This is a genomic window from Streptomyces sp. T39, from assembly GCF_008042045.1.
Lineage (GTDB): Bacteria > Actinomycetota > Actinomycetes > Streptomycetales > Streptomycetaceae > Streptomyces.
Map to the genome: position 1 here is coordinate 1 of NZ_RDBP01000012.1, position 55,485 is coordinate 55,485.

The following is a 55,485-nucleotide window of genomic DNA, read 5'->3' on the forward strand; positions in this document are numbered from 1 at the left end:
GTGGGCGACCGCGGCGTGGACGGACGGCGAGGGCAGCTCGCCGCCGGTGAACGCGGAGTACCCGGCGCCCCTGAGCAGCGTGGTGCACTCCTGGAGGAAGGCGGCGTGGCGCGGCTCGCCCGGGTCCAGGGAGCGGACGAGCGCCGCGTACGAGACGTGGTGCGGCCACTCGATCCGCAGGGCCGCGGCCGAGCGGCGCAGCCGGGACACCGCCCCGTCCGGGGCGGTGGGCAGGGTGCGCAGGATGCCAGTGCCCGAGGCCACCATGATGTCGGCGGCCGCCATCCCGGTGAGCAGCGAGATCTGGGCGTTCCATCCCTCGGCGGGCAGCGGCGCGCGGTAGGCGGGGACGAAGCCCCCGCCGCGTTCGTGGATCTCCTGCTCGGGCACGTTCAGGGAGATGCCGCCGCGCTCCACCTCCAGCGCCTCCCGCAGCCGGCCGATGTCCCGCAGCAGGGCCAGGGACTTCTCGGCGGTGCCCGTGTCGATCTGCCGCTGCGCGCCCGCGTAGTCGAGCCGGGCACGGCTGCGGACCAGGGCACGGCCCACGTCGGTGGCGACCGTGCGCCCGTCGGCGTCCAGATCGATCCGCCACAGCAGGGCCGGCACCGTCCGGCCGGGCAGCAGACTGGCCGCGCCCTCCGAGAGCACCGGCGGGTGCAGGGGTACCCGGCCGTCGGGGAAGTACAGGGTCTGCACCCTGCGGTGCGCCTCGGCGTCCAGTGCCCCGCCGGGCGCGACGAAGGCGGCGACGTCGGCGATCGCGTAGTGGACGCGGAAGCCGTGGCCGCGGCGGGCCAGGTGCATCGCCTGGTCCAGATCGGTGGAGCCCGGCGGGTCGATCGTGAGGAAGGGGACGTCGGTTGCGTCGGACGCGGGCAGCCGGGGCGCGCGGGCCGCGTCCTCGGCCTCCGCGAGCACCTCGGCGGGGAAGGGTCCCGGTACGCCGGGCATGCCGCGCACCTCGCGCAGCGCGGCGCGCAGGGCGGCCTCGACCGCGCCGGTCACATGCAGGGGGCGTCGGGGCATGGACCGAGCGTATGCCGGGGCAGGGGCAGTGGCATTTCGGACCTCCCGGCCCTTTGTAGGCTGGCGTCCGGGGGCCGCACCCCCTCCCCCGTACGTCATGAAGGAGAAGCGCCGTGCTCGTGCTGTTGCCGCCGTCGGAAGGGAAGGCCGCTGCCGGACGCGGGGCTCCCCTGAAGCCGGAGTCGTTGTCCCTGCCGGGGCTCACGGAGGCGCGGGCCGCCGTGCTGGACGAACTGGTGGAGCTGTGCGCCGGGGACACCGGGAAGGCGCAGGAGGTGCTGGGCCTGAGCGACGGGCTGCGCGGCGAGATCGCCAAGAACACCGAACTGCGCACCACGGGCGCGCGGCCCGCCGGGGAGCTGTACACGGGCGTGCTCTACGACGCGCTCGGCCTGGCCACGCTGGACGCGGCAGCGCGGCGCCGGGCCCGCCAGTCGCTGCTGGTCTTCTCCGGCCTGTGGGGCGCGGTCCGGATCGGTGACCGCATCCCGCCGTACCGCTGCTCGATGGGCGTGAAGCTGCCGGGGCTCGGGGCGCTCGGCGCGTACTGGCGGGCGCCGATGGACGCCGTCATGCCGGAGGCGGCCGGCGGCGGGCTGGTCCTGGACCTGCGCTCGTCCGCGTACGCCGCCGCCTGGAAGCCGAAGGGGGAGGTGGCGGGCCGCACGGCGACGGTGCGGGTGCTGCACTCCCAGACCGTGGACGGCGTGGAGAAGCGGTCCGTGGTGAGCCACTTCAACAAGGCGACCAAGGGGCGGATCGTCCGGAGCCTGCTGGAGACGGGTGCGTCGCCGCGGACCCCGGCGGCGCTGGTGGAGGTGCTGCGGGACCTCGGCCACGTGGTCGAGGCGCAGCCTCCGGCATCCGCGGGGCGGCCCTGGGCGCTGGACGTGGTGGTGACGGAGATCCACTGAGCCATCACGTTGCACCTTGTGCAACGCGCGTTGCGATGTGTGCAGAGGGCGGGCAGGATGGCGGCATGAGCACCGTGCCCTCCGCCCCGTCCGTCCTCGGCCTCGCCCCGGTCCTGCCCGTCGTCGTGATCGACGACGCCGCCGACGCCGTCCCCCTCGCACGCGCCCTGGTCGCGGGCGGCCTGCCGGCGATCGAGGTGACGCTGCGGACGCCCGCCGCGCTGGACGCGATCCGGGCGATCGCCTCCGAGGTGCCGGAGGCGGTCGTCGGCGCCGGCACGGTGATCTCGCCCCGGACGGTGGAGGAGGCCGCGGCGGCGGGTGCGCGGTTCCTCGTCAGCCCCGGGTGGACGGACACCCTGCTCGACGCGATGCGCGCGTCCGGGCTGCCGTTCCTGCCGGGGGTCTCGACCGCGTCGGAGGTCGTCGCGCTGCTCGAACGCGGCGTCCACGAGATGAAGTTCTTCCCCGCGGAGGCGGCCGGCGGGACGGCGTACCTGAAGTCCCTGGCCGGGCCGCTGCCCCAGGCCCGCTTCTGCCCCACCGGAGGGATCACCCCGGCGACGGCCCCCGCCTACCTGGCGCTCCCCAACGTCGCCTGCGTCGGCGGCTCGTGGCTGCTGCCGCCCGACGTGGCGGCGGCGAAGGACTGGGGGCGCGTGGAGGCGCTTGCGCGGGCGTCGGCGTAAGGGGGCTTCGCCCTCGGGTGCGTCGCGCGCCGGGGCAGCCGGCCCCCACCGGCCGGTGGTCGCGGCACGGCCCGCGGCCGTGTACCGCGGGCCGACCGTCATGGCAGGGGGAGACATCAGTGTCTGACGCCCCGTCATGACGACACCGGCTCGAACCCGGCGGATCCGGGCCGGACGCAGCGCACGACCACCAGCGCTCGCCGGTTACCGCTCGAGGCGGTTGAAGCACCGTTCCACGACGTCGCGCTGCTCGTCGAAGACCGGTGGACGCCCTCCCCGGCTGCCGCCGCGGCCGGTCCCTCAGCCCGCCCGAGGGGAAACCCTCGCACCACGCCCACCAGTGGCTGAACCGGGGCGGGAGTGACGAGCGGGTGCTAAATCAAGCGGGGTCACATCCCTTGCAGCGGATCGAGGCCCCCGGATGCACCTCAGGCGAAGATCACCAGCCCGTCCCGGCGCGCCGGGAACGCGCGGACTCGGCACCCGTGCCCTGAGAGCGAGCCCCATGGCCGCTGTGCTGACGGCCGGTGCGATCGCCGTCGCCGTGGCCGCCCCCGCCCCCGGGGTCCCCGGGGACCCGACCACCGTCACGTCCGCCGGCGCCCGCGCTTCCCAGGACGCCAGGGACACCCGGGACGCCCGGGACACACCCTTCACGCGGAAACTGACAACGGATCTGCTGGCCCACATGCAGCGGCTGCGCGTTCCCGGCGCGATCGTGTCCGTGTCCACACCCGCGCGAGGCACCTGGACCACGGCGCTGGGCACCGCGGACCTGGCGACCGGGACGCCGATCAGCACCCGCGACCACATGCGGGTCGGCAGCATCACCAAGACCTTCACCGGAACGGTGATCCTGCAACTCGTCCAGGAGGGCAGACTCGCCCTGGACAAACCCGTGGCGGCATACCGTCAAGGCGTACCGAACGGCAGGCGCATCACCATCCGCCAGCTCCTGCAGATGACCAGCGGCCTGTACAACTACGCCGAGGACCCCCGCTTCAACCGGCAACTCGACCTGCACCCGGAGCGCTACTGGTCCCCGCAGGAACTCCTCGACATCGCCTTCCGCCACCCCGTCTACTTCCCCCCGGGCACCGGATACCACTACTCCAACACCAACTACGTGCTGCTCGGCCTCATCGCCGAACAGGTCACCGGCCGACCGCTCGCCCGCCTTCTCCGAGAACGCGTCTTCGAACCGGCCGGACTCGAGGAGACCAGTTTCGCCAACGGTCGCTCGATCCCCCGTCCACACGCTCAGGGCTACATGTTCATCGACAACGTGGACAGCCTGACCGCCCCGGTCCTGACCGGCAAGGACGCGGCCTGGGCAGACTGGTCGGCGGGCAACCCCCGAAACGCCACGCGCGACAACGCCTCATTGGCGTGGGCCGCTGGAGCGGCCGTCTCCACGGTGGACGACCTGCGTCGCTGGGCGAAGGCCCTCGCCACGGGAAGCCTGCTCAGCCCCGCAGTGCAGCGCGAAAGGCTGACCTTCGTGCCGACCTCCGACCTCCCCGGGGCGCCGACGTACGGCCTGGCCGTCGCGAACATCCTGGGATACATCGGCCACGACGGCGAGATCCCGGGCTACAACAGCTTCATGGGCTACGACCCGGCCACCCGCACCACCGTCGTGGTGCTCACCAGCCTCAACCAGTCACCCGACGGCACGGCACCCGCCATCGAGCTCACGGAGCAGATCATCGACCACCTCACGCCGCGCCCACGCAAGGACTCGGGCAACAGCGGACGGGGGACCTCCCCCTCCCCATAGGACAGTTCACGGCGAGCGACGTATCACCCGACAATGATCCACCACTCAAGACCAATGGAAGACAGGACCTAGCGCAGCGCGGACGTGTCGTTCAGCAGGCGCAGGGACGCGTTCCCGTCCGCGTAGTACGCCACCGCCGACAGCGAAGCCGCCGAGAGCTCCATGCGGAACAGCGCCTCCGGGGGTGCCCCCAGGGCGAGGCGGACCAGGGTCTTGATCGGGGTGACGTGGGTGACGAGCAGCGTCGTGCGGCCCCGATGGGCGGCGAGCAGCCGCTCGCGGGTGGCTGCCACGCGGCGGGCGACCGTGGCGAAGGACTCGCCGCCCCCCGTGGGCGCCGCCTTCGGGGAGGCGAGCCAGGCGTCCAGGTCGTCCGGGTGCCGCTCGCGCACCTCGGCGAAGGTCAGCCCCTCCCAGGCGCCGAAGTCCGTCTCGCGCAGGCCCTCGTCGACGGTGACGGGCAGGCCGAGGCGCTCGGCCACGGTCTGCGCGGTCTCGCGGCAGCGCCGCAGCGGGGAGGTGACGATGCTCTGGACCGTGCCGCGTGCGGCGAGCGCCGCCGCGACGGCGTCCGCCTGGCGGCGGCCCGCCGGGGACAGCACCGGGTCGCTGCCGCCGCTGCCCGAGAAGCGCTTCTCGGGGGTGAGCGCCGTCTCCCCGTGCCGCAGCAGCACGAAGGTGGAGGGCGTGCCCATGTCCGCGGCGGAGCCCCACCCCGCGGAGGGCGCCGTCCGGGCGGAGGCCCCCGCGACGGACACTCCCCCGGAACCGGAACCGGAACCTGAGTCCGACGTGCCCCCGGCCGAGGCGGAGGCGGCACCTCCCGAGGCGGCTCCGGCCGGGACTCCCTCCAGGGGCGACGCGACCCGCGCGGCGGGCGCCTCCCACTGCCTGCCCTCGCGCCCCGCGTCCATCGCCTCGTTGGCGAGCCGGTCGGCGTGCTTGTTGCGCTCGCGCGGGATCCACTCGTAGGTGACGCGGGAGGCGGGCAGGATCCGCGCGGCCTCCGCCGCGAGCGGCTTCATGTCGGGGTGCTTGATCTTCCAGCGCCCGGACATCTGCTCGACGACGAGCTTGGAGTCCATCCGGACGCGCACGGTGGCGTCCGGGTCCAGCCGGCGGGCCTCCCTGAGGCCGGCGATCAGGCCCTTGTACTCGGCGACGTTGTTCGTCGCGACGCCGATGTACTCGGCGGCCTCGGCCAGCGCCTCGCCCGTGACCGGGTCGAGGACGACCGCGCCGTAGCCGGCGGGGCCCGGGTTGCCCCGGGAACCGCCGTCGGCCTCGACGACGAACTCCCGCACTACAGGCCCGATTCGGAGGTGCGGACCAGGATCCGGCGGCAGTTCTCGCAGCGGAGCACGGTGTCGGGGGCCGCGGCGCGGACCTCGTTGATCTCGGTGATGTTCAGCTCCAGCCGGCAGCCCTCGCAGCGGCGCTGGAACAGGCGCGCGGCGCCCACTCCGCCCTGCTGGACGCGCAGCTTCTCGTACAGCTTGAGCAGGTCGGCGGGCACGGACCCGGCGACGAGCTCGCGCTCCTTGGTGACGGAGGCGGCCTCGTCGTCGAGCTCCTGCTGGGCGGCGTCGCGGCGGGCGGTCACCTCGTCGGTCCTGCTCTGCACGGAGGTGACGCGTCCGGTCAGCTCGGCGACGCGTTCCTGTACGGACTCACGGCGCTCCATGACCTCCAGGACGATGTCCTCGAGGTCGCCCTGGCGCTTGGCGAGGGAGACGATCTCGCGCTGGAGGTTCTCCAGGTCCTTGGGCGAGGTGACGGCTCCGGAGTCCAGGCGCTGCTGGTCCCGGACGGCGCGCTGGCGCACCTGGTCGACGTCCTGCTCCGCCTTGACCTGCTCGCGGGCGGTGTCGCTCTCCTCGGTCTGCGCGGCGACCAGCAGGTCGCGCAGCTGGACGAGGTCCTTGGTCAGCGATTCGATCTCGGCGTGCTCGGGCAGCGACGCGCGCTTGTGGGCGAGCTGGGAGAGCCGTACGTCCAGGGCCTGTACGTCGAGGAGTCGGATCTGGTCGGCGGGCGCGGCGTTCAGTTGGGGGCTCCAGAGGAATCGTGGTGGGCGGACCAAGGGTCGGTGACCGTCTTGGACACGTGGACCCGCAGGTCCCAGCCGTGCCGGTCGGAGATCTCGTCGAGCTGGGCGGCGGCCTGCTCGCACCAGGGCCACTCGGTGGCCCAGTGCGCGGCGTCGACCAGTCCCAGCGGGGAGTGCTGTGTCGCCTCGGAGGCGGGGTGGTGGCGCAGGTCGGCGGTGAGGAAGGCGTCCACTCCGGCGGCCCGCACCTGGTCGAAGAGGCTGTCGCCGGAGCCTCCGCTGACGGCGACGGTGCGCACGGTGGCGTCCGGGTCGCCGGCGACCCGGATCCCCTGCGCGGTCGGCGGGAGCCGCCGCGCGGCCCGTGCCGCGAACTCGCGCAGCGTCTCCGGCGGGTCGACCTCGCAGACGCGGCCGAGGCCGCGGTGGCCGGCGGGGTCGGAGGGGTCGGGCACCAGGGGGCGGACGACCCGCAGGTCGAGCGCGCCCGCGAGGGCGTCGGAGACGCCCGGGTCGGCGGTGTCGGCGTTGGTGTGCGCGACGTGCAGCGCGATGCCGTTCCTGATGAGCGTGTGGACGACCCGGCCCTTGAAGTGCCCGGCGGCGACCGTCGTGGTGCCGCGCAGGTACAGGGGGTGGTGGGTGACCAGCAGATCGGCGCCGAGGGTCACGGCCTCGTCGACGACGTCCTGCACGGGGTCGACGGCGAACAGGACCCGTGTGACCTCGGCGTCCGGGTCACCGCAGACCGTGCCGACCGCGTCCCACTCTTCGGCCCGCTCGGGGGGCCAGAGGGCGTCGAGCGCGGCGATGACTTCAGACAGACGGGGCACGGAGCAAAGGCTACCTGTCCCGCCGGTCACCGGGGCCTGCGGCCGGAGGCGGGACGCGGGAGCCGCCCGCGGGGCGGGCCGCCGGGGGTGCGCGACGGGCGCGGGCAGCACACGGGCCACCCGCGGCTCAGGCGAATCGACCGTTGGCCACCCTTATGTGTGAAGAGCGGTGTCTCGTGTTGTTCGGCAGGAAGTGCGATACCTAGCTTCTGTGGCCGGAGGTGACGTTGCGATGACAGCCTGTGCCATCGAGACCCCGGCGGACGGCGACGCTGCGGCGGATCCGGCGAGCGGGGCGCTGACGATCACCGCGGACGGGATGTACGGCGCCCGGCTCGCGGGAACGGGAGAGGCGCTCTTCGCGGAGCGCTGGACGCTCGGGGGGCCCGAGCCCTACGCGGTACCGCTTCCGCTCGGCCAGCCCGAGGAGCGCGAGGCGGGAGTGCTGCCGCTGACGGACGGGCGGGTGCTGATCCGCCGCCGCGTCGCGGAACGGCACACGTTCTCGCTGCTGTACCCGACCGGCCCGGGGACCGGCGAGCTGCCGCTGGGCGCGGTGACGGCCGAGGAGCTGGTCCTGCTGCCGCCCTGCCCGGACGGTGTGCGTGCCTACGCGCTGACGCCCGGCGCGGCGTCGACCGGTGTCTGGCTGGTGGCGGGCGGCGCGGCGGGACCCGAGCTGCTCGCGAGGGTGCCGGGCCGCTGCTCGGGAGGCGCCTGGCTGGACCGCGCGGGCCGGATGCTGGCGCTCGACCGCCGCATGCCGGGCGGCGGGCCCCTCAAGGCGGTGGCGGTGGACCTGGCCCGGGGCGGGGAGGTGACACCGCTGCTCCAGATCACCGAGTCCAGCGACGACCGGCTGCTGCTCGCGGACGCGGACAGCGGCCTCGTCCTGATCCGGTCCGACGCGCCGGGCCGCGGCGACGAGCGGCTGGGCTGGGGGGTGCTCGGCAGCCTGCGGCCGGTCCGGTTCCCGGACGCGCTGCGGCTGCCCGATGCGGTGGTGACGCCGTTCGCCGTCCAGCCGGGGCAGGTGCTCACGCCCGAGACGTGCGCGGTGGCGCTGCGGATCGACGGCGCACAGGGCAGCTGGGCGGGTGTGTGGCGTCCCGCGGACCGGCGGTTGCACCAACTGGCGCCTCCAGTCGGGTGGTTGGCGGGAGCCGGCACCTGGGACCGGGACGGTGTTCTCCAACTCCCCTATGCGAACGGGGAGGTTGCGTGCGGAGTGGCTCGCGCGGGATGTGAAGAAACCTTCGGCCATGCGGAGGATCCCGCGCCGGGCCCTCACGCCGCGAAGGACTCCGCCACCGACTCCGCACAAGCGGAACGCGCAGGTGGGGAACCGTCCGGAGCTCCTCGCGGTCCTGTCATGCGCAAGCCGGTGCCGTTGCAGCAGGCACCTCTCACGGGCCGCGGTGCGCATGGTTAGACTTTTCCGCCGGGGCTACGCAGCCGCACCGTCCGTGTGCCGACGGTGACGGAGGACGCGCGGTGCGAACGGGGCCCCGCGACAGCCGATCAGCGATCACTACGGGGTGACCTTCCACATGTCCGACGTCCGACCCGACCAGTCGTCCGAGAACCAGCAGCAGCCCGTCTCCCTCTCGCCCGCCGCGTGCGGCGGGGCGGGCAGGCACCGCGGGGGCGCGGCCCCGGAGAACACCTCCGCGCCCGAGGCGCACGGCCGCCACCGCCGCCCGGCCTGACGGACCGCCGGTCCGGATCCGTACCGGTCCGGACCACGGCGTCCGCCGGGACCGCGCCCCGGCCGTTCCCGGGTCCGGGGCCCTTCGGCGGCCCGCGCCGGCGGGCGGCCGTGCGGGCCGCGTCCTACGCTGGACGCCGTGGACGAGATGCCGCGGGACCACAGCCACAGACCCACCCACTCGGTACGTGTCCTGCTCGCCGAGGACCGCGCCACCACCCGGGGCGCGCTCGCGCTGCTGCTGGGCATGGAGGCCGATCTCACCGTCGTCGCCCAGGCCGCGCGCGGGGACGAGATCGTGGACGCCGCGCTGCTCAGCCGGCCGGACGTCGCCCTGCTCGACGTCGAACTGCCGGGCATCGGGGGCGTCGAGGCGGCCGCCGCGCTGCGCACGGAGGTCCCGGACTGCCGGGTGCTGATCCTCGCCACGTCCGGCCGCGCGGAGTTGGTGCGCCGCGCGCTGGAGGCCGGTGCGGCCGGGGTCCTCGTCAAGGACGGCCCGGTGGAGGACCTGACGGAGGCGATCCGGCAGGTGCTCACCGGCGCGAGGGTCGTCGACCCGGCACTGTCCGCGCCCGCCCCGGGGGCCCGGCAGCCCCGGGGCTGACCCGCCACGGAGCCCGGCACCGGGACGGCTCTCCCTGCGGGCACACCACCCGCCGGGGGCCCTACGGCGTCCCGGCCCCGTCGCGGGCGTCCCTGCCCGGCAGGAGGACGAGCATCAGCACGACGGCGCAGAGCAGCACCGCCGTCGCGGTGCGGAAGGCGAGCGCGTAGCCCTGCGTCAGCGCCTCGGGCGATGTCGCGCCGCCCGTGCGGGAGGCCGCCACGGTGGACAGCACCGCGAGGCCGAGCGCGCCGCCCATGGTGCGCGAGGTGTTCACGAGGCCGGAGACCAGGCCCGCGTCGCCCGGGGCGGCACCCGAGGTGGCGAGGGTGGCGAGCGGGGTGAGGGCGAGACCGAGGCCGGCCATCATCAGCACCCCGGGCAGCGCGATCGTCGTGACGTACGCGCCGTCCGCGCTCATCGTCGACTGCCAGGCGTATCCGGCGGCGGCCACCAGCGCGCCGAGGACGGCGACGTTCCTGGCTCCGGCGGCGGCCATCAGCCGCGGTGCGATCTTGGAGCCGACGACCACGGCCAGCGAGCTCGGTATCAGGGCCAGTCCGGCCTCCATCGGGGTGTAGCCCAGCACGTTCTGCGCGTAGACCGTCATGAAGAACCACATGGCGAAGGAGACCGAACCGGTCACCGTCATGGCCGCGTTGGCGGCCGAGACCGCGCGGGAGCGGAAGACCTTGAGCGGCATCAGCGGCGCCGCGGTGCGCGCCTCGACGATCACGAACAGCACGAGCAGCGCGATTCCGGCCAGGAGCGGCACCAGCGTCGCCCGCGCGCCCCAGCCCGCCTCCTCGGTCTGCACGATGCCGTAGGCGACGGCCGCGAGCCCGAGGGTGACCAGCACGGCGCCGGGCAGGTCGAGCCGGCGCGGCGCGTCGACCCGGCTCTCCGCGAGCCACACCAGCGCGCAGGCGAGCACCAGGACACCGACGGGCACGTTGATCAGCAGCACCCAGCGCCAGGACAGCAGGTCGGTCAGGACCCCTCCGACGAGGCCGCCGGCCGCGCCGCCCGCGGCGCCGACGGCCGCCCAGGTGGCGATGGCCCGGGTCCGGGCGGGGCCGGGCGGCACCGCCGCGGTGATGAGGGTGAGCGTGGCCGGTGCGAGCACGGCCGCGCCGAGGCCCTGCGCGGCGCGGGCGGCGAGCAGCTGCCAGCCCTCCTGCGCCAGTCCGCCCGCGAGGGAGGTCAGGGTGAAGAGACCGAGCCCGATCAGGAACATCCGCTTGCGGCCGAAGATGTCGGCCGCCCGGCCGCCGAGCAGCATGAAGCCGGCGAAGGCGATGGAGTACGCGTTGAGCACCCACTGGAGACCCGTGGCGCTCATGCCGAGCTCGGCGCGCATGGACGGCAGCGCGACGTTGACCACGGACACGTCGAGGACGACGAGGAACTGGCCGGCGCAGGCGGCGAGAAGAACCGCCCACGTCCGCGGGGACGGGGCGGAGGCCGACGGACGGGATGTTTCGGCGTGCGGGCGGGCTTGGACCATGCGTGTCATGGTCGCACCAGTCGTACGGTCCGTACATCCGCCGGAGGGACCAGCACCTCGGCAGAGGGTCCCGGGTCTCGGGACCCAGGGCCCGCGGGGGGCGCCGGCCGCGCGGCGTCCCCCCGCGGCCGGGGCGGCGGAGGGTTCAGCCGAGGAGCCTGGCCTTCTGCGCGGCGAACTCCTCCTCCGTCAGCACTCCTTGGGCCTTCAGGTCGCCCAGCTGCTTGAGCTGGTCGATCTTGCGGGTCATGTCGTCGCCCGGGTCGGCGGCGGGCGGGGGCCGGGGCGCCGCGGCGGGCTGCTGTCCGTAGGGGCCGGCGTCCTGCTGCGCCCAGCGGCCGGCCTGCCGGCGCGAGACCCGGTTGGAGACCGCGGTCGCGGTTCCGGAGATCACGGCGGTGCGGGCGATGCCGCGGAGTAGCTCGGGCATGGTCATCTCCCTCGGTGCGGCGTGGGCGTGCCACGCGGAGGCGGTCGGCGGGGCCCGGAGGGGCCGCCGCACCGGCGGCCCCTCGTCCGGGGCCGGTGGTCAGGCGGCCGCCGGTCCGCCGGGTTCGGTCGCGTCCAGCGAGGCGAGCAGCGCCTGGACCGGGATGCGGCCGCCGGCCACCATCCGGGCGCCGCTGCGCCGGAGGGCTCTCGCCAGCGGCGCGGCCCAGGTGTTCTCGTACACCAGGACCGCGGCGGAGTTGCCCGGTTCCAGCACGCCCCCTGCCTCGTCGAGGTCGTCCTGGTCGAGCAGGCCGCTGGACACGCCCTCGAACACCGTCAGTTCCGCCTCGTCCCCGGCGTCGCGGAGCTCGACCGCCGTGACCGTCCCGTCGCCGTCCTTGGTGACGAACGCCAGGTCGAGGATGCGGATGAGGCCGCGGTCGACGAGGTCGACGAGGAGGGGCAGGCCCTCGCCCGTCATCCGGTTGCCCGGGAATTCGAGGACCAGGTAGTCGACCGGCCCCATGTCTTCGATGTCGTCGCTCACGGGCACTCCCTCACGGGCGGATCGTGGTGGGTCCGCTGCCTCGCCCCCGGCGGGGCCGAGGCAGACGTACGGCTCCATTGCATCACCGGCCCCCCGGCCCCGCACGTCCGCGCCGACGGCTCCCGGGCCTTCCGTTCCCGGGGTGCGCGGTTCACCCGGGTGGCTCAGATTGGAGTGGACCCGACCGGCCGAGAACGACCCGGCCGGTCCTGCGGAAGGAGCAGCCCATGGCGACTCACGTCGGGGCCGGTACGGCGCACGGGGCGAAGCGGACGGGGGCCGGCAGCGGATGGCTCGTCTTCGCCGCCGTCCTGATGATCTTCGGTGGTTTCATGGCGGTCTTCGCCGGCATCGCGGCGATCGCCGAGGACGAGGTGTTCGTCACCACCCGCAACTACATCTTCGGATTCGACCTGACCTCCTGGGGCTGGATCCATCTGATCCTCGGCATCGTGATCGCCCTGGCCGGCTTCGCTCTCTTCGGGGGCGCCACCTGGGCACGGGTGGTGGGGGTGGTCCTCGCCGGACTGGCCATGCTGGCGAACTTCCTGTGGCTGCCCTACGCGCCGTTCTGGGCCGTCGTGCTGATCACGATCAGCGGGTTCGTCATCTGGGCCCTGTGCCGTGCCCCCAGTCCGACCTGACGACCGTCCGCCGACGTCCGGCGCAGGACAGGAGTGTTGACCATGGCCCGACACCCGAAGCCCGCGATGCGCGCGGCGCCCGGTGCGACGCCCGGCGAGCGGGCGGCACTGGGACGCAGGGCACGGCGCGAGGCGCCCCGGTCGGGGCACGCCGTGTACGAGCCGGCGCCCGGCAGGCCGGACCCGCTGGCGCTGCTGGAGGCGCAGTCCGCGACGCGGCTGCCGGACCTCGTCCCGATCCGCTACGGGCGGATGACCGAGTCGCCGTTCCGCTTCTACCGCGGGGCGGCGGCGATCATGGCGTCGGACCTGGCGGGCAGTCCCGACTCGGGCATCAGGGCGCAGCTGTGCGGGGACGCGCATCTGCTGAACTTCCGGCTGCTGGCCTCCCCGGAGCGGCGGTTGATGTTCGACATCAACGACTTCGACGAGACGCTGCCGGGCCCCTGGGAGTGGGACGTCAAGCGGCTGTCGGCGAGCCTGGCCATCGCGGGCCGGGCCAACGACCTCGACGACGCCGCGCGGGCGCGGATCGTGCACGCCGCCGTCCGGTCGTACCGCGAGGCGATGATCCGCTTCGCGGAGATGGGCAACCTGGAGGTCTGGTACTCCGGCATCGACGCCGAGCGGCTGACGGAACTGGCCGGCGACCGCCTGCTCAAGAGCGGCCGCAAGAAGCTGTCGCGTGCCATGGCGAAGGCACGCGGCCGCGACAGCCTCCAGGCCTTCGGGAAACTGACCGAGCCGGACGGCGGGCGGCCCCGGATCGCCGCCGACCCCCCGCTGCTGGTGCCGCTCGCGGACCTGCTGCCGTCCGGTGAACGCAAGGACCTGGAGCGCAGGTTCCGGATCCTGGTGCAGCGGTACGGCCGGACGCTGCCGTCCGACCGGCGGACCCTGCTCGCGGACTACCGGCTCGCGGACGTGGCCCGCAAGGTCGTCGGTGTCGGCAGTGTGGGCACCCGCTGCTGGATCTTCCTGCTGCTCGGGCGGGACGGCCGGGACCCGCTCTTCCTCCAGGCGAAGGAGGCCGACACCTCCGTGCTCGCGGCGCACGTCGGTGAGAGCCACTACGCCAACCAGGGCGAGCGGGTGGTCGCGGGGCAGCGGCTGATGCAGGCGGCGAGCGACATGTTCCTCGGCTGGGAGCGGGTGGACGGCATCGACGGCAGGCGGCGCGACTTCTACGTGCGTCAGCTGCGCGACTGGAAGGGCATCGCCGTGCCGGAGACCATGACGCCGCGCCAGCTGCGGGTGTTCGGCGAACTGTGCGGCGCCACGCTGGCCCGTGCCCACGCGCGCTCCGGGGACCGGATAGCGATCGCCGCCTACCTGGGGCGGGGCGAGTCGTTCGACCGGGCGCTGGCGCGGTTCGCCGAGGCGTACGCCGACCAGAACGAGCGCGACCACCGGGCGCTGGTCGACGCGGTGAAGGCCGGGGGGCTGCCGGCGGCGGACCTGCCGGCGGCGTGAGGCGACGGCCTGACGCGACGCGGGGGAACCGCCGCCCGCGCGGGCGCCGGGGTCTGCTGATGACGGCCGGTCAGGTCGGCGGTGACCGGTGCCGGTGCGCGCGGGGACGGCCGGGGTCCCGGCGGGTGGCCCTACCGGCGCGTAGGGCACGATGGGCTCCCCATCCGCACGCCTCGCGCACGCCGCCGTACGCCCCACCGGGAGGACCCGATGTCCGCCGTCGCACCCAAGCCGGAGATCCTCGCCGCCTTCGAGGCCGCCAAGGGCTTCATGCCCGTGGACGAGGGGCTCGCCCTGTACGCGGCGGCGCGTGAGGCGGCGGAGCAGGGTCTGCCGCTGCTGGAGGTCGGGACCTACTGCGGACGCTCGACGATCCTGCTCGCGGACGCGGCGCGCGAGGCGGGCACGGTCGTCGTCACGGTGGACCATCACCGGGGCAGCGAGGAGCAGCAGCCGGGGTGGGAGTACCACGACCCGGAGACGGTCGACCCCGAGATCGGTCTCATGGACACGCTGCCGTCCTTCCGCCGGACGCTGTACCGGGCCGGGCTGGAGGAGCACGTGATCGCGGTGGTCGGCCGGTCGCCGCAGGTGGCCGCGGCATGGGGCGGGAGGGTCGGCCTGGTCTTCGTCGACGGGGGCCACACCGACGAGCACGCGACGAAGGACTACGAGGGCTGGGCGCCGCATGTCGCCGAGGGCGGTCTGCTGGTGATCCACGACGTGTTCCCCGACCCGGTCGACGAGTTCACCGGGCAGGCCCCGTACCGCGTCTTCCTGCGCGCGCTGGCGTCCGGTGCGTTCGAGGAGGTCTCGGTCACCGGCTCGCTGCGGGTGCTGCGGCGTACCGGGCCGGGGATCTGAGGGCGGCCCGCTAGCATCGCGGGGTGCCGTACGACGAGAACCAGCACCGCCCCACCGGACCGCGTCGCTCCCGGCGCTCTCTCGCCGCCGTCGCCGTGCTCGTGCCGGCCGCCGCCCTCGCCGGGTGGCTGGTCTGGCCGGGCCCGGCCGGGGACGGAGGCCGGAGCTCGGCCGGTGAGCCGTCCGCCCCGGCTCCCGTGACGACTCCCCCGGCGGACAAGCCGGGGGACCCGGAGGCGTCGCAGGGGGCCCGGCCGTCCGCCTCCGCCTCGTCCGGCACGCCCCGCGCCGAGGGACCGCTGGCAGGCCGGACCGTGGTCGTCGACCCCGGGCACAACCCCGGCAACTTCCGTCACACGAGCGAGATCAACGAGCTCGTGGACATCGGAACGAACCGCAAGGAATGCGACACCACGGGCACCGCCAGCAACGCCGGCTACCGCGAAGCCGATTTCACCCTCGATGTTTCACGCCGTCTTCGCACACTGCTCGAGAAGCAGGGCGCAAGGGTCGAATTCACCCAGGACGACGATCGTCCGTTCGGCCCGTGCGTGGATGAACGAGCACGGTTCGGCAACAATGCGGACGCGGACGCCGTGATCTCCGTCCACGCGGATGGATCCGCTGCCGGGAATCGCGGATTCCACATCATCCTCCCGGGCCTCGTCAAAAGCGGCGAAGCCGACACCTCCCGTATCGTCGCCCCCTCGCGCGACCTGGGCGAACGCATCGCGGACGGTTTCGGACGCGCCACCGGAACCGCACCCTCCAACTACATCGGCGGCGGCACGGGACTGGACGAACGCAAGGATCTCGGCGGCCTGAATCTCTCGACCGTTCCCAAAGTGTTCGTCGAATGCGGCAATATGCGTGATCCGAAGGACGCGGCCCTGCTGGCGAACGCGAGTTGGCGTCAGCGCGCGGCCCAGGGAATGGCCGACGGGATCGCCGGCTATCTCCAGCAGTGACCCTGCGAACGGGATACCGGGAGGACGGCCGGAACCGCCGGACGATAGATTCGCCTCTACGATGGGGAGTCTTCCCCCGAGCTCCGCGTCCGTGAACCCGCCCAGCGGGCGGCAGCGACGACCGCCCCGATGAGACGACCTACGAAGGACTGACACGTGAACATCCGCTCCCTCACTCGAGGCGATGGCGTGGTGATCGGAGCAGCGGTGTTGCTGTTCATCGCCTCGTTCCTCAAGACCTACGACGTCGGCGACGAAGGGCCGAACGCGTGGGACAGCCTGAACAGCGCCCTCGCGATCTACATGGTCGGCGTGCTCGGCGCGGTTCTGATCGTTCTCTCCCGCTCCCAGCCGCAGCGCCGGGTCGCGGGGATCGACCTCGGCCAGTTCGGCGTCGCGGCGACGGTGTTCGTCGCCTGGTTCTTCTTCTGGACCCTCATCGACCTCGACCAGATCGACGCGGGCGCCGGCCTGATCCTCGGTCTGATCGCGGCGCTGGCGCTCACCGGGGCCGCCATCGCGACCCCGCTGGTGCCCGCGCTCAAGGCCCCGCTCGTCGGCGCCCCGCGCCCGGCGTCCCCGCAGCCCTACGGCGCCCAGCCGCAGGGCGGTTACGGCTACCCCGGCGGCCAGCAGCCCTACGGCGCGCAGCCCGGTCAGCCCCAGCCGTACGGCGCCCAGCCGGGTCAGCCGCAGGGCGGGCAGCCCGGTCCGCAGGGCGGCGCCCCGGCGCCGGCCGACGCCTCGCAGGGCGGCGGCTCCTCGGACTTCTCGCCGTTCTGGTTCGCCGTGCCGGTGGCCCGTCCGCTGTACGGCGAGGACGGTTCGCCCGCGCCGATCGCCGAACTGGCCCCCGGTACCTGGTACCTGGCGGTCGAGCAGCGTGGTCCGGGCCTGATCGCCCAGACCCAGGACGGCCGCCGCGGCGTCCTCCAGGACACCTCCGGCATCCAGCGCGGCTGACGGCCCGCACCCGCGAGCAGTCGAGCGGCCCCCGCCCTCAGGGCGGGGGCCGCTCGCGTGTCCGGAACCGGCCCCGCCAGGTGTCCGGTCGGGACACCGGGCGCACACGGCGGCCCGCACGACTGTGCGCGCCCCGCCTCCTCGATCACGGACCCGAACGACGCACTCGGACGACGCCAGGTCCGCATGCCTGACTCGATCCGGCGCAACTCGGCGACCTCGCGCCCGAGTTGGCCGATCCCCGGGGTGCGCAGCCGCCTTCGCGAGCGACGGGTCGCCTCGGCGTGCTCCGCGGCCGGTTCGAGCCCGTTGCGGGCGAGGCGCCGGAGAGGCCGGCCTCGTCACCGGTGCGCACAGCCGGGTGCGGACCGCCCACGGCCCCCGGGCCCGGCGGCACTTGTCGCCATCCGGGTTCACTCGAACGGGTTTCACAGGCGCACAAGGGGCAAGACGCGGAACATGACAACACGCGCTGGCAACACCACTACCGCGGCGAGAATCATCGCCGTCGTCGCGGACGTCATGGCCTTCGTCATCGGCCTGTGGATCCTCATGTACCTGCTGGACGCCAACCGTGCCAACGACCTCGTGGAGTTCGTCCGCGAGACGGCGCGCTGGCTGGCCGGCTGGTCGCACGACCTGTTCACCTTCGACGAGGAGTGGGCACGGGTGGTCGCGGGCTACGGCCTCGCGGCCGTCGTCTACCTCTTCATCGGCCACGCCGCCGCCGGAGCCATCCGCCGCCGCTGACACCGGGCGCGGCCCGGCACCGGCACGGACGCGCCACCCCCGGCGCCGGCGACGACGAGTCCGCCGGCGTCCGGGGCGCGCGGCCGCAGCCCGCCCGGCGTCCGGGCCGGGGCCCGCCGGGGCGAAGGACCCCCGCGCAGGGGCTACTGCGCCCCGCAGCACTCCCCCGGGCGCACCAGTCCCGCCGGCAGGCGCTCCCCGCCGAAGACGGCGACCGTCGCCTCGTCGCCGCCGAGGGCGGCCACCGCGAGCAGCAGGGAGCCCGCCGTCCAGGTGGTGCGCTCCTCGGGCCACATCGCGCGGTTGCCCTCGAAGACGTAGCCCGTCCAGTACATGCCGTCGTCGGCGCGCAGGTGCCCGATGGACTGGAGGATCTCCAGCGCGCGGTCGGACTCGCCGCTGGCCCAGAGCGCGAGCGCCAGCTCGCAGCTCTCCCCGCCGGTCACCCACGGGTTGGGCAGCACGCACCGCACCCCGAGGCCGGGCACCACGAACTCGTCCCAGCGGGACGCGATCCGCTCCCTCGCCGCCTCGCCGGTGAGGGCGCCGCCGAGGACCGGGTAGTACCAGTCCATCGAGTAGTGGTCCTTGTCCAGGAACCGCTCGGGGTGGTGGCGGACGGCGTGCGCGAGCGCGCCGAGGGCGAGCTCCCAGTCCGGCTGCGGCTCCTCCCGTTCCTCGGCGACGGCGAGCGCGCACCGCAGAGCGTGGTGGATCGACGAACTGCCGGTCAGCAGCGCGTCGCCGACCGCGGAGCCGTCCGGCTCCCGCTTCCAGCCGATCTGGCCGCCGGGCTGCTGGAGGCCGAGCACGAACTCGACCGCCGCGTACACCACGGGCCACATGCGGTCGAGGAACGCCTCGTCGCCGGTGGTGAGGTAGTGGTGCCAGACGCCCACCGCGACATAGGCGGTGAAGTTGCTCTCCCGGCCCCGGTCGGTGACGGCGTCCGCGTCACCGTCGTGGTAGGCCGCGTACCAGGAGCCGTCGGGGTTCTGGTGCTCGGCGAGCCACGCGTAGGCGCGGGCCGCCGCCTCGTGTTCGCCCGCCGCGTCGAGCGCCATCGCGGCCTCGGTGTGGTCCCACGGGTCGAGGTGGTGGCCGCGGAACCACGGGATCGCCCCGTCCTCGCGCTGCGCGGCGAGTATCCCCGCGACGGTGCGCCCGGCCTGCTCGGCCGTCAGCACGCCCGGCAGGACGAGGTGTTCGGTGCGCCGCTCCGTCGTCACGCCTCGGCCCCGGGCAGACGGGGCAGGTGCGGCTTGGTCGCGTAGGCCACGAAGCTCTTGCCGATCAGCGGGTTGAGGGCCTGCTCGGCGACCCGGGTCGCGAGCGGCTTCTTCATGATGTCCCAGACCAGCAGCTTGTGGTACGCCTTCACCGGCAGGGCCTTGTCGTTGTCCACGCCGAAGGCGCACTTGAGCCACCAGTACGGCGAGTGCAGGGCGTGCGCGTGATGGGTGCCGTACGGGCGCAGGCCGGCCTGCTTCATCCTGGCGAGCAGCTCGTCGGCCCGGTAGATGCGGATGTGCCCGCCCTCGACCTCGTGGTAGGCGTCGGACAGCGCCCAGCAGATCTTCTCGGGGCCGTAGCGCGGCACGGTCACCGCGATGCGGCCGCCCGGCTTGAGCACCCGCACCATCTCGGCGAGGACGCCCTTGTCGTCGGGGATGTGCTCCATGACCTCGGAGATGATGACGACGTCGAACGACTCGTCGGGGAACGGCAGGTTGAGCGCGTCGCCCTCCATCGCCGTGGCGGTGGCGCCCTCGGGGGCCTCGCCCGCCTCCTTCATCGCGGCGAACCACTTGGCGACCTCGCGGATCTCCTCGCCGTTCTGGTCCAGGGCCACGACCTGCGCGCCCCGCCGGTAACACTCGAACGCGTGCCGGCCTGCGCCGCAGCCCAGGTCGAGCACGCGGTCGCCCGGTGCGAGCGGAAAGCGGGAGAAGTCGACGGTCAGCACGGGGGTCTGCCTTCCTGCGGGCGGAGCGTGAGGGGTTTCTCAGGGGGTGCGGACGGAGGTCCGGGACGCGGCGATGGCCTCCCGGTAGCGCTCGGCGGTGCCGATCGCCGCCTGCTTCCAGGTGAAGCGGGCGAGGACCCGGGCCCGGCCCGCGGCGCCGAGCCGGGCGCGCAGGTCCTCGTCGCCGAGGAGCCGGCGCAGGGCGGCGGCGAGCGCGTCGCAGTCGCCGGGCGGCACCGCGAGACAGGTCTCGCCGTCCGGGCCGGCGACCTCGGGGATCGCGCCGCCGGTCGTGGCGACCAGCGGCGTGCCGGTGGCCATCGCCTCGGCGGCGGGCAGCGAGAAGCCCTCGTACAGCGACGGCACACAGGCGATCTGGGCGCTGCGCACCAGGTCGACGAGCTCGGCGTCGGTGATGCCCTTGACGAACCGGATCGCGTCCGCCAGCCCGTACCGCTCGATCAGCTGCGCGACGGGACCGTCCTCGGCGCGCTTGCCGACGACGACGAGGTGGGCGTCCGGCTGCTCGGTGCGCAGCTTGGCGAGGGCCTCGACGAGGTGCACGAGTCCCTTGAGGGGCACGTCGGCGCTGGAGGTGGTGACGATCCGGCCGGGGACCCGGGCGACGGACGGATCCGGCGAGAAGAGGTCGGTGTCGGCGCCGATGTGGACGACGTGGATGCGGTCGTCACGGACGCCGAGGTGCTCGCTGATCTCCTGGCGGGAGGAGCCGGAGACGGTGAGGACCGACGGCAGGCGGCGGGCGACGCGCTTCTGCATCCGGGTGAAGCCGTACCAGCGGCGCACCGAGGCGCGGCGTTTCCAGTCGGCGGCGGCGTCCAGGTCGAGCTGCCGGTCCACCGTGATCGGGTGGTGGATGGTGGTCACCAGGGGGGCGCCGATGTCGCCGAGGAGCCCGTAGCCGAGGGTCTGGTTGTCGTGGACGACGTCGAAGTCGCCCCGGCGGGCCCTCAGATGGCGCCGGGCCCGCAGGGAGAAGGTGAGCGGCTCGGGGAATCCGCCGGTCCACATGGTGGCGACCTCGACGGCGTCGATCCAGTCGCGGTACTCGTCCCGCTTCGGGGTGCGGAACGGGTCGGGGCTGCGGTACAGGTCCAGGCTGGGCAGCTCGGTGAGCGGGACGCCCTCGTCGAGTACGGGGTACGGCTGGGCGCCGATGACCTCGACGCTGTGGCCGAGGCGGGCGAGTTCGCGCGACAGGTGGCGTGCGTAGACGCCCTGGCCGCCGCAGAACGGGTTCCCCTTGTACGTCAGGAGCGCGATGCGCAGGGGGGCGTCGCCGTCGGCGGACGCGCCCGCGCGGGGGCCGATCTCTATGGCCTCTGCGGTCACCCACGGCCCCCTTCTCACTGCGTTCCGCCGGAGCGTAATCGGTCGCGCTAATGTAGAACAAGTTTCAGACTTGATCGTTCAAGAGCTTCGAATCTACCGGCAGGTAGTGCAACTGTGACCGGCGGATCAGGTGATTCACGCCACGACGGACGCACCGCGTGCGGCACCATGCCGGGCGGGCGCGACGCTGCGCTCCGCACGCGTCACCGCATCACCAGGGACGGAACAGATGACAGCGGAAGCCAGAGCGGCCGCGCCGGGAGCCACGACCCTCGCCGGCGGGGCGCCGGCTCTCACCGAGCGCCAGGAGGCGCGCCGGCGCCGCATCCTGCACGCCACCACGCAACTGGCCTGCCGGGGCGGCTTCGACGCCGTCCAGATGCGGGAGGTGGCCGAGGCGGCCGAGGTCGCGCTCGGGACGCTCTACCGCTACTTCCCCTCCAAGATCCATCTGCTGGTCGCCACGATGCAGGACCAGCTGGCGCATTTGCACACCACGCTCCGCAGGCGTCCGCCCGCCGGTGACTCGGCCGCGGAGCGGGTGGCGGAGACCCTGATGCGGGCCTTCCGGGCGCTCCAGCGCGAACCGCACCTCGCGGACGCGATGGCGCGCGCGCTGACGTTCGCGGACCGCAGTGTGAGCGCCGAGGTCGACGCGGTGTCCCGGCGGACGGCGGCGATCATCCTGGACGCCACCGGCCTGACCGACCCGACGCCCGAACAGCTCTCGGCGATCCGCGTCATCGAGCACACCTGGCACGCCACGCTCATCGCCTGGCTCTCCGGCCGCGCGTCCATCGGCCAGGTGCGGGCGGACCTCGACACCGTCTGCCGGCTCATCGACCTCCCCCGCACGCCCTGAGGGCCCGGCCCGCCTCCCCGCCGGTCAGGGCGCCGGCGGGACGGGCCGTATCCGGAGCAGGGTGCCCGCCCGGTTGACCAGGAGTTCGGGGATCTCGTCCTCGTAGAAGCGGACCTGGCCCACCACCCCGGGTGTGGTCGTGTGCGCGACCAGGTCGCCGACGAACGCGACGACCTCGTCGAGGAGTTCGGCGTGGATCTCCTGCCGGACGGTGAGCGCCCAGCCACGGGGCGCCGGCAGCAGCTCGCCGCCCACCACCCCGCCGATGCGGTACGCCGGTCCGCGCCCGCCGAAGAACGGCCCCGGGTCGCCGGCGCAGCCGGCCGCGTCCTCGTCGTCCCCGGCGTGCACGGCCGCGTCCTCGTCGTCCTCGGGGGCTGGTGCGAGGTGGTGGCGCAGCGCGGTGAGGACGGTGGCCGGCACCTCGCGCGGCAGGTCGAGCGAGACGTCGACGGCGAAGAGATCTCCCATGCGGCGAGCGTAGGGGCTGCCGTCCGGCTCCCGAGGGCCCACCGGCCCGGACCCGGGCCGCACCCGGCCCGGCGAGCCCGGCCGGGTGCCCCGCGGGCACGGCAGCGCGTCCCGGTGAGCCCGGCCGCGCGTCCCGCCGTCCCGGCCGTGGCCGGTGTGATCCGCGCCCCGCCGCGCTCCGGTGACCGGCCGGTACAGTGTGCGGGTCGTCATCATTGCCCGTACGGGGGGAAGCCGGTGCGAAACCGGCGCTGACCCGCAGCCGTGAGCCGCCGGCCTCCGCCGGCGGCGAGTCGGAATGCCCCGCACGCGGTCGTGACCGGCTCGTGCCGCCGGCGTCCCGCCGGCGGCCGGCACCGTCGAGGCATACGGAGCCGGAGCCTGGTGCCCTCGTGTGCCTGAGCCCGCCTCCCGCCGGAACCATCCGCAGGAGAGGCACCGCCCGCCATGACCACCGTCCGCCGCGGCTCCGCCGCATTCGCCGTCGCCGCCGTGCTGGCCGCGGCCACCGCCCCGGCGGCCGTCGCCGCGCCGTCCCCGTCGCCCTCGCCGTCCGTCGCGCTGCCGTCCGGCCTGTACGGCACGGGCGACCCGACGTACGACGGCGTGTGGCGGCAGTCGCTCGCCCTGCTCGCCCAGGACACGGTCGGCGTGGTCCCCGCCGCGAAGGCCGTCGACCTGCTGACCGGCCAGCAGTGCGACGGCGGCGGCTTCCCCTCCTACCGCGCCGACGTCTCCCGGCCCTGCGACCCCAAGCTGCCGCTGGACACCAACGCGAGTGCCGCCGCCGTGCAGGCGCTCGCGGCGCTGGGCGGCAAGGACGACGTCGTCGCCCGGACCACCGGCTGGCTGAAGTCCGTGCAGAACGAGGACGGCGGCTGGGGCTACAACCCCGGCGGCGCCAGCGACGCCAACTCCACCTCCGTCGTCGTCGGCGCGCTCCGCGCGGCCGGCGAGGACCCGGCGAAGGTGACCGCCCAGGGCGGCAGGAGCCCGCTCGACGCGCTGCTGACGTTCGCGCAGCCCTGCGACGCGAAGGAGGCGGGCGCCTTCGTCTACCAGCCGAAGACCCCCGGTATCGTCGCCGACTCCACCGCCGCCGCCGTGCTCGCCGCGAGCGGCCAGGGCATGGCCGCCACCGCGGGCCCCGAGGCCACCGGGGCGGCCACCGCCTGCACGGACGGGAAGGACCTCGCCGCCGCAGCGCGCAACGGCGCCCTCTACCTCTCGGGCGCCCTCGCGACGTCCGGCCACCTCGACACCGCGCCGATGCCCGGCGCCGACGACTCCTCCCCCAAGCCCGACTTCGGCAACACCGCCGACGCGGTCGTCGCGCTCGCCGCGCAGGGGATGCCCGAGCAGGCCGGGAAGTCCCTGACCTGGCTCCAGGGGAACGCCACCGCCTGGGCGAAGGAGACCGGCCCCGCCGCGTACGCCCAGCTGATCCTCGCCGCCCACGCGACGGGCGCCGACCCGAAGGCGTTCGGCTCCACCGACCTCGTCGCGGGGCTGAACGCGACCGGCCCGGCCCCCCAGTCGGCCGAGGACGCCTCCCCGAGCCCTTCCGGGACGGACGGGAAGGACGAGAAGGACGAGAAGAAGGACGACGACTCCCCGCTGTCCACCTGGTGGATCGTCGGTGTCTTCTTCGTCGCCGCGGTCGGCATCGGGTTCCTGTTCAGCGGACGCCGGAAGAACCAGCTCTGATGCGTCGCCGGATCCTCGCCGTCCTCGGGCTCGGCGCGCTGCTCGCCGCCCTCGCGGCCGCACCCGCGCAGGCGGCCGGCTACCGCTACTGGTCGTTCTGGCAGGGCAGCGGCGGCGCCTGGACGTACGCGACGGAGGGCCCGGCCACCGCGCGTCCCGCCGACGGCTCGGTGAACGGCTTCCGCTTCTCCGTCAGCGAGGACAGCGGCGACTCGGCGCAGCCGCGCACCGCTCCCGACTTCGCCGCGGTGTGCGCGGGCACCCCCGCGAAGGACGGCACCAAGCGGGTGGCGCTCGTCGTGGACTTCGGCACGCCCGAGGACGCCGTGCCCGGCGAGACCCCGCCGGCGGCGCGTGCCGCGTGCGCGCAGGTCGCACCGGACGCGACGTCGGCGGAGGCGCTGGCCCAGGTCGCGAAGCCGCTGCGCTACAACGGCGACGCGCTGCTCTGCGCGATCGGGGGCTACCCGAAGGCGGGATGCGGGGAGAAGGTATCCGGGAGCGCCCCGTCGGGCCCGGCCGACACGGAGGCCGGCGCGCCGGCGGACGCCGGGGGCTCCGGCCCGTCCGTGGGCGTGTACGCGGGCATCGCCGCCGTCCTCGCGCTCGGCGCGGCGGCCCTGTGGCAGTCCCGCCGCCGCCGCGGATGACCCCGCCGAACGGCCGTCCTCCGGGCCGCGGCGCCGAGGCCCGGGCCGGCGACCGCGTCGCGGACGCCGGCACGCCGGGCCACGGCCCGGACGGGCGCCACGGCGAGGACGCCCGGGCGGACGACCGCACCGCGGAGGGCTCCCGGGCCGCGGGCCGCGCCGCGGCGGACCGTCCGGCGGATGCGCGCGCCGAGCGGCTCGTGCGCAGCCGCACACCCGCGCCCGGACCGGAGCGCCCGCCGGGTGAGAGCGCCCGGACCGGTGGCCGCACAGCGGAGGGCCGTGCCCCGGGGGCCCGCGCCGCGGAGGGCCGTGACCCGAGGGCCCGCACAGTGGGAGGCCGTGACCCGGGGGCCCGCGCCGCGCGGGAGCGCCGCGTTCCCCGGCCGCTGCGCGCGCTGGGCGCGCCCGTCGCCACGCGGAGCAACTCGCTGCATGCCGGGGCCTGGTGGCTGTGGGCCGTCGGTCTGGCCGTGGCCGCCTCGCGGACCACCAACCCGCTGCTGCTCGGGCTGCTCGTCGGCGTCGCCGGGTACGTGGTGGCGGCCCGGCGGACCGACGCGCCCTGGGCCCGTTCGTACGGCGCGTTCGTGAAGCTCGGGCTGTTCGTGATCGCGGTCCGCGTCGTGTTCTCCGTGGCCCTCGGCTCCCCGATCCCCGGCACGCACCTGCTGTTCACGCTCCCCGAGGTGCCGATGCCCGGCTGGGCGGACGGCATCCGCATCGGCGGCCGGGTCACCGGCGAGCAGGTGCTGTTCGCCCTGTACGACGGGGCCAGGCTGGCGACGCTGCTGATCTGCGTCGGCGCGGCCAACGCGCTCGCCAACCCCGCCCGGCTGCTCAAGTCGCTGCCCGGCGCGCTGTACGAGGCGGGGGTGGCGGTCGTCGTCGCGATGACCTTCGCGCCGAACATGGTCTCCGACGTGCTGCGGCTGCGCACGGCCCGCAGACTGCGGGGCCGTTCCACGGGCGGGGTGGCGGCCGTCGCCCAGATCGCGCTGCCGGTGCTGGAGGGTGCGCTGGAGCGGTCCGTCGCCGTCGCCGCGTCGATGGACGCCCGCGGCTACGGACGCACCGCGCAGGTGCCGCCCGGCGTGCGCCGCACCACGGCCGCGCTGACCCTGGGCGGGCTGCTCGGCGTCTGCGCCGGGTCGTACGGGCTGCTGGCGGCCGAGGGCGCGGGCTACGCCGTACCGCTCATGGCGGCGGGGCTCGTCGCGGCCGCCGGAGGGCTGTGGCTGGGCGGTCGGCGCTCGGTGCGGACCCGCTACCGGCCCGACCGCTGGGGCGCCCGGTCCTGGCTGGTCGCCGGATCGGGGGCGGCCGTGGCGCTGCTGATGATCCGTGCCGCGTCGCTGGACCCGGCGGCCCTGCACCCCGGCGTCGTCCCTCCGACCGTGCCCGAACTGCCGCTGTGGCCCGCACTGTCGGTGCTGATCGGGCTGCTGCCCGCGTTCGTCGCCCCGCTGCCGCCCGCCGCCGCGGGCCGCACCCCGCACTCCCCCGCATCCGCAGGACCCGAGGAGCCGAGACAGTGATCCGCTTCGACGACGTGACGGTGAGGTACGGCGATGCCACCGGACCCACGCTGGAGCGGGTGGACCTGACCGTGCCGGAGGGTGAACTGGTGCTGCTCGTCGGCCCGTCCGGGGTGGGCAAGTCGACCCTGCTGGGCGCCGTCTCGGGGTTGGTGCCCCACTTCACGGGCGGCACGCTGCGCGGGCGGGTCACCGTCTGCGGACGGGACACCCGCACCCACAGGCCGCGCGAGCTCGCCGACGTCGTCGGCACGGTGGGCCAGGACCCGCTCGCGCACTTCGTGACGGACACGGTGGAGGACGAGCTGGCCTACGGCATGGAGTCCCTCGGCCTGGCCCCTGCGGTGATGCGCCGGCGGGTGGAGGAGACCCTCGACCTGCTGGGGCTCGCCGAGCTGCGCGACCGTCCGATCGCCACCCTGTCGGGCGGCCAGCAGCAGCGGGTGGCCATCGGCTCGGTGCTGACCACCCACCCGAAGGTGCTGGTGCTGGACGAGCCGACTTCCGCGCTGGACCCGGCGGCGGCCGAGGACGTCCTCTCGGTGCTCCAGCGGCTGGTGCACGACCTGGGCACCACGGTGCTCATGGCGGAGCACCGGCTGGAGCGCGTGGTCCAGTACGCGGACCGGGTGATCCTGCTCCCCGGTCTTGGCGAGGCACCGGTCGTCGGGACGCCGGCCGAGGTGATGGCCGTCTCCCCCGTCCGTCCGCCCGTGGTCTCGCTGGGCCGTCTCGCGGGCTGGTCGCCCCTCCCCCTCTCCGTGCGCGACGCCCGCCGTCTCGCCCCCGGTCTGCGCGACCGCCTCGCCGCCTCCGCCCCGGGGCCGCACGCCGACCCGTCGGCCCCTTCGCGACCGCCCGCCGCCGCGGACGGCACGAACGACGCGAGCAGGACGAGCGGCACGAACGACGCGAGCGGGACGAGCGGTACCGGGGGCCCCGGACCCGGGACCGGCTCGCTGCGGCCCGCGGGCGCCCTGCGCCGGGCGTTCGCCCGGCTGGGCGCGGGCAGCCGGCGGCAGCGGTCGGCCGCCGTGCCCGCCGCAGTCCCCGGCACCGCAGCGATCGCGCGGGTGCGGGCGCTGGGCGTGCGGCGGGCGCGGATCGACGCGCTGCGGCAGGTGGACCTGAGCGTCGCCGCGGGCGAGACCGTCGCGCTGATGGGCCGCAACGGCGCGGGCAAGTCCACACTGCTCGGCGCCCTCGTCGGCATGGTCGCGCCCACCTCCGGCACCGTCGAGGTCGGCGGGCACCCGCCCCACCGCACCCCGCCGCAGGAGCTGATCCGGCATGTCGGCCTGGTGCCGCAGGAACCGAGGGACCTGCTCTACGCGGACACCGTCGCCGCCGAGTGCGCGGCCGCCGACGAGGACGCCGGCGCGGAGCCCGGCACCTGCGGCGCCCTGGTGTCCGCCCTGCTGCCCGGGGTCCCCGACGCCACCCACCCGCGCGACCTGTCGGAGGGACAGCGCCTCGCCCTGGCACTGGCCCTCGTGCTGACGGCCCGTCCGCCGCTGATCCTGCTCGACGAGCCGACCCGGGGCCTGGACTACGCGGCCAAGGCCCGGCTCGTCGGCGTGCTGCGCGGGCTGGCCGCCGAGGGGCACTCCATCGTGCTGGCCACGCACGACGTGGAACTGGCCGCCGAACTCGCGCACCGGGTGGTGATCCTCGCCGACGGCGAGATCGTCGCGGACGGTCCGACGGCGGAGGTCGTGGTCTCGTCCCCCGCCTTCGCCCCACAGGTCGCCAAGGTCCTCGCGCCGCAGCACTGGCTCACGGTCCCGCAGGTGGCGGCCGCGCTGGGCGAACGGGGAGCGGGATGACGCGCGCCGGGGGCCGGGACGGCTCCCCCGCGGCGCGGCCGGTGCGACTGGGGCCCCGGTCGGTCGCCGCGCTGGTGCTCGTCAGCGCCATCGGCGTCGTCTTCTTCGGCTGGCCGCTGCTCGCCGACGGGGGGTCGGGGCTCGCGGCGCACTCCGGTGACGCCCCGTGGCTGTTCGGCGCGCTGCTGCCGCTGCTCGTCGCCGTGGTCGTCGCCACCGTCGCCGACTCCGGGATGGACGCCAAGGCGGTGGCGATGCTGGGCGTGCTCGCCGCGGTCGGGGCGGCGCTGCGGCCGCTGGGGGCGGGGACGGCCGGTCTGGAACCGATGTTCTTCCTGATGGTGCTGAGCGGGCGGGTGCTCGGGSCCGGCTTCGGCTTCGTGCTCGGCTCGGTGACGATGTTCGCCTCCGCCCTGCTGACCGGCGGTGTGGGCCCGTGGATGCCGTTCCAGATGCTGTCGATGGGCTGGTTCACCATGGGCGCGGGCCTGCTGCCCGGGGCGGAGCGGCTGCGGGGGCGTGCCGAGCTGGGGATGCTCGCGCTGTACGGGGCGTTCGCGGCGTTCGCCTACGGCACGGTCATGAACCTCTACGGCTGGACGATCATCACCGGCATGGCGTCGGGCCTCTCGTTCCACCCCGGGGATCCGGTGCACGAGAACCTGGTGCGCTTCCTCGCGTACGTCACTGCGACCTCGCTCGGCTGGGACCTGGGGCGGGCGGTGCTGACGGTGGTGCTGACGCTCACCCTCGGCGGCACGCTGCTGAGGGCGCTGCGCCGGGCCACCCGGCGGGCCGCGTTCGAGGCCCGGGTCACATTCGAGGAGCCGGAGCGGGCGCCCGGCGGGTGAGGCACCCCACAGGCCACAGGTCCCATAACGATCCCGCCTCGTAGGTCCCGGCGGCCGCCGGAACCCGCTCCGGTCTGCACGGACGCCGCTCTACACCCTTCGGGACGTTCGGCCGACGTGCCCCGTGGGGGTCGTATACGGCGGGTGAGGCCGGTCACGGCACGCCTCCCCGCGCCGCGGCTACAACTGTTCTCGTCGCACGGCACCGCAGGGCCCCGGCCCGGCATCCGCAGGGCGCCCGACGCCCGCGACCGGCCCGGTCCGGCCCCGGCCGCGCGACTCCCCGTCCCCGACGTCAGGAACATGTCTTGTCCCGTTCGCCGATCACCCGCTTCACCGCCCGCCACAGGTCCGTCGTCGCCGGTGCCGCCGTGCTCCTCGGCACGGCGGGCGCGGTGCTGGGGGCCACCTCGACGGCCTCGGCCGCGACCGCCTCCCCGCAGCAGATCGCGAAGAAGATGATGCCCGCCGGCCAGTACGCGTGCTTCAGCAAGATCGTCGAGCACGAGTCCCGCTGGGACCACACCGCGACCAACGCCTCGTCTGGCGCGTACGGCCTGGTGCAGGCGCTGCCGGCCTCGAAGATGGCCTCCGCGGGCCCGGACTGGAAGACCAACCCGAAGACGCAGATCGAGTGGGGCCTGGACTACATGAAGGACCGTTACGGCAGCCCGTGCGGCGCCTGGGACTTCTGGCAGGACAACCACTGGTACTGAGGCGGCCCGCCGCGGTGATCCGCCGGTGACCTGACGGCCCGGCACGAAGAGGCTCCGGAGCGACGACCGCTCCGGAGCCTCTTCGCGCGCACCCGCCGCCCGCCGCCGCGTCCACGCCCGCCGGACCGCCGGGCCGTCCCCCGGGTGGCGGAACGGCCGGGTGCGTCGGACCATGGCGGGACGCGACGATCCGTCCCCCGGGGTGCGGGACCGGCGTCCCGCCGCCCCGGGGGCTCACGCATGCGTGCGGGTCGCCGTCTGCGTCTCCCACGTCTCCGTCTCCGCCTCCGCCTCCGCCGGCCCGGCCGTCCGCGCGGGCGGCACCGAGCGGGCGGGGATCCGCAGCGCCCGCCTGCCCGCCAGGACGTAAGTGAGGCCGAAGCCGGCCCCGACCACCACCGCGCCCCCGGCCGCGTCCAGCACCCAGTGGTTGGCGGTCGCCACGATCGCACACACCGTGAACAGCGGGTGCAGCAGCGCGAGCAGTCTCATCCACAGCCGGGGGGCGAGGACGAGCACCACGAGCCCGCACCACAGCGACCAGCCGAAGTGCAGCGACGGCATGGCCGCGTACTGGTTGGTGACGGCCGTCATCGCCCCGTAGTCCGGGGCGGCGAGATCCTGCGGGCCGTGGACGGTGTCGATGTAGCCGAGTCCGGGCATCAGCCTCGGCGGCGCCAGCGGGTACAGCCAGAAGCCGAGGAGCGCCAGGAGCGTCGCGAAGGCCAGCGAGGTGCGCGCCCAGCGGTAGTCGGCCGGGCGGCGGACGTAGAGGACCCCGAGGACCGTGAGCGGGACCACGAAGTGGAACGACGTGTAGTAGAAGTCGAAGAACGCCTCCGCCCACGGCGCCCCGACCACCAGGTGGTTGACGCCGTGCTCGATGTCGATCCCCAGCGCGGTCTCCAGGGACAGCACCTGCCGGGCGTGGGACTCGGCGGCGTCCACGCTGCCGGTGGCGGCAGCCCGGATGTGCGAGTAGACGGAGTAGCCGGCCCGTGTCACCAGCAGTTCCAGCAGCAGGTTGGGGCGGCTGAGGGCCCGGCGCCAGAACGGCAGCAGCGGCACCCGGCGCAGGCGCGCGGGCACCGGCCGCGCGTACTCGGTGGGCGCCGGACGCCGGAAGTACGGGGAGTCGAGGGTGAGGAACGGGACGGCGCAGGCGGCCGCGAGGGCGGCGATCAGCAGCACGTTGTCGCGCAGCGGATGCAGCGGCACCAGGTTGGGCAGCAGCATCGTGCCCGGCAGGGTCATGGCGAGGACCACGAGGACGGGCCACAGCATGCGGTCGCCGGCGCGTCTGCCGACCCGGCCGGCGACGGCGAGCAGGATCCACAGCAACTGGTGCTGCCACGTCGTCGGCGAGACGGCGACGGCGACGCAGCCGGTGATCGCGACGGCCAGGAGCAGCTGGCCGTCCCCGGCGTACCGCACGGCGCGGCGCAGGCCCAGCACCACGACGGCGGTGGCGAGCACGGCACAGAGGGCGATCTCGGGCGGCCCCTGGAGGCCGAGGCGGAGCAGGGCGCCGTGCAGGGACTGGTTGGCCGGGCTGTCGGGGCTCGCGCCGAGTCCGGCGCCGGCGACATGGTGGATCCAGTAGGTCCAGGAGTCCCCGGGCAGGACGGTCCAGGCGAGGGCGGTGAGCCCGGCGAAGGTGCCCGCCGCGCCCGCCGCGGCCCGGCGGCGGCCGGTGAACCACAGCAGTGGCGCGAAGAGCAGCACGGTGGGCTGGAGGGCGGCGCCGAGGCCGACGAGCAGACCCGCGGATCTCTCGCCGCGCGCGGCGAAGCAGCCGAGCAGCACCAGGAGCACCGGGATGACGCTGGTCTGCCCCAGGTGGAAGCTGTTGCGCACGGGCAGCGACAGCATCAGCAGGCTGATGGCGACCGGGGCCGCGAGCAGGGTGCTGCGGCGCGACACCGGCGGGGGCAGGGCCCGCGACGCCACGAGCCCGATGGCGACGACCAGCAGCAGCGTGCCGAACGTCCAGGCCACGCCGAGACTCTGCTGCGCGGCGCCGGCGAACGGTCTGAGCACGAGCCCGGCGAACGGGGTTCCGGTGAAGCGTCCGGCGTCGTAGAGCGAGCCGCTCACGTGGAGCACGCCCTCCGGGCCGATCCAGGTCTCCAGGTCGGTGAGGCGTTCGCCCGGGGGCCGGGTCAGGACGGCCGCCGTCTGGCGCGCGGCGAGGACGGCGGCGACCAGCCAGAGCACCGCTCTGGCCGCGCCGATTCCCGGGCCGGCCGTCCTGCCGCGCACGCCGTGTTCCGCGTTCACCACCTCGCGCCGCGCCTCCCCACCGTTCGTCCGTACGCCCGCAGGGTGTCCACCGGGCGTCGCACCGCCCGGTGGAGTCCCAGGCACCCCCCTCTTCGCCTGGGCGTCACCCTGTCAACTGTCCGTTTTCCGCTTCCCGGCCGCACCCGGAGGCGGCACCGGGCGGGAACCGCCCGGCGGGCGGCCCCGTCACAGGAGGTATGCGGGGGAACATACAAGAACGCAGCGTGCACGCGCGCATGCTCACCGTGATGGCCGTGCTGCTGGCACTCCAGTTCGGTTCGCTGGTCGCGCCCGCCCATGCCTGCGGCTGCGGCGCGATGATCCCGGACAGGAACGCGCAGATCTCGGTCGGCCGGGAGACCTCGGTCGTGGCGTGGGACGGCCGCACCGAGCAGATCGTCATGCGGTTCACCGTCGGCGGGGACGCCCCGAGGGCCGCCTGGATCATGCCGGTGCCCGGCCGGGCCGAGGTGGAGCTCGGGGACCCCGCGCTCTTCGACGAGCTGGTGCGGGCCGCGGCTCCCGAGCACCGGGAGCGGTACCACTTCTGGCCCCGCGGCGGCGACTGGCCGTTCGACGACGTGGACGGCGCGGGCGCGGCGGCCCCCCTCCCGGGCGCCGCCGGTGTGGACGTCGTCGGGCGGGAACGGCTCGGCGACTTCGACGTGGCACGGCTGGCGGCCACCGATCCCGGGGCGCTGGCCGGCTGGCTGGACGAGAACGGCTTCGACCTGCCGGACGGGCTCACGGACGACCTGCGGCCCTACACCGAGCGCGGCTGGGAGTACGTGGCGGTCCGGCTCGCGCCCCGCGAGGAGGGCGCCGTGCTGCGGGGCGCCCTGGACCCGCTGAGAATCACCTTCACCAGTGACGAGCCGGTCTACCCGATGCGCCTGTCGCGCCGGGCGGCGACGCCCCAGTCCCTGGGCCTGTTCGTGCTGGCAGCGCACCGTATGGAGCCGGTCTCGTCGATCGGCGGCCGGGAGCCGGAGGTCACCTTCGCCGGGAAGGTCGCGCCGACGGGGGCGGTGGGCCGCCTCACCGGAGGGGAGGAACGCTTCCTCACGGTGCTCGACCAGAGCTTCCCCGAGCCCGGCAGGATCGACGGCGACCACGCACTGCGCCCGGCCGCGCAGGACACACCCTTTCGGCGGGTGGTGTTCGAGGACGAGCTGCTGACGTTCGCCGGGATCCCGGTGTGGCTGCTGACGTCCGGCGGCGCCGCGGCGCTCCTGGCGGCGGTCGCCGCGGGGGTCCTGCGGGCCCGCCGCCGGCGTCCCGTCGCACCGCCCGCCCCGGTGACCGTGCCGCCCCCGGCCGGCTGACCGGAACGGCCCGCGGTCCGCGGGCCCGTGGCGGCCCCGGTACGCCCTCTGCCGGGCCGCCGCCTGGAATAGGTTGGGCGCATGACGACTCAGGACAGGTGGAACGCGGTCGACCGCTACGTCACCGATCTGCTGGTGCCCGCGGACGAGGCGCTCGACGCGGCGCTCGCGGCGAGCGAGGCGGCCGGACTGCCGCCGATCGCGGTGGCCCCGAACCAGGGCAAGTTCCTGCATCTGCTGGCCCGGGTCCAGGGTGCGCGGCGGATCCTGGAGATCGGGACGCTCGGCGGCTATTCGGCGATCTGGCTGGCGCGGGCCCTGCCGGAGCACGGCCGGCTGATCTCGCTGGAGTTCGACCCGGCGCACGCCGACGTCGCCCGCGCGAATCTGGACCGGGCGGGGCTCGGCGCGGTGGCGGAGGTGCGCACGGGCGCCGCGCTCGACCTGCTGCCCCGGATCGAGAAGGAGCCCGGCGCGGGCCCGTTCGACCTGGTCTTCGTCGACGCGGACAAGGTGAACAACCCGCGCTACGTGGAGTGGGCGCTGCGGCTGACCCGCCCCGGCAGCCTGATCGTCGTGGACAACGTCGTCCGCGGCGGCGCCGTGACGGACGCCTCCAGCCAGGACCCGGCGGTCACCGGCACCCGTGAGATGTTCGAACTCGTCGCGAACGAGCCCCGGCTGGACGCCACCGCCGTCCAGACCGTGGGGGTGAAGGGCTGGGACGGCCTGCTGGTGGCCCGCGTCGTCGGGTGACGGGCCCGCTGCGGCAGGATGGGCGGCATGAGCATCGTGAAGATCAACGTGCTGAGCGTCCCGGCCGAGCAGCGGGAGACGCTGGAGAAGCGGTTCTCCTCGCGGGCCGGGGCCGTGGAGTCCTCCGACGGCTTCGAGTGGTTCGAGCTGCTGCGCCCCGTGGAGGGCACCGACCAGTACCTCGTCTACACCCGCTGGCGTGACGAGGCCGCCTTCCAGGCGTGGATGGAGGGCCCGATGAAGGCCGCCCACCAGGGCGGCCAGGGCGGAGACGCGGGCGGTGAGCGGCCGAGGCCCGCCGCCTCCGCCTCCACGCTCTGGTCCTTCGAGGTCGTCCAGCAGGCGGCGCCGAAGACCGTGTGAGACGGAGCTCCGCCGGGACGGGCGGAGCCGTCCCGGCACGGCCGCTGCCTCGGGCCGGACCCCGCGGTACGGGGTCCGGCCCGAGGCAGCGGGTCCGGGGCGTGCGGCGGACGGCGCTGCTTGCGCAACCCGCCCCGACGGCCCCGGGGGGCCGTGTCCGCCGCCTGCGGCGAAGGCCCTCACGCTCCCAGCAGACGCTGGGTGACCTCCCGGTAGGTGCGCAGGGTCTGGCGCAGCTCCTCGGTGTCGGCCTGCTCGGCCGCATCCGGGTCGCGGTGCCAGCCCTCGCGCAGGGCACGCCGGCGCTTCTCCAGGGAGGCGACGAGCTGCTTGCCCGCGTCGTCGAGCACGGCGTCCGCCTCCTCGACGGAACTGCGGGGCGCGTCCACGAAGTGGGCGAGGGCGTGGTGGAGCCGCTCGTCCAGGCGGTCCCGCTCGCCGTCGGCGAGCAAGGTGTCGTGCCGTGCGCCGTGCTGCGTGCCCGGGTGGCCGGTGTGGTCCGTGTGACCCGCGCGCCCGGCGAGGTCCGCGCGCTCGGCCTGCCCCGTGGGTACCGCCGGCTCCTGCCCGCGCGGCGCGGCGGGGGTCGCGAGGGTGCGTCCCTCGCTCCTGCCCGTGGCACCGGGGTCTCCGGGCGGAGGGGCGGACAGCGGCGACTCGGCGAGCGGCGTGGCCGTCACCGGTGCCGCGGGTGCGTGGCCCGTGGTGTCGTGCTCCCGGGGCGTCCGGGCAGCCGGGTTCCCGGGGGCCGTGCGGGCGGCCGGGGCGACGGAGGTCTTCTCCGTGCCGTGCCCGGCGGCCGGCGGACCGGCGGTGCCGAGGGGCGCGCCGGCCGGCCGGCCCGTCTCCCGTGCGCCACCGGCCCGGTCCGCACCCCGTCCGGTCATGGACGCGGGTCCGTGCCGGTCCGGGTCCGTCGCGGCGGGCGGCGCGGGCGGCGGTCCTGCCGCGAGCATCTCGTCGGCCGGGCGCCGGCCCGGGGCGCGCCCCGAGGGGGCGGTGGTCTCCGGGACGCGCTGCGCCGGGACCGTGTCACCGGTCGCGGGCGTCGGCGGGTACTTCTCCGGCTGGTCGTCGCGGTGGTTCATCAGATGCCACTCCCCTTCGGCTTGAGGACGTTCGGCCGGCGCATGGCGGTGTCCTTCGGTGCGCGCTGTCCCTGGCGGGCGGGCGAGGCCGCGGCCCGGCCGTCCGTCAGCTCCTCGAAGAGGGCACGCGCGTGGAGCATCGCCTCGCGCAGCTCCTCCGTGGACGCCGCCTCGCTGTGGGCGGTGCGGCGGGCCTCACGGAAGCCCTCGACGTGGTGCGGGTGGTGCACCGACAGCGCGGCGGTCTGCTCCTCGTAGCGGTCCGCGCCGGGGAAGCCGCGGGTCTCCGCGATCCGGGCCAGCAGCTGGTCGGCGTCGGCGACGGCCTGCCGCGGCGCGTCGACGAAGCGCTCCTGGAGCGTCGTCCACTGGGCGGTGTACTCCTCGCGGACCTTCGGCTCCAGCGGCAGCGGCTTGAGACCGCCGTACCGCTCGACACGGTCCCGCAGCTCCCGGTCGGCGGCGGCGTCGTCGCCGTCGTGCCGGGCGAGGGTCCGCTCGTATTCGGGACCGAAACGCCTCCGCAGGGAACGCGTTCCGCCGCCTCGGCCCATGCGCGTGTACAGCAGGGCTCCGGCGGCCAGTGCCACGGCGACGACCGCGGCGATGATGAGAACTGTCATCAGGGCTGACATGACTGCCTTCCTGGTCCGTCTCTCCTGGTTGGCCTTCCGTAACGGTGTGCACGAGCGCTCGTCACTGCGGATTGCCGCTAATTCGCGTGCCAAACCGGCCCGCCGCCTGTTAGGGACGTCCCATGAGCCAGTGGACCCTCGCCCCCGAGCCCTTCGACACCGCCGACGCGACCGCCCTGCGGCGCGCCTACTACGGGGACGTCGCCGGCAGTTACTGGCGCCGCCCCGCCACCGACGCCGAGATCGACGAAGGGCTCGCGGGCGACGGCGCGGAGCGCCTGGCCCCGCCCACCGGCCGGTTCGTCGTGGGCCGCTACGGCGACGAGCCCGCCGCGTGCGGCGGCATCCTGATGCTGGACGGCGGACGGGCCGAGCTCACCCGGGTGTTCGTGCGGCCGGGCTTCCGGGGCCGCGACGGGGCGCGGCTGCTGATGGAGCGTCTGGAGGGGGAGGCGCGCGGCCTCGGCGCCCGCCGCATGGTGCTGAACACCCGGCTCGACCTGCTGCCCGCCAGGTCGCTGTACGTGCGCCACGGCTATGCGGAGATCCCCGCGTACTGCACGGGGCCGTACATGGACATCTGGTACGGCAAGGACCTGTAGGGCGGCGGGGATCCGCGGGACGGGCGGCGCGGCGCGGCTGGGGGACCATGTCCGGCGTCCACATGCTGCCCATGGTGTTCGGCCTGCTGCTCACCTCCACCCTGTCCGGCCAGCTCGTCAGCCGCACCGGACGGTGGAAGGTGTTCCCGATCGCCGGCACCGCCGTCACCGCGATCGGCCTCCTCCTGCTCCACCTGCTGACCGAGAACAGTTCCGACTGGCAGCTCGGCATGTGCTTCTTCGTCTTCGGTGCGGGTACTCGGCCGCGGGGCGTTCGTGGTCCTGGCGGACGTGGTCGTGCGGGCCCTCCGCGTCGGAGCCGCAGAGTTCGGCGTTGAGCTCGCGCACCAGCTGGATCAGGTCGGTCGGCCGGTCCGGTCCCCACCAGTCGCCGAGCAGCTCCGCGAGGGACTCCTCCCGGGCGTCGGAGAGCCGGGCGGCGACCTGGGCGCCCTCGTCGGTGAGCATCAGGTCGAGCCCTTCCCGGCGGGCCAGGCCGCGGCCCTCGATCTGCCGGGCGGCGTCGGTGATCGCGCGCAGGGGCACGGGGGTCTGCTCGGCGAGACGGGCCGGTTCGACCACTCCGTGGCGCCGGATGCGCAGCAGCAGCCAGCCGGACGCCGGGAGCATGTCGTACCCGGCGCGGGCGGTGATCTTCTCGTAGATCCGCTTGCGGCCCTCGCGGGAACCGAGGACGGACAGGGCGCGGGCGACCTCGTCGTGCGAGGAGCGTTCGACCGGGTTGGAGGCGAGGGTCTGACTGGTGTCGGGCGCGGTGACCGAGCCGCGCAGCGTGTCCTCCTTGAGGAAGAAGGCGACGACGAAGGCGACGACCACGACCGGCACCGCGTAGAGGAAGACGTCCGTGATGGCCGTCGAGTAGGCGTGCAGGACGGACGGGCGCAGCTGCGCCGGCAGTTCGGCGATGGCCCGGGGGTCGGCGGCCAGTTCGGCGGCGCCCGCGCCCGGGGGCACCTGCTGCCCCGCGAGCGCGTCGGTGAGCTTGTTCTCCAGGCGGTTGGTGAAGACGGTGCCGAAGATCGCGACGCCGAAGGAGGCGCCGATGGAGCGGAAGAACGTCGCCCCCGAGGTGGCCACGCCCAGGTCCTCGTAGCTGACGGCGTTCTGCACGACGAGGACCAGGACCTGCATGACCAGGCCGAGGCCCGCGCCGAAGACGAAGAAGCACATGCCGAGCTGCCAGTCGGAACTGTTCTCGGTCAGCAGGTGGAGCAGGAGGAGGCCGATCGCGGTGACGGCGGTGCCGGCGATCGGGAACACCTTCCACCGTCCGGTGCGGCTGACGAGCTGGCCGGACAGGGTGGAGGTGAGCAGCAGGCCGAACACCATGGGCAGCATGTGGACGCCGGACATGGTCGGCGACACGCCGCGCACGACCTGGAGGAATGTCGGCAGGTAGGTCATCGCGCCGAACATCGCGAAGCCGATGACGAAGCTGATGACGGCGACGAGCGTGAAGGTGCGGATCCGGAACAGCTTCAGCGGCAGCACCGGTTCGGCGGCCCGGCGTTCGACGGCGACGAACGCGACCAGCAGCACCGCCCCGAGCAGGGCCAGTCCGATGATCTGGGGCGAGCCCCAGGACCAGGTGGTGCCGCCCAGCGAGGCGACGAGGACCAGACAGGTGGCGACCGAGGCGATGAGGAACGTGCCGAGGTAGTCGATGGTGTGCCGCTGGGACCGGACGGGGATGTGGAGGACCGCGGCGATGACGAGCAGCGCGACGACGCCGACCGGCAGGTTGATGTAGAACACCCAGCGCCAGGTGAGGTGTTCGGTGAAGAAGCCGCCGAGCAGCGGCCCGAGCACGCTGGTCGCGCCGAAGACGGCGCCGAACAGGCCCTGGTAGCGGCCGCGCTCACGGGGCGGGACGATGTCGCCGACGATCGCCATCGACAGCACCATGAGGCCGCCGCCGCCGAGTCCCTGGACGGCGCGGAAGGCGATGAGCTGCGGCATGTTCTGTGCGATGCCGCACAGGGCGGAGCCGATGAGGAAGATGACGATGGCGGCCTGGAAGAGCTTCTTGCGTCCGTACTGGTCGCCGAGCTTGCCCCACAGCGGGGTCGCCGCCGTCGAGGCCAGCATGTAGGCGGTCACCACCCAGGACAGATGGTCCATGCCGCCGAGCTCGCTGACGATCGTCGGCAGCGCGGTCGCGACGATCGTCTGGTCGAGCGCGGCGAGCAGCATGCCCAGCAACAGGGCACCGATGGCGACGAGTACGGCCCGCCGGCTGTGTCCCTCGCCGGGGGCCGGCAGCGCCTCTGCGGAGCTGACTTCCTGGGCCATACCGCGTCTCCTTTGCGCTCCTCGGGTGCGCTTCCCATCCATCGTGGTGGCTGGGACCGCTTATGGCCTGCCGAGAGACCGCCCGGCGGGCGGGGGGCGTCCGGCCGGAAACGGCCGGGATACGGGTGCTGCCGTGGGGAGGGTCACATGCACGCTGCATAATTTGCGGCATTCCAAGGGGAGGGGACCGGCCATGACCGGAAACACATGCCAGGAGTGCGGCAGACCGCGGGCCGCGGCCGGCGGCACGGGATTCGCCTGCACCTGCGCGGGCGCCGCGGGGGGCGGCGACCGCGGGGCCGACCCGTCGGCCCGTCCGGGACGGGGGCGCACGACGGCGGAGGAGATGGCCGCGGCGGAGGACTTCGATCCGCTGCGCATCCGCCCCTACGTCACGCTGGAGGCGCTCGACACCTCCGACCGTCCGCCGGCCCCGGGGCCGGCGGGGCCCCCGGGCCCGTCCCGTCCGCCCGCGGGCGGGACGGGCGCCGGCGGCGCGCCGGGGTACACCGGGTACGGCGGCACCGGCGGACAGGCCGGGGACGGGCACCGGCCCTCCCCGCAGGGCGCTCCCGCCGCTCCCGGCTCCGGCGCGCCCGGCCGGCACGGGCAGCACGGCCCGGACCCGTACGCGCCCGGCGGGGAGCAGGGCGACCATCCGACCGCCGTGCTGCGTCCCGTCGCCGCCCCGCTGCCCGCCGAGATGCCGGCCGCGGCGGGCGCCTGGCGTGCGGACACCCAGGAGCTGCCCCCGGTCACGGGCCGGGACGCCGCCGCCCCGGCGGCGGGCCCGGCGCGGCGGTCGCGGCGGCGGGGAGCCGCGGCGCTCGCGGCGGTCGCCGCCTTCGCGGTGGCGGGCACGGCCGCCTACGCCTCCGGGCTGTTCGACGGGGACGACGGCAGGGACCGGGTGTCGATGCCGGACCGGGAGAACGGCCCGAGCTTCGCCCTGGGCCCGGACGCCCCGCTGGAGCCGCCGAAGCCGACCGGCTCCCCGTCGGCCTCGCCGTCGCGGACGGCGAAGCCCTCGCCGTCCGCGTCCGCCTCCGCCTCGCCGTCGGCCTCCGCGTCGGCGACCCGCTCGGCCCCGGCCACCAGCGCCCCGGCGGCCCCGCCCGCTCCCACGCCGACGGCCCAGGTGACCGGCACGGTGTCGGAGGAGCCCTCGGACGACGCGCCAGGCACTCTGCGGCTGGGCGACACCGGTTCGGACGTGCGGGAGCTCCAGCTGCGGCTCCAGGAGATCTGGCTCTACTCGCGGGACTGGCAGACCGACGGCGTCTTCGACACGAACCTGGAGAACTCGGTCAAGGTCTACCAGTGGGACCGCGGCATCAAAGGCGACCCGCTGGGCGTCTACGGGCCCCAGACCCGGCGCGCCCTGGAGGCGGAGACGAGGGAGCCGCGGAGGCGGTAGCGAAGGCTCCGCCGGGGGCGGAGTGGCGCGGACGCCGGTCTTTTTGTATCGTGAAGGAACAAAGTGGTTCCGCCCGTATTCCCTGACCGGCGGGCGGAGCCGCTTGTTCTCTTTTCCGACGCCCCACCCCGCGCTCTGGAGCCCCACGGATGCAGGCCACCCCGCCCGTTCTCACCGCCCGGGCCGTCCTCCTCGACATGGACGGCACCATCGTCAACTCGGACGCGGTGGTCGAACGCTGCTGGCGGGCGTGGGCGGTGCGGCAGGGGCTCGACCCCGCCGAGGTGCTGAAGGTCGTCCACGGCCGTCAGGGTCACGCGACCATGGCAATCCTCCTCCCGGACCGCCCGGCGGCGGAGAACCACGCCGACAACCGGGAACTGCTCGCCCAGGAGACCGCCGACGTCGAGGGCGTCGTCCCCGTCGGCGGCGCGCCCGCCTTCATGCGGGCCCTCGCCGGCCTGCCCCACGCGCTGGTGACCTCGGCGGACTCCGCCCTCGCCACGGCCCGGATGAACGCGGCCGGTCTGCCCATGCCCGCGGTGCGGGTGACCGCCGAGAGCGTGGGCGCGAGCAAGCCGGACCCGGAGGGCTTCCTCAAGGGCGCGGCCGAGCTGGGGCACGCCCCCGCCGACTGCGTCGCCTTCGAGGACTCCGAGGCGGGCATCGCGGCCGCCCGCGCGGCCGGCATGCGCGTGGTCGGCGTGGGCCCGCGCGCCGCGGCCCACGGCCCCGACCTGCACGTCATGGATCTGAACGGCCTCGTCGTGACCGCCCGCGCGGACGGCACGATCGCACTGCGCGCCGCATAGGCGCGAGGGGCTCGCCCCGCCCCACCTCCGTACGGCTCCCCGCGGCTCCCCCCGCCGGGAGCCGTTCGCATGCCCGGGGCGAACGGACCGGCCTGCGCCGTCCCGCGCACCCGGGGCGAGCGGACTATCCGGCGCCGTCCGCACGCTCCGCACCGTCGCGGTGCAGCCTGCCGCGGGCGACGAGCTCCAGCACCACCGCCACCGCCACCGCCTGGACCGCCATCAGGGCCACCAGGACGAAGAGCTGCACCGCGCCCGCCTCGACCGGTGAGGCGCCGCCGAGCAGCATGCCGACGAATGCGCCCGGAAGGGTGACGAGCCCGACGGTCCTGGTCTGGTCGAGCCCGGGCAGCAGGGCGTCCGACGCCGGTTCCCGGGCGACCTCCATCCGGGCGTCGCGGTCCAGGAGCCCGAGTGCGAGACCGGCCTCCACCTCGCCGCGGCGCTGCGCCAGCTCGTCCAGCGCGCGCCGGCCGCCGAGCACGGTCGCGGTGAGCGCGCCGCCGATGAGGATGCCCGTGACGGGAACGAGCGCGATGCCCTTCACCGGGACGAGCCCGGTCAGCAGCAGGGCGGCGACGACGGGGACCACACCCGCCGCGATGGGGAGGGCGGCCCACCACCAGGTGCCGTTGGGGGTGACGCGCCGGCCCGCGGTGCGCACGGCGACGGCGTACATCAGGAGCAGGAAGCCGAGGAGCAGCGGGAGCGACTCGACGACCACGCCGATCACCAGGGAGACGGCGGCGAGTTGGACCGCCGCGCGCACGCCGGCGACGGCGATCCGGCGGGAGCGGCCGAGGTGGGCGACCGCCGCGACCGTGGCGGCGGCGGCGAGCAGGACCGCCAGTACGGCACCGAGTGTGAGGTTGACCGGCAGCAGCACGCCGCAACCCTACGCCGGTGAAGGGATCGTGGCGTCCCGTCAGAACTCTTGATGTGACGTGCCCATGTCGTCACCCTGTTACCTGGCGCCCATCCCCTTGCAACCTGGCGCCGCCAGCATGGCCACGCCCCCGAGGGGCATCTCCCGCGCCGGACGGCGTGCGGGGAGGTCAGGTTCCCCCCACCTCAAGGAGTTCGCATGTCTCGTGTCTACGCGCGTCACCTCCGCCGTACCGCCGTGGCACTCGCCGCGTCCGCGCTCGCGGCCACCGGCCTGCTGGCCACCGCCCCCGCCGCGCAGGCCGCTCCGCCCACCCCCGTCAGCGCCTCCACCGCCCGCAGCTATCTCGGCCAGCTGACCGTCTCCGCCGAGGGCTCCTCCTCCGGCTACAGCCGCGACCTGTTCCCGCACTGGAGCACCCAGTCGGGCGCCTGCAACACCCGCGAGGTCGTCCTCAAGCGCGACGGCTCGAACGTCCAGCAGGACTCCAGCTGTGCCGCGGTCAGCGGCAGTTGGTTCTCCCCCTACGACGGCGCCACCTGGTCCGCCGCGTCCGACGTCGACATCGACCACGTCGTGCCGCTGGCCGAGGCCTGGCGTTCCGGCGCGAACTCCTGGACCACCTCCAAGCGCCAGCAGTTCGCCAACGACCTGACCCGCCCGCAGCTGATAGCCGTCACCGACAACGTCAACCAGGCCAAGGGCGACCAGGACCCGGCCGAATGGCTGCCGTCGGTGACCTCCTACCGCTGCATGTACGCCCGGATGTGGGTGCACACGAAGTACTACTGGAACCTCAAGGTGGACTCCGCCGAGAAGAGCGCGCTCCAGTCGATCCTGAACGGCTGCTGACCCGCCGCCGCCCCGGTCTCCCCCGGACCCGCCGTGTGCGGCCGGGGCGGCCGGGGCGGCACACGGCGCGAAGCGCGGCGCCGGAACGGCGACGTTTCCGCCGTCGTTCCGTACCGTACAGAGCGGCCGCTCCGTACCGTGCGGAGCGCCGGAAGGGGACTCGCGATGGCCGGCCTGAGGCTGGGACCGCTCCTGCGGCACGTGGACTGGGAGTCGGGCACGAGCGCGACGGTGTGGGTCGAGACCGACCGGGCCTGCACGGCGGAGGTCCGGTGCGCCGGCGGCGCCGGGGGCTCGGCCCCGACGTTCCGCGTCGCCGGCCACCACTACGCGCTGGTGGTCGTGACCGGGCTCGCCCCCGGGTCCGCCACGGCGTACGAGGTGCTGCTCGACGGCGAACGGGTGTGGCCCCTCGCGGACTCGCCCCTGCCGCCCAGCACCATCCACACGCCCCCGGTGCCGGCGACGGGAGCGGTGGTCGCGTTCGGCTCCTGCCGGTGGGCGGCGCCGGCCGTGGGCGAGCCCGACCCGGTGGGGCCGGACGTCCTCGACACCCTCGCGGCCCGGCTGGCCGGCGACCCGGAGGCCGAACGCCCGGACGTCCTCCTGCTCCTGGGCGACCAGGTGTACGCGGACGAGACGTCCGCCGCCACCCGCGCCTGGATCGCCCGGCACCGGCGGACCGCGGGCACCGGCTCCACCGCCCCGCCGGACCAGGTCGCCGACTACCAGGAGTACACCCACCTCTACGACGAGTCCTGGGGCGATCCCGAGCTGCGCTGGCTGTTCTCCACCGTGCCCACCTGCATGATCTTCGACGACCACGACGTCATCGACGACTGGAACACCAGCGCGGCCTGGGTGGCCGACATGCGGGCGACGTCCTGGTGGCACGAGCGGATCACCGGCGGCCTGATGTCGTACTGGGTCTACCAGCACCTCGGGAACCTCTCCCCCGCCGAACTCGCCGAGGACAAGCTGTACGCGGCGGTGACCGCCGCCGACGACGGCACCGAGGTGCTACGCGCGTTCGCCGAACGCGCCGACGCCGACCCGGCGACGGTGCGCTGGAGCTACCGCAGGGACTTCGGCCGCACCCGGCTGCTGATGGTCGACACCCGGGCCGCGCGGGTGCTGGAGGAGCAGCACCGGGCGATGCTGGACGCCGAGGAGGCGGACTGGCTGCGGACGCAGGCGTTCGACGACCCCGGCGGCGTGGACCACCTGCTGGTCGGGACCTCGCTGCCGTGGCTGCTGCCCCCGATGGTCCACTTCGCGGAGGGCTGGCACGCGGCGCTGTGCCGGGGCGAACGCGGGCCGCGCTGGGCGCGCTTCGGCGAGTGGCTGCGCCGGCGGGCGGACCTGGAGCACTGGGCGGCGTTCACCGCGTCGTTCGGGAGGCTGACGGACACGGTCGCCGAGGTGGGCCGGGGCGAGACGGCCCCGGCGACGGTGTGCGTGCTCTCCGGGGACGTGCACCACGCGTACGTGGCGGAGCCCGTGTGGCCCGCGGGGCAGCAGCCGCGCTCCCGGGTCTTCCAGTTCACCTGCTCACCGCTGCACAACTCGGTGCCCGCGGCCATACGGGCCGGATTCCGGTTCGGCTGGAGCCGGTTCGCCAAGGGGATCGGGCACCTCCTCGCCCGGCACGGGCGGGTGGCGCGACCGGCGGTCCGGTGGGAGCGCAGCGGCGGTCCGTGGTTCGGCAACCAGCTGATGACCCTGACGCTGCGCGGGCGTTCGGCGCGGCTGCGGCTGGAGCGGGCCTCGGCGGACGGGAAGCGGGGGCGCCGCGGGACCGATCGCGCGGGTGCGCGGCTGACGGGTGTGCTCGACCGCAGCCTCACGGAAGGGAGTTGACGCCCCGCCGGACGACGGGCGGACCCCGGCCGCACATCCCTCCCCGACGAACATGGGCGTTATTGTTGAACTTGCAAGTATGAGTGAGGGCAGCCTAACCTGAACTCCCCGTCGGTACCGTCCCCGCCGCCGAAGGAGTCCCCCCATGCCCTTTCCCTCCCCGTCCGGCCGCCTGCACAGGGCCCAGCCCTACGCGCTCGGCCTCTTCCGCGTCGTCGTCGGACTGCTCTTCGCCTGCCACGGCGCCGCCTCGCTCTTCGGCGTGCTCGGCGGCCGGGACGGCGGCACCGTCGACGCCGGCACCTGGCCCGGCTGGTACGCCGCGGTGATACAGCTCGTCGCCGGCGGCCTGGTGCTGCTCGGCGTCGGCACCCGCACCGCCGCGTTCCTCGCGTCGGGCTCGATGGCGTACGCGTACTTCGTCGTCCACCAGCCCGAATCGCTGTTCCCGCTGACCAACGGGGGCGAGTCGTCCGCGATGTTCTGCTGGGCGTTCCTGCTCCTGGTCTTCACCGGCCCCGGCGCACTGGCGCTGGACGGCCTGTTCGGCGGCAGGACGGCCGACGGGCCGGCCCGCGACGACCAGGCCACCGTCACGGCCTGACCCCCGGACACCCCCGCCCACGCCCGGCCCCTCTCCGGGGGCCGGGCGTGACGCGTCGGGCCCGGCGTGACGCGTCCATGGGTCCCGGGGCGTGCACGCCTGTGACGACCCCTGCCCCCGGCGCCCGGGCAGGCACGTCCCGTCGCCGGTGCGCCCGACGACCTCCGCCGACGCGATGCCCATCACGTCGACACCGCCGTTGACGCACACCTTGCCCGGGCCACCGCCGCCGGCCAGGACCTCACGGAGCGGATCGAAGCCGTCCCCCTGGATCTCGATCCTCTCCGCCGGAAGCCCGAGCGCCTCGGCCGCCGCCGCCCACAGGCCGGAGGTGTCGACGCGTGACGGGCGCCGGGGGCAGGGGTCGTCACAGGCGTGCACCCAAGGGCCGGCCTCACGCCTCCGGGGGCGTGTGCAGCCAGGTGCCGATGCCGGCCAGGGCGCCGGCCCCGTAGTCGGACTCGACGTCCCTCGCCAGATCGGCGATCGTGACGGCCCGCAGCGAGGTGCGCCAGGCGTCCTCCGCCGAAGCCATGGCCCGGGAGATGGCACAGGGCGTGGTGCAGGCCTCCGGCGGCGTCGCCATCGGGCCGCGCTGCCGGATCTCGGTGCAGACGAAGGCCGGGGCCGGCCCGTCGACGGCCTCGACGATGTCGTGGACCGTGATCGAGGCGGGCGGCCGGGTCAGCACGTAGCCGCCCGCCTTGCCCTGCACCGACCGGATCAGCCCGGCCCGCGACAGGGCCTGGAGCTGCTTCGCGAGGTAGGTGGGCGAGACGTCGTGGAGCTGGGCGAGGCGCGCGGCCGGCACCGGCTCCTCCACCGAGGTCAGCACCACCGCGCAGTGCAGCGCCCACTCCACCCCGCCCGACATCTTCACGGGCCCACTCTACCCGCGTCGCCGTTGACTCGGACATGGAGTGTCCGAGTATTATCTCGGATAGAAGGTGTCCGGGTTTGCCCCTACGGTGGCGGACAGGACCCCGAAAGGCACACGTTCGGCCTTCCCGCTCCAGGGAAGACCGGGCGCACTCCAGGAAAGAGGCATGCCATGAAGTTCGCCGTCCTCGGTGGAACCGGACTCATCGGGTCACAGGTCGTGGAGAACCTCGGCGCCGCCGGCCACGACGCCGTACCGCACTCCCCGTCCACCGGCGTGGACCTCATCAGCGGCGCGGGCGTCGCGGAGGCCGTCGCGGGCGCCGACGTCGTCGTCAACCTCACCAACTCCCCCACGTTCGACGACGCCTCCCCGGCGTTCTTCCGCACCTCGATGGAGAACCTCCTCGACGCGAGCGCGCAGGCGGGAGTCGGGCACGCCGTCGTCCTGTCCATCGTCGGCGTGGACCAGGTCCCCGAGCTCGACTACTACCGGGCGAAGACGCTTCAGGAGGACCTCCTCAAGGCCGGTCCCGTCCCGTACTCGATCGTCCGCGCCACGCAGTTCATGGAGTTCGTCGACGCCGTCCTGTCCTGGACGGCCGACGGCGACACCGTGCGCCTGCCCCGTACGCCGATCCAGCCGATCGCCGCCGCGGACGTCGCCGCCGCCGTCACCGAGGTCGCCGCGGGGGCCCCGCTGAACGGCGTCCTCAACGTCGGCGGGCCCGACGTCTATCCCCTGGACGACCTCGGCCGGCTCACCCTCACGACCAAGGGCGACAAGCGCTCCGTCGTCACCGACGACTCCGCCGGCATGTTCGCCGCCGTCCGCGGCGACGTCCTCACCACGCCCGACGGCGCCCACATCGCGGCCACCCGCTACCCCGACTGGCTCGCCTGACCACGCCACCAGCGGCACCCGGGCCCGCCCCGCCCCCCACCCCGCAGGCGAGACCCCGTCGTGGCGAGGGGGGCGGCCGGGATCGGCGCCGCTCCCCTCACGCGCCGGGCGGCCGGTACCGGATGGCCTCGGCCCTGCGCAGCGCCTCGATGGTCTCGTCGACGCTCAGCAGGACGGTCGTCTCGAACGACCGCAGCGCCCCGCCGCCGCTGATCGCCGGCCCGACCGCCGGCATGGACACGTTGTCCGGGGCCTCCCACAGGGTGTACCCGTCGTGCGTCCCGAAGGCGTACCAGAAGCCGTGCAGCTGCCCGCCGACCGACTCGATGCAGGACCGGGCGGCCTGCGCCCGGCCCTCGGGGTGCGCCCCTCGGGCACGAAGGAGCGGGTGCGGCTTCCGCCACGCCCGCTCCGCCGCGAGCAGCACGACGGGATTCGTCCCGACACCGCTCTTCGGCCCTGTCCGCTCAGCGTGGGCCGTACCGCCGGCCCCGGCCGTCGACGTCGCGCCGCTGCCGGTCGTCCCGGCGACGGACGAAGTCACGCGGTTCGAGATCACCTTCCGTGAGCCGTCCGACCACGAGTCCGACGACCCCCAGCGCAAGTACCAGCAGGAAGGCCCAGAAGTCACCGAAGAACGCGGCGAAACCCAGCGCCATTCCGGCGAACAGACCCACCACGGCTCTGCTCATCACTCGCCCCTTCACCCGACAGGCCCCAACCGGCTAATGAATCCGCTGCCGCTCCCGCTCCTCCCCTTCGTCCTCCTCCTCGGGCAGGTGCACATCACTGACCGTGATGTTCACCTCCACGACCTCCCGCCCCGCCATCCGCTCCACCGCGGAGATCACGTTCTCCCTCACGGCGCCGGCCACGTCCGAGATCGAGACGCCGTACTCGACGACGATCTCCAGATCGATGGCGGCCTGCACCTCTCCGACCTCGACACTGACACCGCGGGTGACGGACTTGCCGCTGCCGGCGCCGGGCATCCGCTCGCGCATGGCTCCCATCGAGCGCGAGATCCCACTGCCGAGAGCGTGCACACCCAGCACGTCCCGCGCCGCCATCCCGGCGATCTTCTCCACCACCACGTCGGCGACGGTCGTCCGACCGCGGGAGGCGGGCGATTCGCTGCGCTGTGCACCGGTGTTTTCGGTCATGAGGGTTTTCCTTCCTCGAAGAGCAACGCGAAGACCCCCTAAGCGAATAATATTCTCTTTGGTGCGATTTCTCCGATGCAAGGGTCGGCCCCGGGCGGCCTGGAACGCGCCGGGAACACCCTCGGTGGCGTGCCGGGCACGGGTGGGAAGCGACGACCTGGGAGAAGGTGGGCACGTGAGAACCGAGGCGTGGATGCCGACCGTACGCGGTCGGATCGTTCCGGGCCGGCTGCTCCCTCTCGGAGGGCCGAAGGACGGGACATGGATCACGGAGCAGGCGGCCGTCGGGACCCTCTGGCCCACGGCGGAGATCCCCGGCGTCCGGCTGGAGAGCATGCGCATCGGGCCGGATCCCGGCCGGGCCGTGTCCGCACCGGTCGTCCTTCCGCCGGCCGGTGCGCTTCCCCCCGGCCCGCTCCGGATCGAGGCAGCCATCACCACGTCGGCCACGCTGCCCCTGCACCGGTCGGCCGAACGGTTGAGGACCCTGCTGCTCGACGTGGCGGCCGCACATCTGGGGCTGACTCTCGTGGCGGTCGACCTGCGGGTCACGGATCTCCACGACGCCATGGAGACGGAGAGCAGTCCGCAGACGGTGAGGCGGGCCGAGTCGCCTGCGGCCCACGCCGCCCCGTCGCGCAGCGCCTTCCCCGCGGCCGGAGCCGAGCCCTTGTACGGGCAGAGCGGAAGACTGGCGACGGTGGCGTCCGCCGTGCCGGGCGTCGCACGCCTCACCGCCCTGCCGGGAGGTCGGCCGATCGCGGTGGAACACCAGGACGACCCGCCCGGCACCCACATCGAGGTCCGGCTCGCCATCGCGCCCGGACACCGCCCGTTGGACGTCACCCGCGCCGTCCGGGCCGCGGTGAGCGCCGCGGCCGCCGACGACATCACGGGCCCGGCGTCCACGGCTGTCCTCGTCACGGAGGTCGCGGCCCGACCGTCCCGGTGAGGCACTCCTCCACGGGGCGCTGGGTGCGGTCAGCCACGTCGCCCGCGGCGTCCCCTTCGCCCGATCCTCCGCTCTGCCGCGGCGAGCAGTCCGGCCAGTCCCGCACGGCGTTCGGCCATGTCCGGCTCCTTTCGGTCGATCCGCTCAGAGACCACTCGCGCGCCGCGCGTCCCTCGGCCGGCTCCGTCGTCCGACGCACCACAGCGTCGTGCCACCGGACGGCCCCCACCTCCATGAGGCCACCAGCGGCATGTCACGCATCCTCGGCCGCTCCCCTCTGTGGCGGCGCGGGGCAACAGCACTTCTCCGCAACGGTGTTGGGCGAGGCGGGAGCTGTCGGGCGCGGCCCCGGCGCCGCGGCCGCGCCGGCCCCCTACCCGGCTTCCGGAGGCCGGGTGCTCCGGAGGCGGGGAACTTCTCGAAGCCGGCACGCGTTGGCAGGACAGGACGTCCGGACGGACAGGTGTGGACAGAGGTGACGAAGACTCGTCCGCGGAGTGAAGGGTTCCCTGCCCTCCGAGGCCCTCTCCCGACGACGAGCGGCCGACCCTACGGGGCCATGGATCACGGTCGTCCGTGAGCCGTGCGAACCGCAGTCGCGCCCCCGGACGGAGCCCGCCCCATGAACGCACAGCCCTCGAACCCTCCCCCGTCCGCTGTCCGGGCGGTGGAGGGGAGCGACTTCGCCCGGCTCTCGAAGAAGATCGCCGCCGCCGGACTGATGAGCCGGCGCCCGGGCTACTACGCCGCCCGGATCTCGGCGGTCGCCGCCCTCTACGTCGGCGGATGGACCGCCTTCGTCCTCGTGGGCGACACCTGGTGGACGCTCCTGGTCGCGGCCTTCCTGGCCCTCGTCTTCGGCCAGGTCGCCCTGCTCGCGCACGACGTGGCGCACCGGCAGGTGTTCCGGCTCCGCAAGGCCAGCGAACGAACGGGCCGTCTCGCCGGCAACGCCGGCATCGGAATGGGATACGGCTGGTGGCAGGACAAGCACACGCGCCACCACGCGAACCCCAACCACGAGGACCTGGATCCCGATCTCATCCCCGACGTCCTGGTCTGGTCCCAGAAGCAAGCGCGCGCGTCGAAGGGCCTCCCCCGTCTGCTCGGCCGCTTCCAGGCGTTCCTGTTCTTCCCTCTCCTCACCCTCGAAGGCTTCAACCTGCACGTGGCAGGGGTGAGGTCGCTGGCCGACCGCTCGGTCAAGCACCGGGTGACGGAGGGAAGTCTGCTGTTCGCGCACTTCGCCCTCTACCTGGGCGCCCTGTTCCTGGTGCTGCCGCCCGGCATGGCGGTGGCGTTCCTGGTGGTCCACCAGTGCCTCTTCGGCGTCTACCTGGGAGCGATCTTCGCCCCGAACCACAAGGGGATGCCGATCCTGACCGGCGACGACCGCCCGGACTTCCTGCGGCGGCAGGTGCTCACCTCGCGCAATGTCCGCGGCGGATGGCTGACCGACGTCGCGCTCGGCGGGCTGAACCACCAGATCGAACATCACCTGTTCCCGAGCATGCCCAGCCCGCACCTGCGCAGGGCCCGGCAGATCGTCCGCCGCCACTGCCAGGAGCTGGGCCTGACCTACCTGGAGACCAGCCTGATCGACTCCTACCGACAGGCCCTCACCAGCCTCCACCGGGCCGGAGCCCCGATCCGGCAGGCCGCGGCATAGGCCGCTGCCCGTCCTCCCGCCGGACACACGGGCCGCACAGCCGCGTGCCGCCGCCGTCCGTCACCTCTGCCTGCCGCGTCGTCGATGTCGGCGACCGTCGTCAGGGACCGGAGAGTTCGGGGAAGACGCGGACCGAGCCTCCACCCTGCTCGCCTGCTCCGCCTTCGGGGCACGCACCGCCGCCGAGATCGCGGCGGCGGCCCGTCAGGCGGACACATCCCGGCCACCGAGGCGTGGGCGGGGGGCGGCACGGGCGAACCGCGATCGATCACGTCCGACGAGCCGGGCTCCGCCGCTGACGCCGCATGGCGATCACCATCACGACCGACAGCAGCAGGAAGAGCAGCGCGCCCCCGCCGGACAGCCACGCCAGTACGGCCGCACCGCCGCCCCCGACATCCTCGTCACGGGCGACCGTCCGGGGATCGTCCGCCTGATACCGGACCGTCATGCGGGTGCCCACGGACTTCTTGCCGCCGCCACTGCCTGCCGGCAGATCCGCCACCACGGACCGCCCGCCGGCCTCGAACTCGACCTGGCACCGGCCCACCATGCACGAGCCGCTCCGGTGCAGCGTCGCCTGCGCCGGCACTCCGTCATGGAGCGATCGCAGGTGTCGGGCCGCCGGCATCATCACCGCTCCCGACAACACGCCCAGGAGCAACGCGATCACCAGCGACACCACGAGGGCCACACGAGGCGCCATGACGCCCGAAGCCGTGTTCCGCCGGTGCGCGTCATCGGCACGGGGGTTCGGTAGGTGGTTCAGGTTCTCATCCGTCCGTTCAGTGCGCGCCGAAGCGGCGTGCGGGCTCAGACGCGGAGTGCACGTCGTGCACCTGCCGTCGGACACCGTAATCGGCCCGACCGGCCGGCATCACGTACAGATGTCGGCACGCCTGGCCCCGGTCCTGCTGCCTGCTCTCGGCAACGCACACCGGCAGCCGGCCCTGGGCGCCGAAGGCCCCCAGCTGTGAGCGGCCGGGGCAAGAGGTGAATGTCGGGACGGAAGCACGTCCGGATGTTCAGAGATCCGTCCCCGGCCGGCGGCAAGGGGGTCACCTCTGAGCTCTGGATCTTCCCGGTCGCCGCTACTGACCGTGGTCCACTGCCCGACGGGCACGAATCAGGCACGGCGGCTTCATGGGCGGCATCCGCTATTCGCAGGCGACGCCGTCACCGTCGCGATCCAGGTGCCTTCCGTAGCCGGCATCTCCCGTGCGGATCGGATCGGCGCCCGCGTCGCGCACCTCGGAGCAGTTCGCGTAGGAGGCCGCACCACCGGACCCACCGCTGCTGTCGTCGCCGTCCGCCGCCGGGGCCACCGTGACGCGGATGGTCCTGGTCTTCGTCACCGTCGGCGCGGGTTCGGGCTCGGCCGTCACGGTCTGCGTGGCAGCCGGCGCCGGAGTGGCCGTGACCGTCGCGGTGGCGGTTGCGGCGGGCGCTGCCTGCGTGCTCGCCGCGGTGTCGCTCGTCGTCTCGCCGCCGGACCCGGCGACGACACCGATGAAGAAGAGCATCAGCGCGGCCGGGATCAGGATCCGCTTGCGTGCCCACTTCGGGCGCACCGGCTCCGGAGTGGGCGGCACGTACGGGCCGAGGTGCCCAGGGGCGGGCGGCTGACCCCAAGGAGGCTGCTGAGAAGGCGGGTTGTGCGACATGTATCCCCCCACGGGACGCTGAGAAGGAAGCCGACCGTAGCGGATACGCCATCGAATACTGGCCAGTTTCGTAAAATAGGAGGACCTCTCGAAGCATCCGCGAGAGCCGCTGCAGACATCGAGCGGTTCCAGCCAGCCAGAGGGTGACCCCCTGAACGGGGCCTGTCTCGTGCACCGGGGGGACATAACCGGCTGCCGAATGCTGCCGCCGGGCGTCTCCTCGGCTGCACTCAGGACAGGCCGGCGCGTCGGTCATACAGCCCACCCTGACGGAGCGACCTCCTCGTCGGAAAGCAGTGAGCAGCTGGCCGACATCTCGACCTTGATGCCGGGCATTCGAAGACCGATCGCGCTTGAGGAGCGCATGATGCCGTGACCGCTGCCCCAATCGCCTACACAGGGCTCGGCTTCATGCCGACATGGCTCGTCTTCGTGGTCGCCGTACTGGCTGCGATCGAGATCATCCTGGCCTATCGACGGCAACGTTGACGGCAGGACCGAAAGGAGTGGGCCGCTGTCCACCGGCTGCTGAACGGCGGCCCGCCAATCCTGGTGACTGACCAGCCTGAGCCCGATCAGGTCGGTCGGTGAGCGCCGCGCCCACGGCCCAATCCCGGCCGGCGCTGGGCCCCCTGCCTCCCTACTGGTCGGGCACGGGTCAGTGGCGGTACCTGGCCTGGTCTCCCTCGACGTGGAGCAGCAAGTCTTCGATCACCGAATCATTGTCGGCCTGTACGAGTGTGATGCCGAGATCGTCCGCGGCTTGAAGCGCTTGGCCGGCCGCAGAGCCGTCGGGATCGTGACTTTCGACCGCTGTTGTCCAGGCTTCGAAGACCGGTCGAACGGCGTCCCATGCGGAAGTGGTAGCGAAGCCGCAGATGAACCACGGCTGATCGGCCCCTGCGGGAGTGAGTACTCCTAGGAGCTCGCCGCCTGCGTGAGCCGCACGGGGTGAGGGTCACTGCGCCTCCTCCTGAGTAATCCCGCAAGGTCGGCGGAGCAGTCTGGGCGGCAGCCGCCATGGGGTGAGAGCTCCGGGGCCGCAGGCTTTCCCGACTTGGGCAACCATTGGTCCTGGCTGAGGAACGAACAAGGCCCAGGTTCCCGGTTCAGTACAAGTGAACTGGGCCTTCGCCGTGCGTCCTGCTGGTGACTGGACGGGTTCGAACTGCCGACATCTGTCGTATGAGGTTGTTCTACAAAATGTCGCGCCACTCGGAGTTGCGGGCGGCGACGTCGGTTTGCGCCGCTCGGAGCTACCGCTGTCCACCTCGTTGATGTCGGGGCATGGTGTCAGAACGGGAGCATGTCCGGCTCCTCAGAAATCCGGCGCGCAAACTCGTCCACGACTTGGGGCGACACGTCTTGGGCGTCTTCGTCGTGCAGTGCTTCGACGAGGGCCTGCCGGACTGTTGCGTACGGCTGCAAGCGGTGCGAGATGCCCGTTCGACTGACGCCCGCTCGACCTTCGCCAGATGGGCTCTCACGAGACATGAAAGCAAAATCTGTTGCGCTAATGGCGATTCAAGCGCTTTGCGGGAAAAGGGTTAACGCCACCCTGATCCACTGGGTCCCCGGAACACGGCTCCTGACCTGCGGTGCGGCAGGTCCGTAATGCGTACGAGGGCAAAGTTCGCAGCCTTGTAATCGATGTCCTACCAGCCCGGCAGGCTCACCTGGAGCACCAGTTTGGAAGACGTCGTATGTCGATGCCTGCTGAGCTGGAAGGGCGCTGACCTGCGGTTGGGCGGCTGAATCTCCGCGCTTCCCCGTGGTTCCCCGCTCGTCGCTGACCCGCCGGGCACGAGTCGGGCACGGCGAGGCCCCTGCATTCACCGATAGGATTGGAGGCTTCCGACGCCGTATCGCGCACCGCTGATCGGGTGCTCATCGGGCGCTGGATCACGCACGAACTGCGTGCAGTACTCGTTACAGGCCCCGATGGCTTCAAAGTTGCGGCGGGCCTGCCGCAAGCTGAGCTTGTGATTTGGACCACTGCGAATGTCGTCGGCGTCGTGGTCGTCTTGGCCATCGTCTTCCCAGTAGCAGACGCCACAGATCTCGGACCTGCCGCGCTCGCTGAGGGTGATGAAGCCGCAGCACGGACACCGGTAGGGCCCGCCTTCCGCAGCGCCCAGAACGTTCATGACGGTCATGGCCACAGTGTGGACGCCAGCATGGGGAAAACGCGCGCAGATTCTGCTGAGGTCGGTGTAGCGGCTTTGGGCGGGAGCTGCTTTGGGGCGAGTGATCATGGCCCCGTAAGCTTCCGGCGCGTCGGGCAGTCTGTGGACCTGCCCGGTAAAGCACGACGTTGGGGCCATGATCTTAGAGGCTCGCCCTGAAGTGGCTGCCTAAAGCCGTGGAGCCGACCGCCCCAGCCAGAGAGGGGTTCACCACCCATCAACCCAAGCTGTCAGGCGTGCGGACGGCGGCCGGGCTGGAGCGGGGGGAGACAGGAGCGGCGGCCCGGGCGACGGGCCGCACGCGCCGTGCCGTGCGCGGCGAGTGCCCTTGAACCCGTAGAGAAGGTTTTTACTCACTCCGCCTGAGTGACATCAGGGATGAGCCGACTCGTGAACCCCTGGGCACACAAGCGCTCGTAGGCCTCCTGGACGTCCCGGGGAACGTCCTGGCTGATCATGAAGCCCTGGGCGGGGTAGAGCAGCAGGCGCTGAAGCGCTCCGACCAGCATGTCAACGACGAGCTGAGGGTCGCCGATTGAGTCGATGTAGGCCGCCAAGGCCATGGGCGCTGACG

At 74.0% G+C, this 55,485-nt stretch carries 54 protein-coding genes, 2 pseudogenes and 1 riboswitch (1 of these 57 only partly in view); of the genes and pseudogenes, 32 read left to right on the plus strand and 24 right to left on the minus strand.

Annotation, left to right across the window (positions count from 1 at the left end):
• Positions 1-1,029: RNB domain-containing ribonuclease (locus EAO77_RS00880; RefSeq protein WP_147986230.1), on the minus strand; the 1,029-nt coding region annotated here is incomplete at its 3' end.
• 113 nt (positions 1,030-1,142) lie between these two features.
• Here EAO77_RS00880 and yaaA point away from each other — a divergent pair.
• The 3 genes from yaaA (at position 1,143) to EAO77_RS00895 (ending at position 4,412) form a co-directional block, all read left to right on the plus strand.
• Positions 1,143-1,943 (plus strand): peroxide stress protein YaaA, encoded by an 801-nt coding sequence (yaaA, locus tag EAO77_RS00885; protein ID WP_147986231.1) that lies wholly within the window; start codon positions 1,143-1,145, stop codon positions 1,941-1,943.
• A gap of 65 nt (positions 1,944-2,008) precedes the next feature.
• Positions 2,009-2,632: a bifunctional 4-hydroxy-2-oxoglutarate aldolase/2-dehydro-3-deoxy-phosphogluconate aldolase gene (gene eda / locus EAO77_RS00890; protein ID WP_147986232.1), complete on the plus strand. Its 624-nt coding sequence runs from the start codon at positions 2,009-2,011 to the stop codon at positions 2,630-2,632.
• A gap of 505 nt (positions 2,633-3,137) precedes the next feature.
• A complete protein-coding gene (locus EAO77_RS00895) occupies positions 3,138-4,412 on the plus strand; it encodes a serine hydrolase domain-containing protein (RefSeq protein ID WP_222723640.1) in 1,275 nt (424 codons plus the stop codon).
• A 68-nt stretch (positions 4,413-4,480) separates the two neighbouring features.
• Here the strand turns inward: EAO77_RS00895 and EAO77_RS00900 are convergent, their stop codons facing one another.
• The 3 genes from EAO77_RS00900 to EAO77_RS00910 are packed head-to-tail and all read right to left on the minus strand — an operon-like array spanning position 4,481 to position 7,295.
• Positions 4,481-5,716: a bifunctional RNase H/acid phosphatase gene (locus tag EAO77_RS00900; RefSeq protein WP_147986233.1), complete on the minus strand. Its 1,236-nt coding sequence runs from the start codon at positions 5,714-5,716 to the stop codon at positions 4,481-4,483.
• Positions 5,716-6,459: a zinc ribbon domain-containing protein gene (locus EAO77_RS00905; protein ID WP_147988861.1), complete on the minus strand. Its 744-nt coding sequence runs from the start codon at positions 6,457-6,459 to the stop codon at positions 5,716-5,718. Before EAO77_RS00905 ends, EAO77_RS00900 begins: the two co-directional genes overlap by 1 nt.
• A complete protein-coding gene (locus EAO77_RS00910; protein ID WP_147986234.1) occupies positions 6,456-7,295 on the minus strand; it encodes a Nif3-like dinuclear metal center hexameric protein in 840 nt (279 codons plus the stop codon). Before EAO77_RS00910 ends, EAO77_RS00905 begins: the two co-directional genes overlap by 4 nt.
• A gap of 232 nt (positions 7,296-7,527) precedes the next feature.
• Here EAO77_RS00910 and EAO77_RS00915 point away from each other — a divergent pair, with 232 nt between their 5' ends.
• From EAO77_RS00915 to EAO77_RS00920, 3 genes and pseudogenes are all read left to right on the plus strand, one after another.
• Positions 7,528-8,727: a hypothetical protein gene (locus tag EAO77_RS00915; RefSeq protein ID WP_187283077.1), complete on the plus strand. Its 1,200-nt coding sequence runs from the start codon at positions 7,528-7,530 to the stop codon at positions 8,725-8,727.
• Positions 8,728-8,845: 118 nt separating this feature from the next.
• Complete coding sequence (locus EAO77_RS38360) at positions 8,846-9,004, plus strand: hypothetical protein (protein ID WP_187283078.1); 159 nt, start codon at positions 8,846-8,848, stop codon at positions 9,002-9,004.
• Positions 9,005-9,151: 147 nt separating this feature from the next.
• Positions 9,152-9,592: pseudogene (locus tag EAO77_RS00920) on the plus strand (response regulator); the annotation flags it as partial.
• Between the two features lie 79 nt (positions 9,593-9,671).
• On the opposite strand, the gene EAO77_RS00925 reads toward EAO77_RS00920, so the two are convergent.
• The 3 genes from EAO77_RS00925 to EAO77_RS00935 all read right to left on the minus strand — a co-directional run bounded on the left by EAO77_RS00925 (position 9,672) and on the right by EAO77_RS00935 (position 12,096).
• Positions 9,672-11,117 carry a DHA2 family efflux MFS transporter permease subunit gene (locus EAO77_RS00925; protein ID WP_147986236.1) on the minus strand — a complete coding sequence of 482 codons (1,446 nt, stop codon included), beginning with the start codon at positions 11,115-11,117 and terminating at the stop codon, positions 9,672-9,674.
• A 145-nt stretch (positions 11,118-11,262) separates the two neighbouring features.
• On the minus strand, positions 11,263-11,547 hold the full coding sequence (locus tag EAO77_RS00930; RefSeq protein ID WP_147986237.1) for an SHOCT domain-containing protein: 285 nt from the start codon (positions 11,545-11,547) through the stop codon (positions 11,263-11,265).
• 99 nt (positions 11,548-11,646) lie between these two features.
• Positions 11,647-12,096, minus strand: a complete 450-nt coding sequence (locus EAO77_RS00935) for a DUF6325 family protein (RefSeq protein ID WP_187283079.1) — start codon at positions 12,094-12,096, stop codon at positions 11,647-11,649.
• Positions 12,097-12,323: 227 nt separating this feature from the next.
• On the opposite strand from EAO77_RS00935, the gene EAO77_RS00940 reads away from it, so the two are divergent.
• The 6 genes from EAO77_RS00940 to EAO77_RS00965 all read left to right on the plus strand — a co-directional run bounded on the left by EAO77_RS00940 (position 12,324) and on the right by EAO77_RS00965 (position 17,758).
• Entirely contained in the window at positions 12,324-12,740 is a 417-nt protein-coding gene (locus tag EAO77_RS00940) for a hypothetical protein (RefSeq protein WP_147986238.1), read from the plus strand.
• Positions 12,741-12,782: 42 nt separating this feature from the next.
• Positions 12,783-14,213, plus strand: coding sequence for a DUF2252 domain-containing protein (locus tag EAO77_RS00945; RefSeq protein WP_147986239.1), 1,431 nt, complete (start codon positions 12,783-12,785; stop codon positions 14,211-14,213).
• A 210-nt stretch (positions 14,214-14,423) separates the two neighbouring features.
• A complete protein-coding gene (locus EAO77_RS00950) occupies positions 14,424-15,077 on the plus strand; it encodes a class I SAM-dependent methyltransferase (protein ID WP_147986240.1) in 654 nt (217 codons plus the stop codon).
• A 23-nt stretch (positions 15,078-15,100) separates the two neighbouring features.
• Positions 15,101-16,045 carry an N-acetylmuramoyl-L-alanine amidase gene (locus EAO77_RS00955; protein WP_147986241.1) on the plus strand — a complete coding sequence of 315 codons (945 nt, stop codon included), beginning with the start codon at positions 15,101-15,103 and terminating at the stop codon, positions 16,043-16,045.
• A gap of 156 nt (positions 16,046-16,201) precedes the next feature.
• Complete coding sequence (locus tag EAO77_RS00960) at positions 16,202-17,008, plus strand: DUF5336 domain-containing protein (protein WP_147986242.1); 807 nt, start codon at positions 16,202-16,204, stop codon at positions 17,006-17,008.
• A gap of 459 nt (positions 17,009-17,467) precedes the next feature.
• Complete coding sequence (locus tag EAO77_RS00965) at positions 17,468-17,758, plus strand: hypothetical protein (protein WP_147986243.1); 291 nt, start codon at positions 17,468-17,470, stop codon at positions 17,756-17,758.
• Positions 17,759-17,901: 143 nt separating this feature from the next.
• On the opposite strand, the gene EAO77_RS00970 is transcribed toward EAO77_RS00965, so the two are convergent.
• From EAO77_RS00970 to EAO77_RS00980, 3 genes are read right to left on the minus strand one after another with little or no spacing between them, the layout of a single operon-like run.
• Positions 17,902-18,987 (minus strand): prenyltransferase, encoded by a 1,086-nt coding sequence (locus EAO77_RS00970; RefSeq protein ID WP_147986244.1) that lies wholly within the window; start codon positions 18,985-18,987, stop codon positions 17,902-17,904.
• Positions 18,984-19,724 carry a class I SAM-dependent methyltransferase gene (locus EAO77_RS00975; protein ID WP_147986245.1) on the minus strand — a complete coding sequence of 247 codons (741 nt, stop codon included), beginning with the start codon at positions 19,722-19,724 and terminating at the stop codon, positions 18,984-18,986. Before EAO77_RS00975 ends, EAO77_RS00970 begins: the two co-directional genes overlap by 4 nt.
• Before the next feature lie 39 nt (positions 19,725-19,763).
• The gene (locus EAO77_RS00980) at positions 19,764-21,077 is read right to left on the minus strand and encodes a glycosyltransferase family 4 protein (protein ID WP_147986246.1); all 1,314 of its coding nucleotides are present in this window, start codon (positions 21,075-21,077) and stop codon (positions 19,764-19,766) included.
• 229 nt (positions 21,078-21,306) lie between these two features.
• Between EAO77_RS00980 and EAO77_RS00985 the strand changes: the two genes are divergently transcribed.
• Positions 21,307-21,939: a TetR family transcriptional regulator gene (locus EAO77_RS00985; RefSeq protein WP_147986247.1), complete on the plus strand. Its 633-nt coding sequence runs from the start codon at positions 21,307-21,309 to the stop codon at positions 21,937-21,939.
• 24 nt (positions 21,940-21,963) lie between these two features.
• Here EAO77_RS00985 and EAO77_RS00990 read toward each other — a convergent pair whose 3' ends face one another.
• Positions 21,964-22,410, minus strand: coding sequence for a hypothetical protein (locus EAO77_RS00990; protein WP_147986248.1), 447 nt, complete (start codon positions 22,408-22,410; stop codon positions 21,964-21,966).
• Positions 22,411-22,637: 227 nt separating this feature from the next.
• Positions 22,638-22,714: riboswitch (cobalamin riboswitch) on the plus strand.
• Positions 22,715-22,857: 143 nt separating this feature from the next.
• Between EAO77_RS00990 and EAO77_RS00995 the strand changes: the two genes are divergently transcribed.
• From EAO77_RS00995 to EAO77_RS01020, 6 genes are all read left to right on the plus strand, one after another.
• Positions 22,858-24,117: a prenyltransferase/squalene oxidase repeat-containing protein gene (locus tag EAO77_RS00995; RefSeq protein WP_147986249.1), complete on the plus strand. Its 1,260-nt coding sequence runs from the start codon at positions 22,858-22,860 to the stop codon at positions 24,115-24,117.
• Complete coding sequence (locus tag EAO77_RS01000; RefSeq protein WP_147986250.1) at positions 24,117-24,767, plus strand: SCO2322 family protein; 651 nt, start codon at positions 24,117-24,119, stop codon at positions 24,765-24,767. Before EAO77_RS00995 ends, EAO77_RS01000 begins: the two co-directional genes overlap by 1 nt.
• A 389-nt stretch (positions 24,768-25,156) precedes the next feature.
• The gene (locus EAO77_RS01005; RefSeq protein ID WP_147988864.1) at positions 25,157-26,305 is read left to right on the plus strand and encodes a CbiQ family ECF transporter T component; all 1,149 of its coding nucleotides are present in this window, start codon (positions 25,157-25,159) and stop codon (positions 26,303-26,305) included.
• Positions 26,302-28,131 carry an ABC transporter ATP-binding protein gene (locus EAO77_RS01010; RefSeq protein ID WP_147986251.1) on the plus strand — a complete coding sequence of 610 codons (1,830 nt, stop codon included), beginning with the start codon at positions 26,302-26,304 and terminating at the stop codon, positions 28,129-28,131. The genes EAO77_RS01005 and EAO77_RS01010 overlap by 4 nt, the downstream gene beginning before the upstream one ends.
• Complete coding sequence (locus EAO77_RS01015) at positions 28,128-28,982, plus strand: ECF transporter S component (protein WP_147986252.1); 855 nt, start codon at positions 28,128-28,130, stop codon at positions 28,980-28,982. Before EAO77_RS01010 ends, EAO77_RS01015 begins: the two co-directional genes overlap by 4 nt.
• A gap of 308 nt (positions 28,983-29,290) precedes the next feature.
• Entirely contained in the window at positions 29,291-29,698 is a 408-nt protein-coding gene (locus EAO77_RS01020; RefSeq protein WP_147986253.1) for a transglycosylase SLT domain-containing protein, read from the plus strand.
• A gap of 234 nt (positions 29,699-29,932) precedes the next feature.
• On the opposite strand, the gene EAO77_RS01025 is transcribed toward EAO77_RS01020, so the two are convergent.
• Positions 29,933-31,981 (minus strand): bifunctional glycosyltransferase 87/phosphatase PAP2 family protein, encoded by a 2,049-nt coding sequence (locus EAO77_RS01025; protein WP_187283081.1) that lies wholly within the window; start codon positions 31,979-31,981, stop codon positions 29,933-29,935.
• A 236-nt stretch (positions 31,982-32,217) separates the two neighbouring features.
• Here EAO77_RS01025 and EAO77_RS01030 point away from each other — a divergent pair, with 236 nt between their 5' ends.
• The 3 genes from EAO77_RS01030 (at position 32,218) to EAO77_RS01040 (ending at position 34,425) form a co-directional block, all read left to right on the plus strand.
• Complete coding sequence (locus tag EAO77_RS01030; protein WP_147988866.1) at positions 32,218-33,306, plus strand: DUF2330 domain-containing protein; 1,089 nt, start codon at positions 32,218-32,220, stop codon at positions 33,304-33,306.
• Positions 33,307-33,387: 81 nt separating this feature from the next.
• The gene (locus EAO77_RS01035; RefSeq protein WP_147986254.1) at positions 33,388-34,062 is read left to right on the plus strand and encodes an O-methyltransferase; all 675 of its coding nucleotides are present in this window, start codon (positions 33,388-33,390) and stop codon (positions 34,060-34,062) included.
• A gap of 27 nt (positions 34,063-34,089) precedes the next feature.
• Positions 34,090-34,425 carry an antibiotic biosynthesis monooxygenase family protein gene (locus EAO77_RS01040; RefSeq protein ID WP_147986255.1) on the plus strand — a complete coding sequence of 112 codons (336 nt, stop codon included), beginning with the start codon at positions 34,090-34,092 and terminating at the stop codon, positions 34,423-34,425.
• 179 nt (positions 34,426-34,604) lie between these two features.
• Here the strand turns inward: EAO77_RS01040 and EAO77_RS38365 are convergent, their stop codons facing one another.
• Together EAO77_RS38365 and EAO77_RS01055 are read right to left on the minus strand one after the other, a co-directional pair.
• Positions 34,605-35,513 (minus strand): hypothetical protein, encoded by a 909-nt coding sequence (locus EAO77_RS38365; RefSeq protein ID WP_187283082.1) that lies wholly within the window; start codon positions 35,511-35,513, stop codon positions 34,605-34,607.
• Positions 35,513-36,136, minus strand: a complete 624-nt coding sequence (locus tag EAO77_RS01055; RefSeq protein ID WP_261993752.1) for a hypothetical protein — start codon at positions 36,134-36,136, stop codon at positions 35,513-35,515. The genes EAO77_RS38365 and EAO77_RS01055 overlap by 1 nt, the downstream gene beginning before the upstream one ends.
• A gap of 134 nt (positions 36,137-36,270) precedes the next feature.
• On the opposite strand from EAO77_RS01055, the gene EAO77_RS01060 reads away from it, so the two are divergent.
• Positions 36,271-36,750 (plus strand): GNAT family N-acetyltransferase, encoded by a 480-nt coding sequence (locus EAO77_RS01060; RefSeq protein WP_147986259.1) that lies wholly within the window; start codon positions 36,271-36,273, stop codon positions 36,748-36,750.
• A 44-nt stretch (positions 36,751-36,794) separates the two neighbouring features.
• A pseudogene (locus tag EAO77_RS39675) lies at positions 36,795-37,007 on the plus strand (EmrB/QacA family drug resistance transporter); the annotation flags it as partial.
• Here EAO77_RS39675 and EAO77_RS01070 read toward each other — a convergent pair.
• Entirely contained in the window at positions 36,916-39,063 is a 2,148-nt protein-coding gene (locus tag EAO77_RS01070) for an MDR family MFS transporter (RefSeq protein ID WP_261993753.1), read from the minus strand. The pseudogene EAO77_RS39675 and the gene EAO77_RS01070 overlap by 92 nt on opposite strands.
• A gap of 193 nt (positions 39,064-39,256) precedes the next feature.
• Here EAO77_RS01070 and EAO77_RS01075 point away from each other — a divergent pair, with 193 nt between their 5' ends.
• Together EAO77_RS01075 and EAO77_RS01080 are read left to right on the plus strand one after the other, a co-directional pair.
• Positions 39,257-40,480 (plus strand): peptidoglycan-binding domain-containing protein, encoded by a 1,224-nt coding sequence (locus EAO77_RS01075; RefSeq protein ID WP_147986260.1) that lies wholly within the window; start codon positions 39,257-39,259, stop codon positions 40,478-40,480.
• 149 nt (positions 40,481-40,629) lie between these two features.
• Positions 40,630-41,292, plus strand: coding sequence for an HAD-IA family hydrolase (locus EAO77_RS01080; RefSeq protein WP_147986261.1), 663 nt, complete (start codon positions 40,630-40,632; stop codon positions 41,290-41,292).
• Between the two features lie 124 nt (positions 41,293-41,416).
• Here EAO77_RS01080 and EAO77_RS01085 read toward each other — a convergent pair whose 3' ends face one another.
• The gene (locus tag EAO77_RS01085) at positions 41,417-42,178 is read right to left on the minus strand and encodes an ABC transporter permease (RefSeq protein ID WP_147986262.1); all 762 of its coding nucleotides are present in this window, start codon (positions 42,176-42,178) and stop codon (positions 41,417-41,419) included.
• Positions 42,179-42,376: 198 nt separating this feature from the next.
• Here EAO77_RS01085 and EAO77_RS01090 point away from each other — a divergent pair, with 198 nt between their 5' ends.
• The 3 genes from EAO77_RS01090 (at position 42,377) to EAO77_RS01100 (ending at position 45,494) form a co-directional block, all read left to right on the plus strand.
• The gene (locus EAO77_RS01090; RefSeq protein ID WP_147986263.1) at positions 42,377-43,030 is read left to right on the plus strand and encodes an HNH endonuclease family protein; all 654 of its coding nucleotides are present in this window, start codon (positions 42,377-42,379) and stop codon (positions 43,028-43,030) included.
• A 165-nt stretch (positions 43,031-43,195) separates the two neighbouring features.
• Complete coding sequence (locus EAO77_RS01095; protein ID WP_147986264.1) at positions 43,196-44,890, plus strand: alkaline phosphatase D family protein; 1,695 nt, start codon at positions 43,196-43,198, stop codon at positions 44,888-44,890.
• A gap of 145 nt (positions 44,891-45,035) precedes the next feature.
• Positions 45,036-45,494, plus strand: a complete 459-nt coding sequence (locus EAO77_RS01100) for a DoxX family protein (RefSeq protein ID WP_147986265.1) — start codon at positions 45,036-45,038, stop codon at positions 45,492-45,494.
• A gap of 394 nt (positions 45,495-45,888) precedes the next feature.
• Here EAO77_RS01100 and EAO77_RS01105 read toward each other — a convergent pair whose 3' ends face one another.
• Positions 45,889-46,368, minus strand: coding sequence for an RrF2 family transcriptional regulator (locus tag EAO77_RS01105; RefSeq protein ID WP_147988867.1), 480 nt, complete (start codon positions 46,366-46,368; stop codon positions 45,889-45,891).
• Between the two features lie 177 nt (positions 46,369-46,545).
• On the opposite strand from EAO77_RS01105, the gene EAO77_RS01110 reads away from it, so the two are divergent.
• Complete coding sequence (locus EAO77_RS01110) at positions 46,546-47,277, plus strand: SDR family oxidoreductase (RefSeq protein WP_147986266.1); 732 nt, start codon at positions 46,546-46,548, stop codon at positions 47,275-47,277.
• A 97-nt stretch (positions 47,278-47,374) separates the two neighbouring features.
• Here the strand turns inward: EAO77_RS01110 and EAO77_RS01115 are convergent, their stop codons facing one another.
• From EAO77_RS01115 to EAO77_RS01125, 3 genes are read right to left on the minus strand one after another with little or no spacing between them, the layout of a single operon-like run.
• Positions 47,375-47,701 carry a GYD domain-containing protein gene (locus tag EAO77_RS01115; RefSeq protein WP_147988868.1) on the minus strand — a complete coding sequence of 109 codons (327 nt, stop codon included), beginning with the start codon at positions 47,699-47,701 and terminating at the stop codon, positions 47,375-47,377.
• A 43-nt stretch (positions 47,702-47,744) separates the two neighbouring features.
• Entirely contained in the window at positions 47,745-47,969 is a 225-nt protein-coding gene (locus tag EAO77_RS01120; RefSeq protein ID WP_147986267.1) for a hypothetical protein, read from the minus strand.
• A gap of 33 nt (positions 47,970-48,002) precedes the next feature.
• Positions 48,003-48,440 carry an Asp23/Gls24 family envelope stress response protein gene (locus EAO77_RS01125; protein WP_147986268.1) on the minus strand — a complete coding sequence of 146 codons (438 nt, stop codon included), beginning with the start codon at positions 48,438-48,440 and terminating at the stop codon, positions 48,003-48,005.
• A 175-nt stretch (positions 48,441-48,615) separates the two neighbouring features.
• Here EAO77_RS01125 and EAO77_RS01130 point away from each other — a divergent pair, with 175 nt between their 5' ends.
• Positions 48,616-49,392 (plus strand): hypothetical protein, encoded by a 777-nt coding sequence (locus EAO77_RS01130; RefSeq protein ID WP_261993755.1) that lies wholly within the window; start codon positions 48,616-48,618, stop codon positions 49,390-49,392.
• Between the two features lie 622 nt (positions 49,393-50,014).
• Positions 50,015-51,061, plus strand: a complete 1,047-nt coding sequence (locus tag EAO77_RS01135) for a fatty acid desaturase family protein (RefSeq protein ID WP_147986269.1) — start codon at positions 50,015-50,017, stop codon at positions 51,059-51,061.
• Between the two features lie 268 nt (positions 51,062-51,329).
• Here the strand turns inward: EAO77_RS01135 and EAO77_RS01140 are convergent, their stop codons facing one another.
• From EAO77_RS01140 to EAO77_RS01155, 4 genes are all read right to left on the minus strand, one after another.
• Positions 51,330-51,755: a DUF3592 domain-containing protein gene (locus EAO77_RS01140; RefSeq protein WP_261993756.1), complete on the minus strand. Its 426-nt coding sequence runs from the start codon at positions 51,753-51,755 to the stop codon at positions 51,330-51,332.
• Between the two features lie 463 nt (positions 51,756-52,218).
• Complete coding sequence (locus EAO77_RS01145; RefSeq protein WP_315986068.1) at positions 52,219-52,632, minus strand: excalibur calcium-binding domain-containing protein; 414 nt, start codon at positions 52,630-52,632, stop codon at positions 52,219-52,221.
• A gap of 1,925 nt (positions 52,633-54,557) precedes the next feature.
• Positions 54,558-54,881, minus strand: coding sequence for a CPCC family cysteine-rich protein (locus EAO77_RS01150; protein WP_261993757.1), 324 nt, complete (start codon positions 54,879-54,881; stop codon positions 54,558-54,560).
• 383 nt (positions 54,882-55,264) lie between these two features.
• Positions 55,265-55,485, minus strand: partial view of a YdcF family protein gene (locus EAO77_RS01155; RefSeq protein ID WP_147988871.1) — the 3' end only. 391 nt of this gene lie beyond the right edge of the window; only the last 221 of its 612 coding nucleotides appear in the window; its start codon lies beyond the right edge, outside the window; the stop codon is at positions 55,265-55,267.

What these genes read in the sequence shown, in the direction of transcription:
- eda (WP_147986232.1), top strand. Translation starts at nt 2,009, where the DNA reads ATGAGCACCGTGCCCTCCGCCCCGTCCGTCCTCGGCCTCGCCCCGGTC.
- EAO77_RS00895 (WP_222723640.1), top strand. Translation starts at nt 3,138, where the DNA reads ATGGCCGCTGTGCTGACGGCCGGTGCGATCGCCGTCGCCGTGGCCGCC.
- EAO77_RS00915 (WP_187283077.1), top strand. Translation starts at nt 7,528, where the DNA reads ATGACAGCCTGTGCCATCGAGACCCCGGCGGACGGCGACGCTGCGGCG.
- EAO77_RS38360 (WP_187283078.1), top strand. Translation starts at nt 8,846, where the DNA reads ATGTCCGACGTCCGACCCGACCAGTCGTCCGAGAACCAGCAGCAGCCC.
- EAO77_RS00925 (WP_147986236.1), bottom strand. Translation starts at nt 11,117, where the DNA reads ATGGTCCAAGCCCGCCCGCACGCCGAAACATCCCGTCCGTCGGCCTCC.
- EAO77_RS00930 (WP_147986237.1), bottom strand. Translation starts at nt 11,547, where the DNA reads ATGCCCGAGCTACTCCGCGGCATCGCCCGCACCGCCGTGATCTCCGGA.
- EAO77_RS00940 (WP_147986238.1), top strand. Translation starts at nt 12,324, where the DNA reads ATGGCGACTCACGTCGGGGCCGGTACGGCGCACGGGGCGAAGCGGACG.
- EAO77_RS00945 (WP_147986239.1), top strand. Translation starts at nt 12,783, where the DNA reads ATGGCCCGACACCCGAAGCCCGCGATGCGCGCGGCGCCCGGTGCGACG.
- EAO77_RS00950 (WP_147986240.1), top strand. Translation starts at nt 14,424, where the DNA reads ATGTCCGCCGTCGCACCCAAGCCGGAGATCCTCGCCGCCTTCGAGGCC.
- EAO77_RS00965 (WP_147986243.1), top strand. Translation starts at nt 17,468, where the DNA reads ATGACAACACGCGCTGGCAACACCACTACCGCGGCGAGAATCATCGCC.
- EAO77_RS00985 (WP_147986247.1), top strand. Translation starts at nt 21,307, where the DNA reads ATGACAGCGGAAGCCAGAGCGGCCGCGCCGGGAGCCACGACCCTCGCC.
- EAO77_RS00990 (WP_147986248.1), bottom strand. Translation starts at nt 22,410, where the DNA reads ATGGGAGATCTCTTCGCCGTCGACGTCTCGCTCGACCTGCCGCGCGAG.
- EAO77_RS00995 (WP_147986249.1), top strand. Translation starts at nt 22,858, where the DNA reads ATGACCACCGTCCGCCGCGGCTCCGCCGCATTCGCCGTCGCCGCCGTG.
- EAO77_RS01000 (WP_147986250.1), top strand. Translation starts at nt 24,117, where the DNA reads ATGCGTCGCCGGATCCTCGCCGTCCTCGGGCTCGGCGCGCTGCTCGCC.
- EAO77_RS01030 (WP_147988866.1), top strand. Translation starts at nt 32,218, where the DNA reads ATGCTCACCGTGATGGCCGTGCTGCTGGCACTCCAGTTCGGTTCGCTG.
- EAO77_RS01035 (WP_147986254.1), top strand. Translation starts at nt 33,388, where the DNA reads ATGACGACTCAGGACAGGTGGAACGCGGTCGACCGCTACGTCACCGAT.
- EAO77_RS01040 (WP_147986255.1), top strand. Translation starts at nt 34,090, where the DNA reads ATGAGCATCGTGAAGATCAACGTGCTGAGCGTCCCGGCCGAGCAGCGG.
- EAO77_RS38365 (WP_187283082.1), bottom strand. Translation starts at nt 35,513, where the DNA reads ATGAACCACCGCGACGACCAGCCGGAGAAGTACCCGCCGACGCCCGCG.
- EAO77_RS01055 (WP_261993752.1), bottom strand. Translation starts at nt 36,136, where the DNA reads ATGACAGTTCTCATCATCGCCGCGGTCGTCGCCGTGGCACTGGCCGCC.
- EAO77_RS01060 (WP_147986259.1), top strand. Translation starts at nt 36,271, where the DNA reads ATGAGCCAGTGGACCCTCGCCCCCGAGCCCTTCGACACCGCCGACGCG.
- EAO77_RS01070 (WP_261993753.1), bottom strand. Translation starts at nt 39,063, where the DNA reads ATGGCCCAGGAAGTCAGCTCCGCAGAGGCGCTGCCGGCCCCCGGCGAG.
- EAO77_RS01075 (WP_147986260.1), top strand. Translation starts at nt 39,257, where the DNA reads ATGACCGGAAACACATGCCAGGAGTGCGGCAGACCGCGGGCCGCGGCC.
- EAO77_RS01080 (WP_147986261.1), top strand. Translation starts at nt 40,630, where the DNA reads ATGCAGGCCACCCCGCCCGTTCTCACCGCCCGGGCCGTCCTCCTCGAC.
- EAO77_RS01090 (WP_147986263.1), top strand. Translation starts at nt 42,377, where the DNA reads ATGTCTCGTGTCTACGCGCGTCACCTCCGCCGTACCGCCGTGGCACTC.
- EAO77_RS01095 (WP_147986264.1), top strand. Translation starts at nt 43,196, where the DNA reads ATGGCCGGCCTGAGGCTGGGACCGCTCCTGCGGCACGTGGACTGGGAG.
- EAO77_RS01100 (WP_147986265.1), top strand. Translation starts at nt 45,036, where the DNA reads ATGCCCTTTCCCTCCCCGTCCGGCCGCCTGCACAGGGCCCAGCCCTAC.
- EAO77_RS01105 (WP_147988867.1), bottom strand. Translation starts at nt 46,368, where the DNA reads ATGTCGGGCGGGGTGGAGTGGGCGCTGCACTGCGCGGTGGTGCTGACC.
- EAO77_RS01110 (WP_147986266.1), top strand. Translation starts at nt 46,546, where the DNA reads ATGAAGTTCGCCGTCCTCGGTGGAACCGGACTCATCGGGTCACAGGTC.
- EAO77_RS01120 (WP_147986267.1), bottom strand. Translation starts at nt 47,969, where the DNA reads ATGAGCAGAGCCGTGGTGGGTCTGTTCGCCGGAATGGCGCTGGGTTTC.
- EAO77_RS01125 (WP_147986268.1), bottom strand. Translation starts at nt 48,440, where the DNA reads ATGACCGAAAACACCGGTGCACAGCGCAGCGAATCGCCCGCCTCCCGC.
- EAO77_RS01135 (WP_147986269.1), top strand. Translation starts at nt 50,015, where the DNA reads ATGAACGCACAGCCCTCGAACCCTCCCCCGTCCGCTGTCCGGGCGGTG.
- EAO77_RS01150 (WP_261993757.1), bottom strand. Translation starts at nt 54,881, where the DNA reads ATGACCGTCATGAACGTTCTGGGCGCTGCGGAAGGCGGGCCCTACCGG.